This window comes from Nostoc sp. JL23 (assembly GCF_017115065.1).
In the GTDB taxonomy this organism is placed as follows: domain Bacteria; phylum Cyanobacteriota; class Cyanobacteriia; order Cyanobacteriales; family Nostocaceae; genus Nostoc; species Nostoc punctiforme_A.
The window spans coordinates 57,672-115,342 of record NZ_JABXKN010000100.1; the positions used below are offsets into that span (position 1 = coordinate 57,672).

At 41.5% G+C, this 57,671-nt stretch carries 52 protein-coding genes and 1 tRNA gene (2 of these 53 cut by a window edge); 30 read left to right on the forward strand and 23 right to left on the reverse strand.

Annotated features, from left to right (window positions below):
• Positions 1 to 431, forward strand: the final stretch of a protein-coding gene (locus HWQ42_RS20330) for a VPA1262 family protein (protein ID WP_292815514.1). Its footprint begins 1,018 nt before the window's first position; the window shows 431 of its 1,449 coding nt (coding positions 1,019–1,449); the start codon falls outside the window, past its left edge; the stop codon is at positions 429 to 431.
• 630 nt (positions 432 to 1,061) lie between these two features.
• On the opposite strand, the gene HWQ42_RS20335 is transcribed toward HWQ42_RS20330, so the two are convergent.
• The 3 genes from HWQ42_RS20335 to HWQ42_RS20345 all read right to left on the reverse strand — a co-directional run bounded on the left by HWQ42_RS20335 (position 1,062) and on the right by HWQ42_RS20345 (position 2,214).
• Positions 1,062 to 1,448: a hypothetical protein gene (locus tag HWQ42_RS20335; RefSeq protein WP_292815517.1), complete on the reverse strand. Its 387-nt coding sequence runs from the start codon at positions 1,446 to 1,448 to the stop codon at positions 1,062 to 1,064.
• 17 nt (positions 1,449 to 1,465) lie between these two features.
• A complete protein-coding gene (locus HWQ42_RS20340) occupies positions 1,466 to 1,879 on the reverse strand; it encodes a DUF3368 domain-containing protein (RefSeq protein ID WP_292815519.1) in 414 nt (137 codons plus the stop codon).
• A 95-nt stretch (positions 1,880 to 1,974) separates the two neighbouring features.
• On the reverse strand, positions 1,975 to 2,214 hold the full coding sequence (locus HWQ42_RS20345; protein ID WP_292815522.1) for a hypothetical protein: 240 nt from the start codon (positions 2,212 to 2,214) through the stop codon (positions 1,975 to 1,977).
• 323 nt (positions 2,215 to 2,537) lie between these two features.
• Here HWQ42_RS20345 and HWQ42_RS20350 point away from each other — a divergent pair, with 323 nt between their 5' ends.
• Positions 2,538 to 3,242, forward strand: coding sequence for a Uma2 family endonuclease (locus HWQ42_RS20350; protein ID WP_292815644.1), 705 nt, complete (start codon positions 2,538 to 2,540; stop codon positions 3,240 to 3,242).
• A gap of 47 nt (positions 3,243 to 3,289) precedes the next feature.
• Here the strand turns inward: HWQ42_RS20350 and HWQ42_RS20355 are convergent, their stop codons facing one another.
• From HWQ42_RS20355 to HWQ42_RS20365, 3 genes are all read right to left on the reverse strand, one after another.
• Positions 3,290 to 4,786, reverse strand: coding sequence for an aldehyde dehydrogenase family protein (locus tag HWQ42_RS20355; RefSeq protein WP_292815524.1), 1,497 nt, complete (start codon positions 4,784 to 4,786; stop codon positions 3,290 to 3,292).
• A gap of 109 nt (positions 4,787 to 4,895) precedes the next feature.
• Positions 4,896 to 5,618 (reverse strand): cyclase family protein, encoded by a 723-nt coding sequence (locus HWQ42_RS20360; protein ID WP_292815527.1) that lies wholly within the window; start codon positions 5,616 to 5,618, stop codon positions 4,896 to 4,898.
• Between the two features lie 377 nt (positions 5,619 to 5,995).
• The gene (locus HWQ42_RS20365) at positions 5,996 to 8,740 is read right to left on the reverse strand and encodes a PAS domain-containing protein (RefSeq protein WP_292815647.1); all 2,745 of its coding nucleotides are present in this window, start codon (positions 8,738 to 8,740) and stop codon (positions 5,996 to 5,998) included.
• A gap of 1,044 nt (positions 8,741 to 9,784) precedes the next feature.
• Here HWQ42_RS20365 and HWQ42_RS20370 point away from each other — a divergent pair.
• From HWQ42_RS20370 to HWQ42_RS20385, 4 genes are all read left to right on the forward strand, one after another.
• The gene (locus tag HWQ42_RS20370) at positions 9,785 to 12,331 is read left to right on the forward strand and encodes a proteasome protein (protein ID WP_292815529.1); all 2,547 of its coding nucleotides are present in this window, start codon (positions 9,785 to 9,787) and stop codon (positions 12,329 to 12,331) included.
• The gene (locus HWQ42_RS20375) at positions 12,328 to 12,591 is read left to right on the forward strand and encodes a hypothetical protein (RefSeq protein ID WP_292815532.1); all 264 of its coding nucleotides are present in this window, start codon (positions 12,328 to 12,330) and stop codon (positions 12,589 to 12,591) included. The genes HWQ42_RS20370 and HWQ42_RS20375 overlap by 4 nt, the downstream gene beginning before the upstream one ends.
• Positions 12,592 to 12,826: 235 nt before the next feature.
• Complete coding sequence (locus tag HWQ42_RS20380; protein ID WP_292815535.1) at positions 12,827 to 15,802, forward strand: molecular chaperone; 2,976 nt, start codon at positions 12,827 to 12,829, stop codon at positions 15,800 to 15,802.
• A gap of 173 nt (positions 15,803 to 15,975) precedes the next feature.
• Positions 15,976 to 17,067, forward strand: a complete 1,092-nt coding sequence (locus tag HWQ42_RS20385) for a hypothetical protein (RefSeq protein WP_292815538.1) — start codon at positions 15,976 to 15,978, stop codon at positions 17,065 to 17,067.
• A 102-nt stretch (positions 17,068 to 17,169) separates the two neighbouring features.
• Here the strand turns inward: HWQ42_RS20385 and HWQ42_RS20390 are convergent, their stop codons facing one another.
• Positions 17,170 to 17,349, reverse strand: coding sequence for a high light inducible protein (locus tag HWQ42_RS20390; RefSeq protein ID WP_099101864.1), 180 nt, complete (start codon positions 17,347 to 17,349; stop codon positions 17,170 to 17,172).
• Between the two features lie 304 nt (positions 17,350 to 17,653).
• On the opposite strand from HWQ42_RS20390, the gene HWQ42_RS20395 reads away from it, so the two are divergent.
• The 4 genes from HWQ42_RS20395 (at position 17,654) to trpD (ending at position 21,307) form a co-directional block, all read left to right on the forward strand.
• Positions 17,654 to 18,790 carry a hypothetical protein gene (locus HWQ42_RS20395; protein WP_292815542.1) on the forward strand — a complete coding sequence of 379 codons (1,137 nt, stop codon included), beginning with the start codon at positions 17,654 to 17,656 and terminating at the stop codon, positions 18,788 to 18,790.
• A gap of 153 nt (positions 18,791 to 18,943) precedes the next feature.
• Positions 18,944 to 19,159, forward strand: coding sequence for a hypothetical protein (locus HWQ42_RS20400; RefSeq protein WP_292815545.1), 216 nt, complete (start codon positions 18,944 to 18,946; stop codon positions 19,157 to 19,159).
• A gap of 117 nt (positions 19,160 to 19,276) precedes the next feature.
• Positions 19,277 to 20,158: a DNA adenine methylase gene (locus HWQ42_RS20405; RefSeq protein ID WP_292815548.1), complete on the forward strand. Its 882-nt coding sequence runs from the start codon at positions 19,277 to 19,279 to the stop codon at positions 20,156 to 20,158.
• Positions 20,159 to 20,239: 81 nt separating this feature from the next.
• Positions 20,240 to 21,307, forward strand: a complete 1,068-nt coding sequence (gene trpD / locus HWQ42_RS20410) for an anthranilate phosphoribosyltransferase (RefSeq protein WP_292815551.1) — start codon at positions 20,240 to 20,242, stop codon at positions 21,305 to 21,307.
• Here trpD and HWQ42_RS20415 read toward each other — a convergent pair.
• Positions 21,237 to 22,280 carry a retropepsin-like aspartic protease gene (locus HWQ42_RS20415; RefSeq protein WP_292815554.1) on the reverse strand — a complete coding sequence of 348 codons (1,044 nt, stop codon included), beginning with the start codon at positions 22,278 to 22,280 and terminating at the stop codon, positions 21,237 to 21,239. The two genes, trpD and HWQ42_RS20415, sit on opposite strands and share 71 nt — an antisense overlap.
• 229 nt (positions 22,281 to 22,509) lie before the next feature.
• Here HWQ42_RS20415 and carA point away from each other — a divergent pair, with 229 nt between their 5' ends.
• From carA to HWQ42_RS20440, 5 genes are all read left to right on the forward strand, one after another.
• Entirely contained in the window at positions 22,510 to 23,673 is a 1,164-nt protein-coding gene (gene carA, locus HWQ42_RS20420; protein WP_292815649.1) for a glutamine-hydrolyzing carbamoyl-phosphate synthase small subunit, read from the forward strand.
• 183 nt (positions 23,674 to 23,856) lie between these two features.
• Positions 23,857 to 24,222: an STAS domain-containing protein gene (locus HWQ42_RS20425; RefSeq protein ID WP_084227153.1), complete on the forward strand. Its 366-nt coding sequence runs from the start codon at positions 23,857 to 23,859 to the stop codon at positions 24,220 to 24,222.
• A gap of 580 nt (positions 24,223 to 24,802) precedes the next feature.
• Positions 24,803 to 25,282 carry a ribonuclease III domain-containing protein gene (locus HWQ42_RS20430; RefSeq protein WP_194044898.1) on the forward strand — a complete coding sequence of 160 codons (480 nt, stop codon included), beginning with the start codon at positions 24,803 to 24,805 and terminating at the stop codon, positions 25,280 to 25,282.
• Positions 25,283 to 25,374: 92 nt separating this feature from the next.
• Complete coding sequence (gene rlmB, locus HWQ42_RS20435; protein ID WP_292815557.1) at positions 25,375 to 26,556, forward strand: 23S rRNA (guanosine(2251)-2'-O)-methyltransferase RlmB; 1,182 nt, start codon at positions 25,375 to 25,377, stop codon at positions 26,554 to 26,556.
• Positions 26,557 to 26,642: 86 nt separating this feature from the next.
• Entirely contained in the window at positions 26,643 to 26,945 is a 303-nt protein-coding gene (locus tag HWQ42_RS20440; RefSeq protein WP_194044900.1) for a DUF1816 domain-containing protein, read from the forward strand.
• A gap of 182 nt (positions 26,946 to 27,127) precedes the next feature.
• Here HWQ42_RS20440 and HWQ42_RS20445 read toward each other — a convergent pair whose 3' ends face one another.
• Together HWQ42_RS20445 and HWQ42_RS20450 are read right to left on the reverse strand one after the other, a co-directional pair.
• Positions 27,128 to 27,976, reverse strand: a complete 849-nt coding sequence (locus HWQ42_RS20445; protein ID WP_292815560.1) for an alpha/beta hydrolase — start codon at positions 27,974 to 27,976, stop codon at positions 27,128 to 27,130.
• Between the two features lie 2 nt (positions 27,977 to 27,978).
• Positions 27,979 to 28,233, reverse strand: coding sequence for a hypothetical protein (locus HWQ42_RS20450; protein WP_292815562.1), 255 nt, complete (start codon positions 28,231 to 28,233; stop codon positions 27,979 to 27,981).
• A gap of 637 nt (positions 28,234 to 28,870) precedes the next feature.
• Here HWQ42_RS20450 and HWQ42_RS20455 point away from each other — a divergent pair.
• The 3 genes from HWQ42_RS20455 to HWQ42_RS20465 all read left to right on the forward strand — a co-directional run bounded on the left by HWQ42_RS20455 (position 28,871) and on the right by HWQ42_RS20465 (position 30,633).
• On the forward strand, positions 28,871 to 29,362 hold the full coding sequence (locus tag HWQ42_RS20455; RefSeq protein WP_292815565.1) for a GNAT family N-acetyltransferase: 492 nt from the start codon (positions 28,871 to 28,873) through the stop codon (positions 29,360 to 29,362).
• Positions 29,363 to 29,413: 51 nt separating this feature from the next.
• Positions 29,414 to 30,091, forward strand: a complete 678-nt coding sequence (locus HWQ42_RS20460) for a ComF family protein (protein ID WP_292815568.1) — start codon at positions 29,414 to 29,416, stop codon at positions 30,089 to 30,091.
• Between the two features lie 86 nt (positions 30,092 to 30,177).
• Positions 30,178 to 30,633 (forward strand): PPC domain-containing protein, encoded by a 456-nt coding sequence (locus tag HWQ42_RS20465; RefSeq protein WP_292732620.1) that lies wholly within the window; start codon positions 30,178 to 30,180, stop codon positions 30,631 to 30,633.
• A gap of 79 nt (positions 30,634 to 30,712) precedes the next feature.
• On the opposite strand, the gene cobS is transcribed toward HWQ42_RS20465, so the two are convergent.
• A complete protein-coding gene (gene cobS / locus HWQ42_RS20470; RefSeq protein WP_292815571.1) occupies positions 30,713 to 31,486 on the reverse strand; it encodes an adenosylcobinamide-GDP ribazoletransferase in 774 nt (257 codons plus the stop codon).
• Positions 31,487 to 31,862: 376 nt separating this feature from the next.
• Between cobS and HWQ42_RS20475 the strand changes: the two genes are divergently transcribed.
• From HWQ42_RS20475 to psbM, 5 genes are all read left to right on the forward strand, one after another.
• Positions 31,863 to 32,315: a hypothetical protein gene (locus HWQ42_RS20475; protein WP_094347994.1), complete on the forward strand. Its 453-nt coding sequence runs from the start codon at positions 31,863 to 31,865 to the stop codon at positions 32,313 to 32,315.
• Between the two features lie 320 nt (positions 32,316 to 32,635).
• The gene (tgt, locus tag HWQ42_RS20480; RefSeq protein ID WP_292815573.1) at positions 32,636 to 33,784 is read left to right on the forward strand and encodes a tRNA guanosine(34) transglycosylase Tgt; all 1,149 of its coding nucleotides are present in this window, start codon (positions 32,636 to 32,638) and stop codon (positions 33,782 to 33,784) included.
• Positions 33,785 to 33,862: 78 nt separating this feature from the next.
• Positions 33,863 to 34,000 (forward strand): photosystem II reaction center protein K, encoded by a 138-nt coding sequence (locus HWQ42_RS20485; RefSeq protein WP_006195022.1) that lies wholly within the window; start codon positions 33,863 to 33,865, stop codon positions 33,998 to 34,000.
• Positions 34,001 to 34,193: 193 nt separating this feature from the next.
• Positions 34,194 to 34,490, forward strand: coding sequence for a 2Fe-2S iron-sulfur cluster-binding protein (locus tag HWQ42_RS20490; protein WP_292732627.1), 297 nt, complete (start codon positions 34,194 to 34,196; stop codon positions 34,488 to 34,490).
• 195 nt (positions 34,491 to 34,685) lie between these two features.
• Complete coding sequence (gene psbM / locus HWQ42_RS20495; RefSeq protein ID WP_084227279.1) at positions 34,686 to 34,802, forward strand: photosystem II reaction center protein PsbM; 117 nt, start codon at positions 34,686 to 34,688, stop codon at positions 34,800 to 34,802.
• A gap of 147 nt (positions 34,803 to 34,949) precedes the next feature.
• Here psbM and HWQ42_RS20500 read toward each other — a convergent pair whose 3' ends face one another.
• Complete coding sequence (locus HWQ42_RS20500) at positions 34,950 to 35,801, reverse strand: universal stress protein (RefSeq protein WP_292815576.1); 852 nt, start codon at positions 35,799 to 35,801, stop codon at positions 34,950 to 34,952.
• A 619-nt stretch (positions 35,802 to 36,420) separates the two neighbouring features.
• Positions 36,421 to 37,992 (reverse strand): alkaline phosphatase, encoded by a 1,572-nt coding sequence (locus HWQ42_RS20505; protein WP_292815579.1) that lies wholly within the window; start codon positions 37,990 to 37,992, stop codon positions 36,421 to 36,423.
• Between the two features lie 252 nt (positions 37,993 to 38,244).
• Between HWQ42_RS20505 and HWQ42_RS20510 the strand changes: the two genes are divergently transcribed.
• A complete protein-coding gene (locus tag HWQ42_RS20510) occupies positions 38,245 to 39,258 on the forward strand; it encodes a hypothetical protein (protein ID WP_292815582.1) in 1,014 nt (337 codons plus the stop codon).
• Between the two features lie 68 nt (positions 39,259 to 39,326).
• Here the strand turns inward: HWQ42_RS20510 and HWQ42_RS20515 are convergent, their stop codons facing one another.
• The 5 genes from HWQ42_RS20515 to psbZ all read right to left on the reverse strand — a co-directional run bounded on the left by HWQ42_RS20515 (position 39,327) and on the right by psbZ (position 42,844).
• Complete coding sequence (locus tag HWQ42_RS20515; RefSeq protein ID WP_292732637.1) at positions 39,327 to 40,589, reverse strand: glutamate-5-semialdehyde dehydrogenase; 1,263 nt, start codon at positions 40,587 to 40,589, stop codon at positions 39,327 to 39,329.
• Positions 40,590 to 40,593: 4 nt separating this feature from the next.
• Positions 40,594 to 41,001, reverse strand: coding sequence for a hypothetical protein (locus HWQ42_RS20520; protein WP_094348002.1), 408 nt, complete (start codon positions 40,999 to 41,001; stop codon positions 40,594 to 40,596).
• A 683-nt stretch (positions 41,002 to 41,684) separates the two neighbouring features.
• Positions 41,685 to 41,756 (reverse strand) — tRNA-Gly (locus HWQ42_RS20525).
• A 128-nt stretch (positions 41,757 to 41,884) separates the two neighbouring features.
• The gene (ribH, locus tag HWQ42_RS20530; RefSeq protein WP_289799467.1) at positions 41,885 to 42,463 is read right to left on the reverse strand and encodes a 6,7-dimethyl-8-ribityllumazine synthase; all 579 of its coding nucleotides are present in this window, start codon (positions 42,461 to 42,463) and stop codon (positions 41,885 to 41,887) included.
• A gap of 192 nt (positions 42,464 to 42,655) precedes the next feature.
• Positions 42,656 to 42,844: a photosystem II reaction center protein PsbZ gene (psbZ, locus tag HWQ42_RS20535; RefSeq protein WP_179068007.1), complete on the reverse strand. Its 189-nt coding sequence runs from the start codon at positions 42,842 to 42,844 to the stop codon at positions 42,656 to 42,658.
• Positions 42,845 to 42,988: 144 nt separating this feature from the next.
• Between psbZ and HWQ42_RS20540 the strand changes: the two genes are divergently transcribed.
• The gene (locus HWQ42_RS20540; RefSeq protein ID WP_292815586.1) at positions 42,989 to 45,727 is read left to right on the forward strand and encodes a CBS domain-containing protein; all 2,739 of its coding nucleotides are present in this window, start codon (positions 42,989 to 42,991) and stop codon (positions 45,725 to 45,727) included.
• A 12-nt stretch (positions 45,728 to 45,739) separates the two neighbouring features.
• Here the strand turns inward: HWQ42_RS20540 and HWQ42_RS20545 are convergent, their stop codons facing one another.
• Entirely contained in the window at positions 45,740 to 46,462 is a 723-nt protein-coding gene (locus tag HWQ42_RS20545) for a Uma2 family endonuclease (RefSeq protein WP_292815589.1), read from the reverse strand.
• A gap of 431 nt (positions 46,463 to 46,893) precedes the next feature.
• Between HWQ42_RS20545 and abc-f the strand changes: the two genes are divergently transcribed.
• The 5 genes from abc-f to HWQ42_RS20570 all read left to right on the forward strand — a co-directional run bounded on the left by abc-f (position 46,894) and on the right by HWQ42_RS20570 (position 52,399).
• Positions 46,894 to 48,507, forward strand: a complete 1,614-nt coding sequence (gene abc-f / locus HWQ42_RS20550; protein ID WP_292815592.1) for a ribosomal protection-like ABC-F family protein — start codon at positions 46,894 to 46,896, stop codon at positions 48,505 to 48,507.
• Between the two features lie 96 nt (positions 48,508 to 48,603).
• Positions 48,604 to 48,930, forward strand: coding sequence for a DUF6825 family protein (locus tag HWQ42_RS20555; protein ID WP_292736426.1), 327 nt, complete (start codon positions 48,604 to 48,606; stop codon positions 48,928 to 48,930).
• Between the two features lie 195 nt (positions 48,931 to 49,125).
• Positions 49,126 to 50,811: an AarF/ABC1/UbiB kinase family protein gene (locus HWQ42_RS20560; RefSeq protein ID WP_292815595.1), complete on the forward strand. Its 1,686-nt coding sequence runs from the start codon at positions 49,126 to 49,128 to the stop codon at positions 50,809 to 50,811.
• Between the two features lie 16 nt (positions 50,812 to 50,827).
• The gene (locus tag HWQ42_RS20565; RefSeq protein WP_292815597.1) at positions 50,828 to 51,565 is read left to right on the forward strand and encodes a Stp1/IreP family PP2C-type Ser/Thr phosphatase; all 738 of its coding nucleotides are present in this window, start codon (positions 50,828 to 50,830) and stop codon (positions 51,563 to 51,565) included.
• A gap of 636 nt (positions 51,566 to 52,201) precedes the next feature.
• Positions 52,202 to 52,399 (forward strand): NblA/ycf18 family protein, encoded by a 198-nt coding sequence (locus HWQ42_RS20570; RefSeq protein WP_104908243.1) that lies wholly within the window; start codon positions 52,202 to 52,204, stop codon positions 52,397 to 52,399.
• 458 nt (positions 52,400 to 52,857) lie between these two features.
• Here HWQ42_RS20570 and HWQ42_RS20575 read toward each other — a convergent pair whose 3' ends face one another.
• From HWQ42_RS20575 to HWQ42_RS20590, 4 genes are all read right to left on the reverse strand, one after another.
• Positions 52,858 to 54,417 carry a serine/threonine-protein kinase gene (locus HWQ42_RS20575; protein WP_292815600.1) on the reverse strand — a complete coding sequence of 520 codons (1,560 nt, stop codon included), beginning with the start codon at positions 54,415 to 54,417 and terminating at the stop codon, positions 52,858 to 52,860.
• A 374-nt stretch (positions 54,418 to 54,791) separates the two neighbouring features.
• Complete coding sequence (locus HWQ42_RS20580; RefSeq protein ID WP_292815602.1) at positions 54,792 to 55,805, reverse strand: glycosyltransferase family 2 protein; 1,014 nt, start codon at positions 55,803 to 55,805, stop codon at positions 54,792 to 54,794.
• Positions 55,806 to 56,030: 225 nt separating this feature from the next.
• Positions 56,031 to 56,477 (reverse strand): hypothetical protein, encoded by a 447-nt coding sequence (locus HWQ42_RS20585; protein ID WP_094348018.1) that lies wholly within the window; start codon positions 56,475 to 56,477, stop codon positions 56,031 to 56,033.
• 127 nt (positions 56,478 to 56,604) lie between these two features.
• Positions 56,605 to 57,671 carry the 3' portion of an anhydro-N-acetylmuramic acid kinase gene (locus tag HWQ42_RS20590; RefSeq protein ID WP_292815650.1) on the reverse strand. It continues 187 nt past the right edge of the window, so the window shows 1,067 of its 1,254 coding nt (coding positions 188–1,254); its start codon lies off the right edge, out of view; its stop codon occupies positions 56,605 to 56,607.

Consider the following 57,671-nt stretch of genomic DNA (forward strand, 5'->3'; position numbering starts at 1 on the left):
CACCAACGCAGTGGCAGTTAAATCTGAATTTAGGTCAGTCAAGTTCTCAAATTAACTTACCATCCAACTGGCTAACAGAATTTGCAAAATCGAGAATCAAAAAGCGAGTTGAGAAGGCTCAAAAATTTAATCAAGTGAATTATGAATGGTTACAAATTGGTGGAAAAAATGTTGAAGCCTGGGTATTAGCTTCTCAAAAGATTCGCTACTTTTCCCAGAAATTATTTCCAGCACAATCTGATGGATATTTCTTCAAAAATGGATGGGTAGAAAATGAGCATGAATCTGGTCGTTTGAGTTTCTTTGAATGGTTACAGAAACTCAGTAGTGATCCTACTGCCAGTAAAGTTTTAATCATTGATCCAGGTTTGTGCTTGGGCAATTGCTCATGCAAGTCTAGATTGTCGCAAAGAATGGTTACAAACAATTGAGACGCTTAAGTTTATTGCTCAAGGAGTAATTTCCCGGCCATTTCTACGTTCTCAGAACCCTGAAGCTTGGAATAAAGCTAATATTTGCTTGTCGTGCTTGCAACAGCTAACTCAAGTGTTAGGAAGTTAGTATAATTTTTGACTAAAAATATTTTTTTAATAGTTGTTTTGCGGTTTTCTTTGCGTCTATGGGCAAAACAAAAAGATTTATTCAAAGCGATCGCTGTTTTCAGAGATTGCTTCGCTGGCAATGAGTTTTTATAATTAAGCGATCGCACCAAACAAAGATGAACTCTGCATCTAGTCTGAAAAAATGGTATTTAAGAGCGATCGCTCTTTTCATGGAGTGCTTTGCTGGCAATGAGTTTTTATAATTAAGCGATCGTACTAAACAAAGACGAACCCTGCATCTAGTTTGAAAAAATGGTGTTCAAAAGCGATCGCACTTTTCAGAGATTGCTTTACTGGCAATGAGTTTTTATAATTAAGCGATCGCACCAAACAAAGACGAACCCTGCATCTAGTTTGAAAAAATGGTGTTCAAGAGCGATCGCACTTTTCAGAGATTGCTTTGCTGGCCATGAGTTTTTATAATTAAGCGATCGCACCAAACAAAGATGAACTCTGCATCTAGTCTGAAAAAATGGTGTTCAAGAGCGATCGCACTTTTCGGAGATTGCTTTGCTGGTAATCAGTTTTTATAATTAAGTGATCGCAACAAACAAAAACGAACTCTGGAGTCACTACCGTCAACCCTGAAGTCACTACCGTCAACTCTGAAGCCACTACCGTCAACCCTGGAGTTACTACCGTCAACTCTGAAGCCACTACCGTCAACTCTGAAGCCACTACCGTCAACCCTGGAGTTACTACCGTCAACTCTGAAGCCACTACCGTCAACCCTGGAGTCACTAACGTCAACCCTGGAGTTACTAACGTCAACTCTGAAGCCACTACCGTCAACCCTGGAGTTACTAACGTCAACCCTGGAGTCACTAACGTCAACTCTGAAGCCACTACCGTGAACCCTGCATCTAATCTGAGAAAATGGCATCAAAGAGCGATGCCTGCGGCGGGCTACGCCAACGCTTGACTCTGAAATTCATTGCCAGAATGTCTTGATACAATTGGTCTGTGCTACTGATGGTGATTTTGCCATCTACCTGAAGTTTCTTGATGACTGCTAAGGTTCCCTTAACATTTAATCCCAGTCGAGTTGCTTCTTTTCTGGCTGCGAAGTCATCTAAAATTATGTAGTCTGTTTGTAATTCAGTGCCTAAAGCAATAGCCTCTGATTCTCCTCTCCTTAGTCGCATATTTAGGCGATTGACTAAGGAAAATAATTGAATTTCTTTAACTAATATTTTGTCGGCATCAATTAAAGCTTTTACCTGCTGACTAGCTGCATCAGATTTAGCACTGATTTCTTCTGCAACAAAATTTGGCAAATAAAAATCATCGGCAGAATCTAGAAAAATATCGAGAAATTTCAGACGCGATAAAAAGATTCATGGAGAAGAGTTAAAAACAACCTTCAAACACCCTACCAATCCTTTTCTATAGCGATATCTTGTTCAGTCAAGTAGGAAAATTCCAGTCCGATTACATCTAATAGTTTAAGAAATACATCAGGTTCTATTTCCATGATTTCTGCGGCTTTTTTCAAACTAATAACTCTCGAAAATAACGCCCCAATCACAAACAAAAATGTTTTTTTTTGCTCAATATTATTAAATAATGGAAATTCTGAGGCAACACTTCTTAATTCTTCCTTACTAGTCATAGGTATTTCAAGCTACCGACTGAATATCCTCTAGATTCTCCCAAACTTCTGCAAGCAATGTCTAGGAGATTGTGAAAACGTTTCAGGTATTCCAAATAGTTGGCTTATTTACGCCCTGCTGTACTAGCGTGGCTGAAAGCGGCTTATTAGAGCATCTAATCTGAAAAAATGGTATCAAAGAGCGATCGCTTTGCTCAGAGATTGCTTTGCTCGCAGTAAGTTTTTATAATTAAGCGATCGCAGAACCCTGAAGTCACTTCCGGGAATTCTGCATCTAGTCTGAAAAAATGGTGTTAACTGATAACTGTCAACCACCAAGTATTATGTATAACTACAATCCCTTAGACTGCCTACCTTCATCGGCGGAATTACCAGATTCTGATGATATCCCTGTGGATAACGAACTACAAATATTAATTCCTAATTTATTGTTAGCCATCTTAGCCTCGATTTGGCAAACCCGTGATGACTGGTTTTTCGGTATCAACATGGGAATTTACTATACACCATTACAACCAGCTATAGTCCCCGATGGGTTTTTGAGTTTAGGTGTTGAACGTTTTGTTGGAGAAAACGGACGTTCTAGTTACGTTTTCTGGGAAGAAGAAGGGATTACGCCCATTTTAGCTTTAGAAGTGGTTTCTCAAACCTACAATGGCGAATATGAACAAAAGAAAATAGATTATGCCCAATTAGGCATTTTATATTACGTCATTTATGCACCAACGCGGCTACGTCGTAAGCGTCAACGTTTAGAAGTTTATCGCTTAGTTGAAGGTAAGTATATTTTACAAATCGGCGATCAAATTTGGATGCCAGAAATTGGTTTAGGGATTGGACGAGAACAGGGTATTTATCAAGGAAGAACACGAGAATGGCTGTTTTGGTATGACCAAGATGGTAACAGATACCAAACTCCAGAAGAGGTAAACGCACAACAGCAACAACAGCTAGAACAAACTCAGCAGCAGCTTCAAGAACTTTTAGCCAGATTACAACAACAAGGAATTGACCCAAATTTACTATGAATTACCCCTGGCTCAAACTTTCGCACAGCCAGAGATAGTTCATTATCTTAACTGCGGTTATCTATCTGAGCGCGTTGCAAACTTCCAGAGAAGTCAACATAGACACTTTTCCATTCTGTGAAAACATCCAAAGCAGTAGTTCCAGCTTCGCGGTGTCCGTTACCGGTTTGTTTCACACCACCAAAGGGCAAGTGTACCTCTGCACCAATAGTCGGGCCGTTAATATAGGTGATACCTGCTTCGATGTCGCGCATGGCTGTAAAAGCCCGGTTGATATCGCGGGTATAAACTGAAGAAGAAAGACCATAATTGCTATCGTTGAGAATTGCGATCGCATCCTCAAAGGAACTAACCTCAATCAATACCACCACTGGGCCAAATATCTCTTCACGGGCGACGCGCATATCAGGAGTTACATCATCCAAAATAGTTGGTTGAAAGAAGTAACCGTTTTTTAATGAGCCTTCACTAGCAATTTCTCCACCAATTAAAACCTTCGCCCCTTCCTCACGAGCGATATCCAAATACTTCCTCACCTGCTGGAGTTGCTTTTCATTGACTATCGGCCCAATATCTGTATCTGGGTCACTGCCAGCACCCAAGCGTAATTTACTGGTACGCTCATAAAGCATCGCGGTAAATTTTTCCTTGATATCACGATGCAAAATCAGCCGACTAGTAGCCGTACATCGTTGCCCAGTTGTCCCAAAAGCTCCCCACACTGCACCATCGAGAGCAAGTTCTAAATCCGCATCTTCCATCACCACTTGAGCGTTTTTACCACCCATTTCCAAACAGACACGCTTGTGAGTGCGGCCGCAAGTCGCGCCGACAAAAGCACCTGTTTCTGAGGAACCGGTAAACGACACCAAATCTACATTGGGATGCTCAACTAAAGCTTTCCCCGCCTCCTCTCCCACACCATGCACCAAGTTAATTACTCCTGGTGGTAAACCTGCTTGTTGAAAAATCTCAATCAATTTAGTTGCACAGGCGGAAGTATCTTCAGCAGGTTTGAGAATGACTGTATTGCCACATACCAAGGCTGGCATAGCTTTCCAGCAAGGAATTGCCACAGGGAAATTCCAGGGAGTAATTAAGGCACAGACTCCGATAGGCATCCGCACAGTCATAGCGAATTTGTTGGACATTTCCGAGGGTGTGGTTTGCCCAAATAACCGCCTTCCTTCGCCAGCACTGTAAAAGGCGCAGTCAATACCTTCTTGGACATCTCCCCTAGCTTCTGTCAAGGGTTTACCCATTTCCCGACTGATTAATTGGGCAAGTTCTTCTTTATGCTGAAGTAATATTTCCCCAACGCGAAAGATGTATTCTGCCCTAGCTGGGGCTGGGACTTGGCGCCAACTGCGGTAGGCTTTCCGGGCGGCGGCTACTGCTGTATCTACATCCTTAACTTGGGAACGGGGAAATGTGGCCACGACTTCGGTTTTGTCGGCAGGATTGCGGCGTTCCAGAGTTGCTTCACCGATAGCACTCAACCATTGACCGTCTATATAATTGCGGCAAAATAGCGGAGTTGTCATTTTGAAAATCTCCGATGATCCACTGAAACTTGTGTATTAAGTTTGCTTGCTTTCTAGGTTATCCTCAAGTTTAAGAAATTGGCGCAATAACCAAATATCGATATAAAAGTTAAGGCACTAACGCCAATACTCCTACAGGAGAACCAGAACCACCACGTAATCTTAGAGGTGCGATCGCTAGAGTAGTACCTTTCGGTGGCAGTTGATCCAAATTTGTTAGATTCTCCAACACAATGCGCGGTTTTTCCAATACCAAGCGGTTAATCGCAAAACTGTTATCTTGTCCTGGATCTACACCATGAGTATCAATTGCTACACCAATTATTTGCCGTTTATCAAGTAAAAATTGAGTGGCATCGCTGCCAAATCCTGGAAAGTGGGGAATCCCTTGAGCATCATGATTGAGGAATGCACTTTTATCAAACCACTTTTTCTGCCAACCAGTATTCAATATAACTACGCAGCCACTAGAAACTTCACCATATTCTTCTTCCCAAGCCAAAACATCAGCAATAGTCAGGGCATAATCAGGATTAACTGCTGTGGCTTGGCAAATATTTATAACTACCGCAGGTACAACCAAAGACTGGGCTGGGTATTGGTCAATTCCCACAGCATAACTATGAAAACTGTTAGGGGCGTTGATATGGGTAGCGCTATGTTCCCCCAAGGAAAAACGCCGCAGGTAATAACCATCATTATTTAGTTCAGCCACAGTCTCAAATTCTACTATGGGATCTCCAGACCATTGGGGAATATCTACGTCAATTACATGACTTAGGTGGATAACACGTGTGTAGGTGATACTATTTTGACTTTGGGGTTGTATCATCCCAGCCTTCTATATTATTTTTACTCAGGGATTTTTTTATCAGTTACGTAGGTGCAGATAGTTGTATACATCATCTGGGTTGGACTACGCCTACGCAAACATAGTACTACCATTACAACGTTTTTCCAACCTAATTCCCTATACTAAAAGAGATAATCCCCCCAATTCCTGTAAATTTTAGGCTGTTGAGGGGGTTCAAATGTTGCAGCAAAAAGTGAGTTAATCTTAAGTTAACAACTATTAGGTTAAGTTTAAATTAAGCTTTGATTAAAATTAGACATCTCTAGAAATTAAATATGCGTTATCCAGAACCCTTGTAGAGATGTAGCACTGCTACGTCTCTACGTTTTTTCGCTCATATCTGTATTGTTTGATATCTACGTTGAGGGTTCTTGCTTTAGTGGAATCATCACAACAAACTCGGCACCTTCTTCTGGTGCTGAAATACACTGGATGTTGCCACCGTGTTTTTGGACTATGATTTGGTAGCTAATTGATAATCCCATACCTGTGCCTTTACCCACAGGTTTTGTCGTGAAGAAGGGGTCAAATAAGCGTTTGCGTACTTCCTCACTCATGCCTGAGCCATTGTCAGCAATCCTAATGATTACATGGTCTTCTTGAATGAGGCTGCGAATGCGAATTTGGGGAAAAGTCATTTCTCCTTGATCGTTTGTCCTTTGTTCAGTGTTGTTTACTAATGACATAAACGCTTCGCCTTTCCGCAGCGTATGACTATTGACATAGGCGCAACTCTTGGAGACGCTACGCGAACGCCTTTCCGCAGCGTATGACTCTTCTAAAGCATCGATCGCATTTGTTAACAAATTCATAAACACCTGATTCATCTGTCCAGCGTGACATACTACTGGTGGTAGATTGCCATAGTCTCGGATTACTTGGATTTCGGGATGTCCTGGTTTGGCTTTTAGGCGATTTTGCAATAGCAGCAAAGTGCTATCCATCCCTTCATGAATATCCACTGCTTTTATACCGTCTTCATCAAGGCGAGAGAAATTGCGTAAAGATAGGACAATCTGCCGAATGCGTTCGGCTCCCATCTTCATAGACTCCAGGATTTTGGGTAAATCTTGCTTGAGAAAGTCTAAATCAATGGTATTGATTTGTCGATCGATCTCTGGTGTTGGTGGGCAATAACTCTGTTGATAAAGTTCTACTAAGTGCAGCAAATCTTTGGTATATTCACGGGCGTGGCTAATATTGCCGTAGATGAAATTGACGGGATTATTGATTTCGTGGGCAATACCTGCAACCAATTGTCCTAAACTGGACATTTTTTCAGTTTGAATCAGTTGCATTTGAGTTTGTTGAAGTTCTAGCAGTGCTGCTTCTAGTTGTTGGGCTTTGTCTTGGGCTGTTTGAGCGGTGATGCGACTTTGGCTGTAAAGTTTAGCTTGGTCAATAGCGATCGCTAGTTGAACTGTAACTGCTTGTAGTAACTCTACTTCGTTGTTCAGCCAAGGCCGAAAGCCACTACAATAACCACAGCTAAATGCACCAATTTCGCCAGATTGAGTGTGTACAGGCAGCGCCATAAAGGCAGTGAAACCAAAATCCTGCAAAAATTGCTGTGCTATGGAATCGCCCACAGTCTCAGTATCATCAATGCGGATGATTTCTCCGTTCAAGGTTTTGGCTGCGATTAGTTTGATTTCGGCATGAGTTGCTTCTTGTTGGTTCTGTAGACATGGTAAAAAGGAACTTTTCGCCTCATATACTTTTTCCCAGTATGGTACATCAGCGTCTTGCTGATACCAAAAGAAGACGCAGCGATCGACCTGAAATAAGTTATGAATCTCCTGCACTGCGGTTTCCACAATGTGATTGAGATCCAAAGAAGCTCGAATCTGATTAGAAAGACGATTGAGGAGTGCTTCTCGCTGGGCGCTTTCTCTAAGTGCTATTTCTGTTTCTTTACGGTTAGTAGTGTCATAGCAAATACCAACGAAGTACAAAACATTGCCATTAGCATCTTTAATCGCAGATGAGTTGCTTGTATGCCATCGCCAATTACCATTTTTGTGTTTAACTCGATATTCAATTGCCTCTTGTTTCTTGCCTGTTGTCAAAATTCTTTGGAAATAGTCGGCACAGATATGCACATCGTCAGGATGTATGAAGGGAATAAAAGATTTGCCTTCAACCTCTGCAACCTCATGCCCAAAAATCTCAGTCCAGTTAGGAGAAACGTAAGAAAATATCCCTTCAAGTGTCAGCACAAAAATAATGTTGTTGGCGTTTTCCACAATGCTGCGGAACTTGGCATCACTTTCTATTAAGGCTGCTTGGATGTTGTCGCTGGTGTCGCGGACAAGAACTATGATTTGTTGGTCTGGTAATGGTAATAACCTAGCTTCAAAATTATTGTTTTCTGCTGGTAGCGGTAAGGTATATGCAAAACTGACTTCATGTTGAGTTTCAAGTACTTGATTTATTGCTTGATGGAAGCGATCGCCTACAGCAGTCGGTAAGCATTCTCGCAAACTCTTGCCCTGGCAGTCTCCTGGTGGAATATATAGACTCTCTATCAACCCTTGCTTGTAATCCAGAATACTTCCATCAGCATCAAGACGAAAGTATGAATCAGGAAGTACTTGCAAAATCGCTGCAAATTCTGATGTTTTTTGGCGTAACTGTGATTCAACTGCTTGGCGTTTGGTAATTTCAGCTTGCAGTTGATCTTCTGTAATTTTACGTATACGGCGAGAAAAATTTGTAGATAGCGAGCTGCTTTCTGTTATGGAAGGTTGACTTATCCCTATCGGTACTTCTGTTAGATCGACACAATAACCGATGTAACCGACAAAGCTACCATCTGCTGCAAATCGTGGCGCGGCTGTATCTAAAATCCAGCGATATTCGCCATCAGATCCACGCAGGCGATATTGTCTCTGGAAGGAATTGTGCGTCGCAAATGCTCTCAGGTATATATCTTCGCATCGCTGTCTATCTTCTGGATGGACGCTGCCAGTCCAAATATTGCCTATTTCCTCTTCTCGCGCAGATGCAGACACGGCTGTTGTTAGATGTGTTCCAGTGAATTTCAGCCAATTAGAATTGAAGTAACAGTAAAGTGCATTGCATCCAGACATCCAAATCATTAGAGGAGCAATATCCGCCTGCTGGCAAAATACTTTTTCATCCTGTTGTATTTCTTCTTTTTCAACTATGATTTCTTTAACGTAGCTCTGCACCTTTTTAGAAAACACTTTTGCCTGCCTGCTCTGCCTAAATTATGGAGGTAATATGCTGAAAATATGACTTCTTAATACATGGATATAATCTTGTTTATGCCAACCTTCTAACTATCTTAATACTTTATTTATTTTTATATGCCTAGCAATTCCTCTTTTACTGTAAATAAATTGAAAAAACGCTGAAGTTATCATTAAGATGAACTTCAGCATTTTTTATGAAATTTAAATTATCTATATATCAGGAAGCTTGTTTGACTTTGTTTTTTTGAAGTCATTTATAAATTCATCTTAGCTATGTAATTGCATTGCTCAAAAACCTGATTTAGCTTTACGAAAACTATATGAGTTTCTGTAACACATTTACATCTTTATAAAAAATTCACAATAATCAAGAATTTTATCCAAAATAAATATTGATTTTTTATCAAGAAGAATTCAGCATGAATTAAAATCTGGCTGATGGATCTATCTTGCTTAAAATCAGTGGGTATAAAAGAGTTTGAGAACCACGTCTGTATTAAGCAGTTATTATCTAATTTTTGGTATAAAAATCAACTTTATTTATTTTTAATTTTGGATAATGATGAATGTATTCTTTTTTATTGTTCCCAACAAAACTCAATTTTTCAAAATAGTCTTGACTAGTCAAAATGCCTTATATAGCAATCCTATGTGAGTGATGAGAAATCTAAGTGATGACGAACTATCTCTCTACGAAATACTACAATGTAGCTTGATTACTCGTAGAGTTACGCACAGTATCTTGTAGAGAAGTACGCCAAGAAAAAGAGAACAAATCTTACCAATGATTTAGGATTGCTATAGCAAAATCGCAAATTAAATGAGAGAAATGCTAAATGTGATATCAACTGGTTGCAACAATTGCTGGTAATCGCATTTTATATGTTATAAAGCTCACAGAAATTAATGTTAGGCGGAAACTACTTTATGGAACCAGATAAACTGGGCCGTTTTAAGGAGTACGGCGAATTCATCCTCCGAAAGATAGATTCTGTGCCCCAGTACCCTTCTAAACAAGAAGATTGGGTTCCAGCTAGTCTTGATGACTGTCTTCTTCGTTTGCGATCGGCTGCCCAGAAAACTGTGGACCTGGCAACTTCGCCTGTCAAAATCGGTGTGATGGGAGAATTTAGTAGTGGAAAAACCTTACTTTTAGGCAGTCTAATTGGATATGCAGATGCTTTACCGGTGAGTGAAAACCCCACAACAGGTAATGTTACCGCCATACATATTATTCCGCAAGATGATTTTGCAACGACGCAATTAAGTAACTTTACAGTAGAATATCTTTCTCATGAGGGAGTACATGAGTGTCTACGCTTCATGCTAGGGGAAGCCAATAAACGAACAACAGCAGCAGGGCTTCCTCCAATACCAGTATCGAAACTCAACTCTGGGACAGATATTATTAGCTGGTGTGAAGAAGCGTGGAATAGCAGTAACAATTTAGAGCTACGTTATTTACTCCGGGAGTTGGTATTATTCCTGCGGGCTTATCAAGCTTATGGGGAGGTTATGTGTGGTGGGCACTACCAAATTGATGCTATCACCGCCCGCGAGGGGCTACAGCTCGTTGAACAGCCAATGGCAATCCAAACTCTGAAATTTGAGGATCTACCCCCAGCACATATTAGATTACCAAGTCCACCCCAGAGACTACCAACAAAGTTATTGCAAAATAGCTTCCCACTAATCCGCCGCGTCGATATCGATGTGAAAATCTCACGGGAAATTTGGGATTTTGCAGACGCTGCTAAATTTATTCTCATCGACTTTCCGGGATTGGGGGCTGCTAATTCGGGGGCTAGGGATACCTTTTTGTCACTGCGAGAATTGGCAGAAGTACAGACAATTTTGGTATTGCTCAATGGTAAATCTCCTGGGAGCGATCGCGCCAATAAAATCTTCACGATGATGCAGCAGCAGCGACCGGGCCAAGACCTGAAAGATTTAATTCTTGTCGGTGTGGGTCGCTTCGATCAACTACCCTTAGATAGCGAGGGTGGCGAAAGAGAACTTGACCATCTGATTGAAGATAGCCATTTAGAAGAGGAAACGGTTCTCCAAAAACTCAAAGTTCTGCAAACTACCATTGACGGTGCAGCAGCATTTACAACCCAAAAAGACCGCATCGTTTTACTGTCGCCACTGTTGGGACTGGCTGAATTAGCAAAACGTTCTACTACAGTCAAAGCAGGCTCACCAGAATTTTTAGCTAACCTAGACTATCCTGATTACCTAGACCGGTCTAAACGGCTACAACAGAAATGGGAGCTATTAAGTGAACGGCTGATAGAATCTAACACCCGTAGCTATTTGGGCAGACAGTTGGGTTACTTTAGTCAAGATGGCGGACTTAGTAAGCTGCGGGAATTGATTCAAACCCACGTAGCTACTCATGGTCTGAAGCAACTTCATGAAGATACTAAAAGAGCTGCTGATGTGGTGAGTCAGCAACAAGATCACTTGAAAGACATCATAGATGAAATTCACGAGCAAGGTATCCCCACAGGCGATAATCCCGCTTTTATCGAATTGCGCTTTGTGGTCGAAAGCTTAGATAAAATCTACAGAAATTTCCAAAAAGATATCGGCAAAGAACCACTCAAAGACCGGCGCGGTGTTGTCGTCAGCGATGTAGTAAAAGACGAACTCACCTTTAGAATCCTCAATTGGAACCAGTGGACTTTACTCTTCAACAAAGCTAATAATGGAGCGATCGCTCTGGCAGAATCTAAAGGTGCAGCCGGGAAATTATTCGATCGGGGAAACCGCGTAAATACTTCCCTTCCGACTAAGAGCGATGATTTTTATCCAGTATTTGAGAAAACCGTTAAAGAAGTAGAAGATTTTGCCCGCGATCGCATCCATCAAGCCGTGGTAGATTTGTTGAACCAATTATCAAATTATATAGCCCCAGAACGCGAACAATTGCAGGCATTTTTCCACCCAGAAATGGAACAAGAAATCGAAGAAAAATTTGGTTTTGAAGATGCCGATCTCTTTTACAAATTATTACTAGGATGCGACCCTAACGAATGGAAAGAAGCAATTATCACTGAAATCAGTAGTAAAGACAAAACCGTTGCACCCGAAATTATTTTCCCTTTAGCACGTCAAGACGATAAACACAACGTTGGTCAAATATTTGATTGGGCACCAGAGAAAAGCCAAGGCTTACTCAGATCCAGCAATCACCAACTTTTAGTACTGCGACTGCGAGATGAAATTACTGCTAGCGCCAGCCTCCATCTTGTGCAGTATGTTAGTGAAGTTAATCAACAAATTAATTCCGAACTAGAAGGTATTTTGGATCAAATTATTCCTAGTCTGCAAAACCTTTCAAAAAAAGAAACTTTGCTAAGATATTTGGCAGCTGGGGAATTGCCATCTGAGATCCAAATTCCTACTTGGTTTCAGATTATTTCTGAAATGGCGGCTGTTTCTCCCTCAGACGATTTTGATTTGACATGACGCGATCGCGTCGAGATATTGCAGTTTATAAATTCGCAAACTTAAGCCGTGAAGAGGTAGAAGCAATGTTAGGAGTTAAGTTAGAAGAAACTAGGGTTTATCAAGAAGCTAAACAAGAGAGACGAGAAGAACTAAAACTTGAACTTGTATCTCGGTTCTTAGCTCGTGGTATGTCGATGGAAGAGGTTGCCCAGTTACTTGATTTAACTATCGAACAAGTAAGACTTGCAACTGAGCAAGAGTCTTCAACATCAACTTAGTAACTACCGTAATTTTCATAGCAATACCTAGTTTGAGCTACACCTACGTCCTTTCATATAAAAGCGTAGGCGTAGATATGGTGCCAAATAAAAAAGCCAGTGCTAAAGAGAATCAGTGTTACAAGACCAAAAATTAAAAGTTTTTACCGCAATGATTCTCTAAATTTGTAATTTTATGATAGAACATTACAGTTTTTAGCCAGCTATAAAATAAACAACAGAAAGTGATACTATAATGAACCCTTTTCAATTCAACAAATATAGCGAACAAGAACCAAGCGACAAACAACAAAAAAGATTTCCGGGATGGTTTGCTTTAGATTTTGGTACGTCGAATTCGACAGTCACACTTTTCGATCCAATTGAAGTACCGATCGCAGAAATTTTACCCAAAGAACAAGAGATGCGGTTGCGCGATCGCTTATCGCAATGGCTCAGTTCTCCCGCCTCAGTGGCTTTACCAGATGTCAGCGCTGATGATTGGGCAAAGTTTATCACAGAAATTAGCAAAAATTTAGAGATAGAACCCAGCCGATTGAGTGAAGTATTTGAAAGTGATAATAAAGAGCGATTTTTGGAAGCAATTCGCCAAATTGAACTTTCTTTAGGAAACAGCGAGAGATTCCGCCGGGCTGTCAGCAAAAAACTTTACCAAATTTATCATGAGGTGTTCCGCGTCCCTACCTTAGAGTCGCAAAATCTGATCCCAGTTGTGCTGGATATCGATCGCCGCGATACGGAAATTCCCAGCGAGTCGGAAATTTCGCACTTAGGGGATTTAAAACTGCGGATGGGAAGAGAAGCTAGAGATAACCGAAAAAAAGCGATCGCTCAAGGTACAAGCGGTTCTTTAAAGGAAATTATCAGCAGGTTTCACCATTCACCCAAACGCTATTTTGGTCAGGAGCGATCGTTTTCAGTTATTTTGGATGGCGAAGAAGAAACAATTACTGCAAATCAGCTAATCCAATCTGCTTGGGCGCATTTAATCGAGTTAACTGAAGATTACCGCCAACACGCACGACGCAGATTTTCTGAAGGAGATTTTTTAACAGCAGTTGTCACTTATCCCACTGTCGCACCACCTGTTGTTCGTAAAGAAGTTAGAGAACTGGTTGAGCAGTTGGGGATCGATGATGTACAAACTGCTTATGATGAAGCCGTTTCTGTGGCAATATTCTTTTTATGGCGAGAGTTTGGCGGTAATCTCAACATTGGGATCGAGTCATTTAAAACCCGTTGTCGCCAAGTAGGAAACAAATGGTCACAAAATGTTCTCGTCTTGGATATTGGTGGGGGAACTACAGACTTAGCTTTAATTGAACTGACTTTAGAAGATAAAACCCCAGCTTTTGCTGATTATGAAGACCGGGGTTTAGGAGGACGTTACTATAAACTTACTCCCAAACTATTAGGTTCATCTGGTCATTTACAGCTAGGTGGTGAGTTAATTACACTGCGAATTTTCAGATTATTAAAAGTTGCGATCGCAGACTTTTTATTGGCAGCAGTAACAACAGGTGATATAGAAAACGAAAAGTTAGAAGACTTAATTAACTCTGAGTTAAACGAGCGCTTCTTAGAACAAGGCAAATTCAAAATTGGCAGTCTTTTAAAATGTCTGGATAGAGAAAATCCAGAAGGCGATATTGCTTACAAAGATGCCTTAGATACTGCCGAGAAAGTATTGCCCACCCGTTGGCAACAAGCACCCCAACGTCTGCAATCCTTTTATATTCTCTGGGATCATGCAGAAGCCGCTAAACTGAAACTTGGGCAAAAGCCATCAGCAGAGAATTCTCTATTAACTTTCACACTTTCTGAGCAGCAAATTTCTGAATTGCTTACCCAAAGCGCTGTTAAATTACAAGTTCAAGATCCAAATAACATCTGCATCACCCTAGACAATCAGCAATTTGAACGAGCCGCCGCATCTGGAATTAAAGAAGCGATCGGAATTGCCAAAGGATTAATGGAAAGTCGCTTGCGTCCCGACGATCCCACCAAAGATTCTTGGAATTCCCAAAAAGTTGATTGGTTAATTTTGTCTGGTAAAACTTGTAATTTAGACATAGTGCAGCGCCAAATTTACCAAGAATTTAGTAAGTCTCCATATTTTGTCTGGAATCCAGAACGGATTACTTTTGTGTTGGAATTTACCAAATTAGCCACCTCAGCCGGGGCTTGTTATGCTGAGAAATTGCGAAGATTAAGATTCGATCCAGAAGAGTCTAAAAGCTTGCTGCGTAAGGGAGCCAACCAGCTAGAAATTGATGTCAAAAACCTGTTTTATTATTTGCCCTGCAACTTCAAACGCAAAACCCAAAGCAACGATTTACTAACTATATTCAAAGCTGGACAAGAACTCTATCAACTCGCACCTTGGGAAACTGTTGCTAAAGTTCGTACTCATTGGCAAGGCATACAATTAACTAACATTATCTACCGTCAAGATTACGAGGAAGGAGATTTACGACTATGGGGAAGCTTTGACGGCAAAAACCTCATGAATAAACTGGGGATGCAAGAAGCGGAGTTTCTGAAAAAAATCAAAGTTCAGTTTGAGATTGACCAAACTCTCGAATTTAATGTGTTGCTTTGTCAGGGAAATCCCCATTATTTAATTGATATTTCTGGTATTGATTTAGAATCGGTAGTTTCAGAAACTTCAGCGCTATTTGCTGATGGTAAATTAAACTGGAATATTGCTGTGGAACGCTTCAATAAAGACTTGAATGATGGTGATATTGCCGTCAATGTTATTGAGTCAGCAACCGTAGATCAACCAGATGCCTATCATCTTGTATTTGAAGTAGGAAATGATGGTAGTAAAACGTTTCACAAATTTCACTATCTCCGCGATGGAGTGACGCAACCAGGAATTGGGTTAATTAGTAATCCTTTACCTCCCTTCCCACAAACTGGCCAGCACACCTTCTATGTTTATCAAACAGATGCCCAAACCAACAGCAAAAAATGGATAAGAATTGGCGCACTCAGTAAACCAGATGTAACTACCGATTACCCTTGCCAATATCGTGTAACTCTCGACGATCAAGGTATTCTAAGGATGCACGCTGGTGAAGTCCCTTACTGGACATCACAAAATCAAGAATGTTTGAAGGAAGAAGGATGTATTTATCGTGCTGAATTAGAGTTACAACCTAATGAAGTTGATAAAGAACGCGATCCCTTTTGCGGCATACATTAACTCTTGCATTAAACCTCTGCGTTAAAAAAAATAATATTTTTAAACGCATAGGCGCAACTCTTGGAGACGCTACGCGAACGCTTTCCCGCAGGGTAGGGGCGCGGAGTAAACGCAAAGAGGCGCAGAGGTTTGCCAAGTTTAATTCACTATGAAAATATTTGGAGGTGATATTTATGCAGCACTTGCATCAGCTATTAGAAATAAAAAACTCGGAGTTAGCCCGGTTACTGCGGTTTAGTCTGTATGGGCTAGAGACTACTCTGAATCAGGCTCGCGCAGAATTTCCACTAGATCCAGGAGCCAAGGTATGCGATGATGTGCTGCAAGAACTTCATAACCTGTTGGAACCTTCACCCCCACAGCAAAATACTGGTTGGGAAGATCCGCCAGATGAGTTAAAACTAAATCACCTTCGAGAAGCTTTTAATTCTGACTCAGAACTCAGTTATTATCTGGGTAATTCCCAACTGCAAAGCCAAACAGACTCAGATTTGTGGAATGAGATTCAACGCAAACTGCTGCGAGTCCCAGAGGATTTAGCTGCATCTTGGCAACAGCGTACCTTGGATATGGCTGAACAAGTTGGTGCGATCGCAGATAATTCTAATCTCTTTCAGCTTCCCTTTATCCGCGACGAAATTATCTACCCCGGACTTAGTGGTACTGTTCAAACACAGGGATTGAGCTTGTATCAGCAAGCACTTTCAAATCCTCAAAATCCTCAAGGGAATGCATTCGATTTACCAGCAGCATTCCTATTTTTATATATGAATTTTATCGAAATAGACCCAGATTTACATCACGCTTTAAAGAGCGTTTTTAGCTTCGATGTCGTTTCCTTACACTCTAAACCAGAACAGCGCGATCAATATATTGATGCTTTAAGCGATCGCTTCCAACGCACCCAAAAAGCAGAGAAAAACACCGATCCCTTATCAATTCTCCGTGCCTGGATTGATATGGACGAAGCTATACATTCCCTAATATTCGTACCACCCGCTGAACGCTATTCTTGGTGGGGAAAGCTGCAACATGAATCACGGCGTATCCTGAAGAAAGTCGCTGATGAAGCTATTAATGCGGGTAATGAAGTGCGAATTCGCCAATTATCGGGACTTTATGCAGATATCTGTGCTTTATCCAAGGATGACTTACAACTAGACTGTGGTGGTATTCCTGGCGAAGTCTTAACTTGCCTTCGGGTATACGCGCGAATTAATCAAGAAGAATCTCCAGGGCGTGTAATATTTCGCTCATCACGCTAGATGCTAGCAACTTTTCTAATTCTTGAGATTATGAGGCAAGGCAGACAATTTTACTAATCCCCGCCTTGCCTCATAATCTAATGAAGCTAAAAACGTTTAAATCTAAAGGATGCCCCAGAAGTGTAAAATCCCTTGACCAGAAAACACTTCAAGTGCAACAGCAGATAAAAAGCCAATCATTGCAAAACGACCGTTCCAGTTTTCGCTCTGAGGAGTGAAGCCCCAGCGCAAAGCATTAGGATCTTCTGGAAGCGAAGGCGTAGTCTTCTTAACGTCTGCCATAAATAATACTCCGAGCTTTTATGTTGTAACAGTTATAACTGCCTGTAAAGTAATGTAACAGGTTTTTACAAAATTGCAACATAAACTCCAGACAAAATTTATAGGCAAATATTACGGGTACGTAATTTTATCAAGTACGGTTTGCGATCGCCTACGAGGGAAAGCTACGCTCCAACAGCCAATTACTTCAGAAAATTGTAGCCATTCAAGAGAAAATTAACTCTTACTTGGTCATTTCTATGCTTTAATAACCAATGCTGAACTAAACTATGGCAAAGACAAATATTAAGAAAAATTTCGATATATGGCAGAAGTTCTTCATTTTACAGGACTTATTAAAGGAGTGACCTATAAAACTTACTTGGATGATAATTTAAATAGGATTAGTTTAGATGTATTTGATATCAATAAAGAAAGGGGTTATGGATTAATCAAGTCACCGACAACTGAAATTGCTTATTCAAAATGGGTATCACCTAAGAGAACCAGAAGTTATCCATTTGCCAGAATTTATAATACATATAATTCCTCCAAAGTTATAACTATTATCCCGGTAATTAAAGATGAAGGCAAAGATGGAGATATAGATAAAATTCAATACTCTACAATTTCTTGGATGAATTTGCTTAACATCTATATAGTACTTGCTTATTACGAAACAGCAAAAAAAAGTACTAAAAAGGGGCAAGTTAATAAGAATAAGTTGAGTAATCAGAAATTTGCTAATGATTTTGTTAAATTTCAAATCAGTGAGATATTAGCATATCGCCAAAGCGCACTTCATTGGAATAAGAATCTATTTGAAGAAAGATTTACACAAACTTTTGAAAAAGCTCTAGATTCTTATGATTCTATTTTTTATCAAACTGGAGTAATAATTCACTCACGAGAAGGATTAGATAAATATTTACATAAAATCAGAGAAGAGTTTGAGGAATTTAAGAATATTTCTCTTAAAGGTTCTCAGAGTGCTAGCAAGAGAGAAGCGCTGACTTCTCATAAACTAGAATATTTAGTAGATGGATTAAAAGCAACTTTTAGTATTGAAAACTATCTTGGCGGAATTTACTATTTGACTCCTGATGAAATAATCTTCGACAACAACATGTATATTATACAAGAGTCAAAAAATACTTCAACAGCATCTTTGCCAAAGCTCCCTGATATTCAAGATGGTTTATTCAAGCTAATTTTATTTTCTAATTTAGATTCTTTAATATTGAACGGTGAACCAGTATTATTTGTTACGAAGCTAAAGCTTACAGGTAACAACGTTGTTGGTTCTATTGTTTTTCCCGATGCATCACTAGAAGAACTAGAATGTTTTTTAGAAGTTAATATTAAAAATTTTAATAAAAATCAAAAAATAGTTATTAAAAAATTGGCTTTAGAAGCTCAAAATAATCAGAAACTTAAAATAGAAGTATCCAGCAATTTTTAAAAATTATAATTTTGGGTTATGATTGGAAGTTACTTTTGATATCCTTGTAGGGGATTTTAATTTAGATATTGTGGGTTACGATTAAAAGGTCATGTCAATAAACTAAGCTAATATGACATTGATAGTTACATATAATAGCTGAGGTGTAGTGCGGTGAGTCAGGTTTTAACCTTGGAATTAAGTGATGAAGTCTATGTGGCATTACAGCAACAAGCCGAGGTTTTAGGCATATCTATTGCAGAATTAATAGTTACTTTCATAGAACGGCAATATGGTTCTCTGAGACGTGAAAAGTCGCAAACTAACGCTGAGAAAGAAGCAAATCGCCAACGCTTCCGAAGTCATGCTGGAACCATTAGCCTGGGTTAGGTTACAGGAGCCTACAATGAAAGTATTGATGCTGATTTAGTCAGAGCATACGGCAATATTTTTTAGCAAACAAATTGAGTATTTATATTACTCTAAATATTATAATTTATACAAATTATGATCAAAAGTCCTCTACGATATCCTGGTGGTAAGTCGAAAGCAATAAATCAAATAGTTGAATGTTTACCAGAAAGCTTTTCTGAATTTCGAGAACCTTTTGTAGGTGGTGGTTCTGTATTCATTTATTTAAGACAAAAATTTCCCGATCTCAAGATTTGGATTAACGATTTAAACCGCGAACTCTTCTTATTCTGGAAATTTGCCCAATCTGATATAACTCAGTTAGTTAAAGAAATTCGACATATTAAAGTAAAGTATACAGATGGCAAATTATTGTTTTCAGAATTGACTAGTGTAGATGTCAATAATTTATCTGATTTAGAAAGAGCCGTTCGTTTTTTCGTCCTCAATAGAATTACTTTTTCAGGAACTGTAGAATCAGGCGGTTTTTCTGAACAAGCTTTCCATAAAAGATTTACTGATTCTTCAATAGAACGGCTAGAAAAGTTAGAAAATATTCTATCAGAAAATGTCCAAATTACTAATTTGGATTACAGCCACCTATTAAAGCCAGAAGGGGAAGATGTATTTTTATTTTTAGACCCACCATATTTTAGTGCTACAAAATCAAAACTATATGGTAAGGACGGTGACTTGCATACCTCTTTTGAACATCAGAGATTTGCTGAACTTTTGCAACAATGCGATCATCGCTGGCTAATTACCTACGACAACTCACAGAAAATTCGAGAAAATTTTCAATGGGCTAATATTTCAGAGTGGGAATTACAGTATGGGATGAATAACTATAAGCAGAGTGGTGCGGCTAAAGGAAAAGAGTTATTCATTACTAATTACGAAGTTAAACTTTATTTGGAAAATAAAGCACCAAATCAAAACCTTGCTAATTCAGCCTTGCAATTAAGCCTTGAGATTTAAATCTAACTTTGATAGCTTCCAATTTTCCGGTAGGATAACTCCCATAGCTCTCAATATAGCTACAACACAAAAACCTTAGCTATGACAACTTCCCCAATCCATGCTCAAGAATTCTCTGCTAGCTGGTATATTCTGCTGCAACAATTAATAGATGGACAATCATTGTCTCGTACTCAATCTGCTGAATTGATGCAAGGTTGGCTCAGTGAAGCGGTTCCCCCAGAGTTATCAGGGGCTATATTAACAGCGCTGAACTTTAGAGGCATTTCTGCCGACGAGTTGACCGGCATGGCTGAAGTATTACAATCTCAATGTTCCCCACTCAGCCCTCAGAAATCAACACTTAGCACTGTAATAGATACCTGTGGCACTGGTGGAGATGGGTCATCAACCTTTAATATTTCTACAGCGGTTGCTTTTGTTGCCGCTGCATCTGGCGTACCCGTTGCTAAACACGGCAATCGTTCAGCATCAAGTCTCACAGGAAGTGCAGATGTATTGGAAGCCTTGGGTGTAAACTTGAGTGCCTCTAGTGAAAAAGTACAAGCAGCACTACAAGAAGTCGGGATCACTTTTTTGTTTGCCCCTGGTTGGCATCCAGCGCTCAAGGCGGTTGCGTCATTACGGCGGACTTTGAAAGTGCGAACAATTTTTAATTTGCTTGGGCCGTTAGTAAACCCCTTGCGTCCTACTGGGCAGGTAGTGGGCTTATTTACTCCTAAGCTTTTGGCAACTGTTGCCGAAGCTTTACAAAATTTGGGTAAGGAAAAGGCGATTGTGCTGCATGGGCGAGAAAAACTTGATGAGGCTGGGTTAGGAGATGAAACTGACTTGGCGGTTTTATCAGACGGAGAAGTACAGTTAACTACTATTAATCCCCTAGATTTAGATTTAACGCCTGCTTCCATAGGTATGCTTCAGGGTGGAGATGTTCAAGAGAATGCGGAGATTCTCAAGGCTGTACTCCAAGGTAAGGGAACTCAGGCGCAACAGGATGCTGTAGCGTTGAATGCGTCGTTGGCGCTGCAAGTAGCGGGTACGATCGCACTCCTCGATCACGCCCAAGGCATTAAAATCGCTAAGGATATCCTACAAAGTGGGGCAGCTTGGACGAAATTGGAGCAGTTAGTTGAGTTTCTGGGGAATTGATTTGCGATCGCAATTGCGGGCGAAACTCTACGACATTACGCTTAATGGTGACATCGTAGTTGCCAAAAAAGTCATGTCCTAAAAGTCCAGTTTCTAGTTCCGCACCTGCGATCGCTACTGGTATTTTATTCACTATTACCCCGCCAACTGCCATCGAATTCACATAGCCCACAGGAAATTCTACCGCTCTGGAACTCGCGGTGTTTGCCTTAGCTTTTCCCACTGTGACGATTCCCAAAGCATTAGCCATCTCTTGGGTGATGACAGTGCCACTTGCTCCCGTATCGACAATCATCTCAAATTGTTGCTGGCCATTGAAAGTGACTTCCACAATTGGCGTGCCACCAATTCGCCTTTTTATCGGCGCTGTAAATACTGCTTCATCGGGAATCACCACTGCTGATGACGGCAAACCTGGCTTTGGTGATAACGGTTTTGTTTTTTCTATAGGAGGTAAAGTGAACTTTGGTGTGGTTTCTCTCTGGGGAACAACAACTACTATTTTCTGAGGTTCTCTAACTCCAACAGGACGAGGATTAGCTTGCTGTTGGGCATATTTAACTTGGCGGCGATATTCCGTGATTTTGGTTTGAGCGATCGCAAATTCTGGGCTTTTTCGGCGTATTTGTTGCATCAGCGCGATCGCCTCCTGGTACTGACTCGCCACCAATTTCCAATCATCTGGAGATTGAGCCGATTGGCTGATACTCCAAGCGCCAACAGCTTTGTCTCGTCCGATCTCAAAAAGACTTGGTTCACCTTCAAACGGATCTAGCGGCTGCGCTTCTGTGGTAGCTGCTGGTCTTACTGGTTTAACGCTAGGCTGGACTGGTGCTAGATCCCCAATTGGCGTAGGTTGCTCATCGCCACCAGTAGCGGTGTTCAGTTTGTCTTCACTACAGGCAACGCACAAAACCGCTAGAGTGCTTGATACAAAAATTAGGGTTGCACGGGATAAAAAAGACTGAAGCATAATTAATTTTAACTGCCCAAGCTTTGCCAAATCCACTCCCGCTACTTTAATTCCCTTTTAATTTTAATTAACTATCTTAAAAACTCCCAATTGCTCAACTTATGGGATAATTAACAATCGCAGTATTAAGGAATAGGGAGCAGGGAACAGGGAGAAGAGTTTTCCCCTCCGCACCCCGCCCCTCTGCCTCTTTTCAATGCCCCATGCCCAATCCCCAATCCTATCACCTATGCCCCTGACTGACTCCATACCAGCTTTACTTGTCCTAGCAGATGGAACCACTTATCGCGGTTGGTCTTTCGGTGCGACGGGAACCGCGATCGGAGAAGTGGTGTTCAACACTGGCATGACAGGCTATCAAGAAGTCCTGACCGATCCTAGTTACCGTGGTCAGATAGTCATTTTTACCTATCCTGAATTGGGGAATACTGGCGTTAATCTTGAAGATGAAGAATCAGATGGGCCCCAAGTGCGGGGTGCGATCGCCCGCAATATTTGTCACCGTCCAAGTAACTGGCGATCGACACAATCTTTACCTGACTACCTCAAACAAAACCAAGTACCAGGGATTTACGGCATCGACACCCGCGCCCTCACCCGCAAAATTCGGATGTTCGGAGCGATGAACGGTGGTATTTCCACAGCCATTCTCGATGAAGCGGAATTGTTAGAGCAGGTACAGGCAGCCCCCAACATGGCAGGATTGAATCTGGTTCGTGAAGTCACCACCTCAACGGCTTATGAATGGTCTGATCCCACAATTCCAGCTTGGGAATTTAACTCTGAGGCTGGGGAAAATCTTGGGGAAGCCTTTACCGTTGTTGCCCTTGACTTTGGCGTAAAACGCAATATCTTACGTCGATTAGTAAGTTATGGTTGTCGGGTAATTGTTGTACCTGCTGATACACCATCAGAGGAAATCCTCAATTACAATCCAGATGGTGTGTTTCTTTCTAATGGGCCTGGCGACCCAGCTGCCGTCACTGAAGGGATTGCAACTGCCAAAGCACTCCTGTTAAGTGAAAAACCCATCTTTGGTATTTGTATGGGACACCAAATTTTAGGTCATGCGCTAGGAGCAGAAACCTATAAACTCAAATTTGGTCATCGTGGTTTGAATCAGCCTGCCGGTTTAAAACAACGGGTAGAAATTACTAGCCAAAACCATAGTTTTGCTATTGACCCAGATTCTTTACCTACAGCAGTTGTGGAAATTAGCCACCTAAACTTAAACGATCGCACCATTGCCGGGGTACGGCACAAATCTCTACCTGTGTTCTCCGTACAGTATCACCCAGAAGCTAGTCCTGGCCCACACGATGCGGATTACTTGTTTGAGCAATTTGTTCAAGCTATGCGAACAGCACGTCAAGCCGTGGCAGAGGTGAGGTAAAAATGGAGAATGGGGAAGAAGCAGGGGAGCAGGGAGCAGAGAGCAGGGAGAAAATTCCTCCCCTCTGCACCCTTCCCCCTGCCCCTCTGCCTCTTGTGCCCAATCCCCTATTCCAGCAGATTGTAGACAACTTGCTCAAAAACCATCTATACTTGAGCGTTCACTTTAACTCATGAGGAGGGAATTATTGCTGAGCCACTGAATCTAACCGTTAGCCTGAGGGGCACTCGTGAAGTCCGGGATAACTGTCAGCTATTCCGCCTCACAGGTTTGTTAGATGCTTTTTCTGAGCCGACATTTCGCAAGACACTTGGCAGCAAGATAGACGAGGGTCCTAAGCACATTATTTTGGATCTCTCACAAATTGATTTTGTTGATAGCTCTGGCTTGGGTGCTCTGGTGCAGCTAGCCAAGCAGGCTCAAACTGCCGATGGCACTTTGCAAATTGTTACAAATGCCCGCGTAACTCAAACGGTCAAGCTTGTTCGCCTAGAGAAGTTTCTCTCCCTGCAAAAATCAGTTGAAGACGCTCTAGAAAACGTCAAGTAGTCTTGATTGCTCGATCTGAGAGTTAAATTTTGCTATCCAGATTCAATATCGGATAGCTTAATTTTTAAAAATTCTGGCAGAAAACCTCTCTCCTTGTGGGAGAGGGATCAAGCCAGTTGAGCTATTATGTTTAAAGTTGAGTAATAACTTAAAGATATAGACACCCAATTTTTGGGTATGTAATCGTTGGCTAGAATATTGGATAAATAATCAAGTCTGAGATATTTGTAAGAAATACAAAGCCAGCAGATTTGTTTATAGATAGACTTGACTCGATGCTGTATAGTTAAAAGTTGTCGTTTACTCAGTAAGTATGGCAATGCTACCAAGTACAAGGGTGAATTTGATGTCAAAATATTACCCTATCTTAGGCGCAGACCACAAGAAGTAGACGAAATTTGGTTTATAGATGTTGACATCAGGGTGATTTAAAATGCCAACTCTCAATCAAAAAGATGAAATTAGGAAGTAACTTTGATAGTATTGATTATGCTAAGTATACTATCATGGCATACTTCATAAAAATCAGTCTTTGCGAAGAATGCCTGCCCAATGTAGCCCGTCAAGGAATGATTTATTTGTGAAGTCACAGGAGGAAGAGCTATTAGATGGACAAGATGAAACTCCCAAACAGAGCTTGTCTTGGACTGAAGCACTCTTGGCAACCACAGGGCCATTCCAACAGATTTCCCTCTCACAAGTGCAACAAATTTCTCCTAGTGCTTTAGCATATTTAGGGGATGCAATTTATGAGTTGTATGTTAGAATGTTCTATCTGCTGCCATTGCAGCGGTCAGGAATTTACCATCGTCTGGTAGTGGAGCAGGTAAGAGCAGAAACACAAGCGCTACATTTGCGATCGCTAATTCCTCATCTCAGGGATACCGAATTAGAAATTGTCCGACGGGGTAGAAACGCCGCAACAGGACGCCCTAAGCGACTTAATCCCGAAATTTATCAACAGGCAACTAGTCTAGAAACTTTAATAGGCTACTTATATATCACCGATTACCAACGTCTAACCGAACTGTTGCAAATACTTCATCTAGAAAAAGAGTGAAAACTCAATTTCGCAGTAGCCACAACACTAGATTAGGTTCAAAAAATTGAGGTAATCGGAACAATCAACCATACGCTATATCGATAACTCAAATGCAGGATAAACCCAAAAAAGTCAAGACTTCTAGCGAACCCAATCGGAGACAACCCGTAAAAATTAAAGGTAAGCGTGTTGTAACTAATCCGACTCGCAGTCCCAGAAAAGTAGATAGCAACCCCATCTCTGTTGCGAATCCGACTCGCAATCCCAGAAAAATAGATAGCAACCCCATCTCTGTTGCAAATCCGACTCGCAATCCCAGGAAAGTAGATAGCAACCCCATCTCTGTTGAGAATCCAACTCGCAATCCCAGAAAAGTAGATGGCAACACTATCTCTGTTGTTAATCCGAATCGCAATCCCAGGAAAATAGATAGCAACCCCAGTTATAGCAACTCTCGACAACGAAATAGCAGTTTCTCCCAACCGTCTGTATCTACACAACCGACAGAAGAAGATAACGATCTCATCTACGGTCGTCATCCAGTATTGAGTGCATTGCAAAATCAGCGCAATCTCAACCGTCTCTGGATTACTACCCGTCTGCGATACGATCCCAGCTTTCACCATTTCCTCTTGCAAGCAAAGGAAAATGGCACAGTTATTGATGAGGTTGAACCCAAGCGTTTAGACTATCTCACCAACGGCGCTAATCACCAAGGTGTGGCAGCACAAATTGCTCCCTACGCTTACATCGAATTGCCCGATCTAATTGAGCAGTGCAAATCTGTAACCGATGCTGTCATTGTCGTGGCTGACGGAATTACCGATCCCCACAACTTGGGAGCAATTATTCGCACTGCCGAAGCAATAGGCGCTCAAGGATTGGTGATTCCTCAAAGAAGGGCATCTGGGATCACTTCCACCGTTATGAAAGTGGCAGCAGGTGCTTTAGAAAATTTTGCTGTAGCTAGAGTTGTCAACCTTAGCCGTTCCTTAGAAGAATTAAAAGAAGCTGGCTTTTGGATTTACGGTACTGCCGCAAGTGGCAGCGAACCTTTGCATACAGTCAATTTCACTGGCCCAATCGTTTTGGTAATCGGCTCAGAAGGTGAAGGTCTGGGTATGTTAACTCAACGCTCTTGTGATTTTTTAGTATCGATTCCTCTACAGGGTAAGACTCCCAGCCTGAATGCTTCTGTAGCAGCGGGTATGGCGCTTTATGAGATTTATCGTCAGCGATCGCTAAATACTCTGCACTTAGATAAATTGCAAAAATTCTCTTTGAAAAAATAACAGTAACAGAGTATAAAGAAATGTAAAAGATAATAAAGCAGCATATCGTTTAACACCCTGTAGACGTTTAGAAATCGGCTAAAACCATGAAAACCATTTGGCATAACCTCAAGGAAGTGTTAATTAACACATTCGACTACATCGGCTTGGCTTGGTGGGTAGAGATTGTGACGCAGAATCCCCGTTGCACGTATTACTTCGGGCCATTTCTAAGTTCTTCTGATGCAACATTAGCAAGCAAAGGATACATAGAAGATTTGGAGATCGAAGGAGCGCAGGGAATTATTGTGAATGTCAAGCGCTGCAAACCTAGTAACTTAACAATTGCTGACGACTTGGGGGAAAGATTTGACCGCAAAGTACAGCCTGCCTTTGGCGGTCAAATTTAAGTTAGGCCAGAGAAGAAAAAGGAAGGCTCTGATGCAAAGACGTAAAGACACAGAAAATCCTTTTACGGGGGGTTATTGCGTCTTTTTCACTCATCGCGTCACCACATCTTCCCTCTCCTTTTCTTCTTCGTCAATAGTCTAAATTTTTTTAAATATTTTTTTGTAAATATTAAATATTTAGACTATTGACTACCAATTACCTGCGGATGTTCTTCCAGCCAATGGTCAATATCATTTAGCACCTGCTGGGGGACTTCCCACGGAAAAAGATGGGCGGTGTTGGGATAGCACTGCCACTGAGAATTGTTGAGGTGTTGAGCAGTTTGTAAGCTGGAATCAGATGTGATGTGGCGGTCTTGTTCACCAGCAAGTACTAAACTGGGACATTGTATTTGTTGCAAATCTAAAACTCGATTGTATCCTGATTGAATTGCACTATAGAGAGCGCGAGTAGCAGCAGGAGAAGTTTGTAAATAAGCTGGTACTGCTTCCTTGGCGATGTAATTGTAAGCAATAGATGTATGTTGTTGGATTAAATAGCGGAAAAGTGATCGCTTACCAAAAGTTTCAATATTCCATTGCCAACTCGGTTTTATATAGTTCAATAGGGCAGCAACGCCAGTATATAAATTATCCTGCCAAGCGATGGTCGGATGACTGCCACGGGGTTTTGCAGCTGTGGCCACCAAAATTAGCCCAGTAACGCGCTCTGGCAAACGTAATGCCATCTCCATTGCCAAAATGCCTCCAAGTGACCACCCCAATACTAGGCACTTTTCAATATGAAAACGGTCTAGCAAAGCTTTTAAATCAGTCAAATGGTCATTCATGTCAAAATTGCTGTTATAGCGACTTTTGCCGTATCCGCGTAAATCAGGGGCAAAAGTTTTGTAGCGTTTTGATAAATGATTGGTAAAGACAGAAAGACTACGACCAGTACCAGGATGACCATGTAAGCCCAAAATGGGAAATCCTTGACCTTGGATGTAGACATTGAGACGTGCAGCAGTTATGGTGTGGCGATCGCTCATTACTAGCCGTTCTCCTGTCTACAGAACAAATGTTCTAAAATAAGTTGATTTTTAGTTCTCAACCATCTAATTTCCAATCTGATTTCTCTGAGTTTAGTAACAATCGCTTCAAAGTTACATAGCTGCAACAAGGAATTTACGGTTGAGCGTAGTTGGGCAATCGCGTATCTATCCGCTTCTATAGTGCCCATATTCGCTTTAGCCATTTGTGCTGTCCGTTCTAGGATTGCTTCAATCCGGTTTAGCCTTTCTGTCATAGTAGTTTCATTTTATTCTTCTAATTGTGTCATACGGCTGACGGCGAAGTGTTCTAATGTTCAGTTATAGTCAAGCTTCTGTAGATAATTCACTGAAGTTAGCACTTGGTAATTCGCTACTATAAGATTTACAAACATTAGAGACTCAATATGGGCGATCGCTTTTAAGCAGTTGTCTATTGCTCTCAATATAAGGATCTTGCTAGCGACCCGTTCTTTGGCTTCAACCGTCCAGGTGCAAAAGTCTCGCAAGATCTAATCAACTCTTTCTGGTTACATGGGCTGCAATCAGGACACAAGAATGCACTCGACTGTATAAAAGCGTTCTTTGAATTCTGAAAATAGGATGTGATAAATCGCACAATATAGGTGCTGTTATATACCATTCTTGACAGACTAAGGTCATAAACAATGTGTCAATCAGTAATAGCTGGCAAGAATACACCTTGTTGTGCATTGATAATGTAGGTAGATGTAGAGCCGATTTCTTTGTTAAAGATGACTTTTCTCAGCACTGACACAATTCACACCTTGACAGTACAGCTTGAAATAGACTCTGCAAGAATTGCTATTTGCTGGGTAAATTGGGATATAGATGCGGAAAATTTTTCTGTGTAAACTTGACCAGCAAATGGTAATGAAAAACTATTATCAAGATTTTTTAATTCGTGATTGGGTGAAAAGCGATCGCACAAGAGCCGCTGAAGTCATCAGTTATGTATTATCAGAATACGGTCTGGCTTGGGAACCCAAGGGTGCTGACCAAGATGTGCTGCGAGTAGAGGAATGTTATTTAGCTACTGGGGGAGAGTTTTGGGTAATTGAACACCAAAGCCAATTAGTAGGTACTGGAGCATACTACCCCATACACCGAGGTGAAAAAGCTGTAGAAATCCGTAAAATGTATCTTTTGCCCAGCATCAGGGGTTTAGGATTAGGGAAATATTTGTTACAACAGCTAGAAGCAGCGATCGCAAAGCGTGGTTTTGGGCAAATTTGGATTGAAACCGCCAGCGTTTTGGTGGAAGCAGTCAAATTGTATGAAAGCAATGGCTACACTCCAGCAACGGGAGTAGAAACCATAAGGTGCGATCGCGTGTATGTTAAGTCATTGGTCAATGGTCATTAGTCATTGGTCAAAGACTAATGACCATTGACTAATGACAAAGGACAATTCTAAATGCACGCTTGGATTAAAAACCTCACAGGCTTACTCAATCTTTTTCTCCAATCCCATTGCCCCCTATGTCAACGCGCAACTTCCCAAGAATTCTGTCAGAACTGCACCAGACAACTGCAAAAATGTCAACGTAAAGACCCGATTTCTCTATGGCAAGAGCCTATACCAGTGTTTGGCTGGGGGGAATATGGTGGCCCGGTAAAACGAGCGATCGCAGCAATGAAATACGAAAATCAACCCCAAATAGCTCGTCCTTTGGGTCAATGGTTAGGAGAAGCATGGTTGTTAAATTCACCGATGCGAGATAGCCAGCCTGTAGTAGTTCCTATCCCACTTCACGCTAGCAAACAAAAACAACGTAAATACAATCAAGCCGCACTGATAGCACAAAGCTTCTGCGAAATAACTGGATTGAAATTGAAACGAAACGGTTTAGCAAGAGTGCGAGAAACTGAAGCGCAGTTTGGTTTGTCGGTATCTAAACGAGAAAAAAACTTGAACCAAGCCTTTGCTATTGGGCTAGAATTTCGCCATCGTCCTCCAAATGCCCCAGTGCTGTTAGTGGACGACATTTATACTACTGGTGCTACTACCAGGTCTGCTGTGCAAACACTTCGTCAGTATGGAATTGTGGTCTTAGGATTAGTTGCTGTAGCCACTGCCGTCAAAGACGGATAAATTAAGAAGTAATGGGCAAGCTTTGACAGATAAGTGCATAAATTGACAGAATTACCCTATTTTTGTAGAAAAATTGCTTGAAATCTATGAATAAAGTTTTTGCGGCAGGTTTAAAACAACTCATCATCATTCCTGCCACATTGCTGGCAATAGGCATTAGTACCAGTGTAGCTTTTGCTCAAAATAAATTGTATAGTCCAATACCTTTATCTAACAGCACTGAACTTTCTGATAGCCTGTCAGACAAAGACATTCCCACAGGTCAAGGTGGGTTTGCCCGTGATTACACAGTGAAGTTGCAGAAGGGCGATAATTTAGCAGTTGACCTGTCATCGGAAAACTTTGACAGTATCATCACGCTGCTGGCACCTGATGGTTCGACTCTGGCAGAAAATGATGATGGCCCTGATGGTAGTAGCAATTCCTTACTATTTACTCGCATCGTAGAGACAGGAAATTATGTTATTCGTGTCCGGTCTTTTGGAGAAACTGGGGTTGGGGCTTTTAAACTCAAAGTGACAAAGTTGCAACCGATTAAATGAAGTAGTCATTTGTCATTGGGGATAGGAAGAGGCAAAGATGCAGACGGGAAAGACTTACTGCTCCCCTGCTCCCCATTTCTTAAAAAATGGTCAATACGCAGAGAAATAAGGCTTCAGTCCACTCAACGACTGCGCCGTAAGTATCTCCTGTGTGTCCACCTAGTTTGTAGTTGAACCATGCACCAGTTAAAGTGGCGATCGCACTTCCAACAACTATGATTGTCAATGCGAGAAATAGCTGCTGTTTATCTATTAGCCAAAGTAAACCACTCAAACTAAACAACAACAACAATCCCGGTAACAAATCTTTGTAAGAACGAATGGCTTGTTTGTGAAATGCGCCTTTACCAGTTGCTTTCAGATAAGGATATCGTGCGATCGCTAGTTGTTGTCCCCAACGTCCCCAGCCACAAGCAGCCATCAGCAATAACCAACGGTTTTCTGGCATATCCGTCAAAGCTGTTATTTTGAGTATCACCAAGGCGATCGCAGCCATTGCTCCAAAGGCACCTGTGGCACTATCAGCCATCACCTCCAGTCGCCGATCTGGGTCGCCTACTGCCAAACCATCGGCAGTATCCATTGCCCCATCTAAGTGTAATCCTCCAGTTATGCCAATCCAAACACTTACTACCAAAGCACTACGAGTTAACACGGGCATCCCCAGATAATCCATCCCCGTATCCAGAAACCCTAAAATTCCCCCGATTATCATTCCTACAAGCGAAGCAAGATGTGCTACCCCCCGAAAGTCCAATCCATTTAAATACGGCAGTGGAATACTACTGTAAAATATGATACTAGCTGCCAGCTTTAACAGCAGCTTTTTCCACCACTGTTGCTGTTTCCTCATCTGAATTACATTAATTTTTGGTAAATTGCTGGACAATAGTCATAATTTCGGTACAACCGCCATCAGTAGACTTTAAAACTTTAAATAAGATTTACTTCTATTAAACATTCTCGTTGAAAATTTTGTTATGCTGGTCTAAGTGGTAAATAAATAACTTTGAGTAGTTTTTTATACAAAAAACGAGTAATTAGGAAGCCAAAATTCCATCAGGGAGCAAAATTTGTGTTTTGTATTCGTTAACTAAAAACTTACTCCAAATTATTAGACGATTGCCCCACAAAATTGATATTTTTTTAAATGTAGGGAGTAAACAAGCTATTCAATTATGACAGTTTAGCTATGTTATTGCTCTCCTTAGCTCAATCGCTATTTTCCTATGAGTCACCATCTACCCGACACCAGGATACCAGCTCCGTGCATTATTAACACGGGCATCATTGTGAATAAGCTCGACATCCGGCGATTGCTGGCAGATTTAGGTCGAGTCCACTACATCTACACCCAAGAAGATAAGGTACTGAGCGAGGGTGAAGGGGATGTGATGGAAGTTTTTGCCAATCCGCAAAGGTCTACCTTAGTGGCTAACCGCGCGCTATATCTGAATGTTTGTAGTTTTGATTACTTGGAACTAAAACAGTCGTCGCAACAAGAAACCTACTTCGATTTGATGCAAGAAGGAGTGTGTCTGCGGTTAATTCCCCGTTCGACACCTTTACAAGAGCGACGAGAGCGAAGTTTCAATGTCAGCGCCATAGAAGCGATGATGGAACAAGTACTCTCAGCTAGGTGGGATGCAGAAATTGACGATGACTGTTCTGATTCTTTCTAAATAACAATTATTTAGAGTATATACTCGTAAAGTTGGTAACTAAGTTAGTAATGAATGCTTAAGTGTTCACTAAAACTCAATTACCAGTTTTTATGTTTGTCCATAATTTAGCCAAATAATATTAATTTTGCCCTAATACCATTTGGTTTTATGGCTACTAGTACCGCAAGGCAAAAGTCAAAAAGCTTTCATTTTGGGCTTTCTGGCTGTTTTGAATGATAGGTTTATTTTTGCCGCGTGGTACTAGTTATGGATTTCTGAAACTCTTTACCTATTAGCGTTTCACAATCCAAAATCTAAAATCTAAAATCCAAAATGGCATGAGTGCGAATTTTTCTTTTCAATGTCTTGCTTGCTGTAGCCAAACCAAAGCTAGAGCAGGAGTGTTTTTCACCCCTCACGGTCTTGTAGAAACTCCTAGATTTATGCCAGTAGGAACACTGGCTAATGTCAAAACTATTACCCCAGCGCAGCTACGAGAGACTGGGGCGCAAATGATATTATCCAATACTTATCATCTTCACCTACAACCAGGCGAAGCGATCGTGGCTGGGGGTGGTGGGTTGCATAAATTTATGGGTTGGAACGGCCCAATGCTGACAGATTCGGGTGGGTTTCAGGTCTTTAGCTTAAGCGAGATGCGAAAAATTACTGAAGAAGGCGTAACTTTTCGCTCACCCCATGATGGACGAATTATTAACTTAACACCAGAGCGCTCCATTGAGATTCAAAATACTTTGGGGGCCGATGTGATTATGGCCTTTGATGAGTGTCCGCCATACCCAGCGACTCGCCAAGAGGTAGAAACTGCAACTGAGCGCACTTACCGGTGGTTAGAACGCTGTATAACAGCTCATCAACGCAGCGATCAGGCGTTGTTTGGGATTGTGCAAGGGGGCGTGTATTTGGATTTGCGTTGCCGTGCAGCGGAAGCTTTGGCTAAGTTGGATTTGCCCGGATATGCCATTGGTGGCGTGAGTGTGGGAGAACCGCCAGAATTAATGGCTGAGATTGTAAAAGTGACAGCACCGCTTTTACCCCCCGAAAAGCCGCGTTACTTAATGGGTGTGGGTACTTACCGGGAAATGGCGATCGCGATCGCATCTGGTATAGATTTATTTGATTGCGTCATTCCCACCCGTTGGGCAAGACATGGTACAGCGATAGTCCAAGGCGGACGCTGGAATTTAAAAAATGCTAAGTTTCGTGAAGATTTTACGCCATTAGATGAAACTTGCCCATGCTACACTTGTCAAAATTTTAGCCGTGCTTACATATCTCATTTAGTGCGATCGCAGGAAATTTTGGCTTATACCTTGTTGAGCATTCACAACATTACCGAACTAATTCGCTTTACGCAAAAAATTAGAGAAGCAATATTGAGCGATCGCTTTGTTGCAGAATTTGGTCACTGGCTCAACTCATCTGAATCAGCATCAGATGAGGATGAAATTACAAATGACTATTGACCAATGATTGAGACTCAAATCATGTTAAGATATCTCTCAATTATGAAAGCTGTGTTGGATAGGTGGATTTAAACAAACATGGAAGCAGCACTTTTATTAGCAAAACTGCCAGAAGCTTACCAAATTTTCGATCCTTTGGTAGACGTTCTCCCAGTCATCCCAGTATTCTTCTTGTTGCTTGCTTTCGTTTGGCAAGCAGCCGTGGGATTTAGATAAGTTAATCTATTGTTCAATTTATAGGACAGGTAGAGCACCTGTCCTATTTTTTTGTAGCATCGTATTTGACAAAGTTAATATTTATTAATATTTTGCAATGAATTATTATAATAAATAAGATGTTAGATGTTAATACAAGCTATGTCAATATGAAGCCTTGAAAGCCAAGCTTACAGTCAAGGAGCAATCAGTTATGGGTAATATCAAATTCGTTAAAGAAAATAAAGAGGTAGTGGCGGCAGATGGTGCTAATCTTCGACTCAAGGCGATACAAAATGGTATTGACATATATACATTGATTGGCAAGATGACCAATTGCGGTGGTAATGGTCAGTGTGGTACTTGTGTTGTGGAGATAGTCGAAGGACTAGAAAATCTTTCCCCCCGCACAGATGTAGAAAACCGGAAATTCAAAAAAAAGCCGGACAATTACCGTCTTGCCTGTCAAACTTTAGTGAATGGCTCAGTCAGCGTAGTCACGAAGCCTTAAGTTCTCAAATCTACCATTGCTTCAATTTGTATCCAGTCAGTAGTCAAAATACTTACCAAAATTAAGTTTCCTCTCTACGAGATGCTATGCGGACATTTTAAATTTTGAATTTTGAATTTTGAATTGGTATAACTGTGTCATAGATGATGCTATCCTAATGTTGTTGACTGGAAATTAAAGAGAGGCTTTCTTGCCATGCAAGTTAATGACCTGGGGTTCATAGCGAGCATTTTGTTCGTACTAGTCCCCGCCGTGTTTTTACTAATTCTTTACATCCAAACTGCTAGCCGCGAAGGTGGAAAAGATAGTTAAGAGTTTGTGCATAAATAAATAACCCCTGCACCAATAGTGTAGGGGTTTTTATTTATCAACCAGCAACTTAGCACTGAATAGTAAAGACAACATAAGTCTTACTTTACTATTCGATGACAACAATTATTATACTCAGCACTGTTTACTTTAAGCGATTGTCCGCGCCAACAATACCGGACAAGTGGCATTGACTCGAACATAGTCAGACAAGGAAGATCCGATGAGGCGATCTATATCAACAAAACTCTTAGCGATCGATGGACGACGATCTGGAGAACCGAGCAATAATAAGTCTATATTCAACTCTTCTGCCAACCGACAAATTTCTTCACCAGGTTTGCCACTGCTGATATAAGAACGAGATTGAATCCCTAGTTTTTCAGCTTCTGCAACTGCGGCTGCTAAAACTGGATTTTTGTCTGAGTTAACCTTGGTTATTTCAGATTTTTTACCGCCTAAATCTGTACTAATATTTGCCAAAATTAACTCGCCACCCGGAATATCTCGCAGTAAAAACAGTGCCAATTTCAAGCAATTTTTTGCTGAATCAGAGTTGTCTATTGCCACCATAATGCGCTTAATTCTTTTAACATAAATGTCATCTTTTACCAGCAACATGGGGCGAGAAGATAGTTGGAAAACATACTGACTGACTGAGTTTGATAAAATCGATTGCAGCCGTTTCAGTCCGCGTGAACCCATAATAATCAAGTCAGCGTCGATTTCATCAGCTACTTGGCAAACCACATCTTTGGGATCGCCTTCACGCAAAATTGAAGAAACTTGGCTAGGATCTAAGTTCAAAGTTTGAATAGCATTCGCCAGAATTTTACCCCCATTTTCCCATTTAGTTGTCATGGTAGCAGCAGCATTTTGTGCTTGAACAACATGCAAAATCGTAACTTTTGCAGATTGAATTGAAGGGATTTCTTTCAGGGTTTTGAGCATTTCTTCTGCGTGTCCCAATCCCGATACAGCCAGCAAAATTCTTCTGATCATCTTACGTAATTTTTGTGAAGTTTACTTTTGTTTTCGCTGTTGGTACTTGGCTATGGTCGGATTTTCACCAACTTATTTTAATAACCTAGTTAGTAATTTGGCACAAATAAACTTTGTTTTTTAGTATTTAACACTCAAACAAATGGCAAAGGATAAAAAACTAAACAAATATTTAAGTTTGTTTGCACTTAGTTACTTAAACTTTTAACCAGACTTCAACTATTCAGCATACTCCCAATTTAGTCTGATTAGCTTAATAAATTCTGATGTTAGTTATTATTTTTAATCTATGTTTACTTTTTTTAATTAGAAGTTAGTTAAGTATTGCAAATAAATGCCAAAATAACTCTACAATAACATTGATTCAGTATCGCCTTTAACAGGCGATCGCTTACGGTTTGAATAGTTTACACTCCTTTTAAATTTACCGTCTTATCTAGCTTTTTTAATTCTTTTGCAGTTTTGGTAAATCAGATAAGATTGCTATATTCGGAACACCCGCAAAATGTGGGATAACAAGATCCGAATTCGGATATTATAGGCAAAATTATATTTAATACTATATTAAAACCCCCCAGATTCTATTTGGAGGGTTTGTTTGATTACTTGTGAGATTTGCTTAACTTAGAAGTGCCCCTGGTTGCCCGTTTTGGACTACAAATGAAGCTAGGGTTTTGACTGAGGCATTCATATCAACGATGCTTGATACAACGCGGTAGTCAGTTTGCCAGCGTTTTGGAGTCAGGTTGCAGCGGACGTATCCTCGGTAAGCACCGTCAAAGAACTTAGTATGGGGATTATTAATTAGGGCTGCTTGAGATGGAGCGATGAAGGAGGTGGGAAAGTCAGAGGTAATTGAAGTTCCTACGAACTCAGTACCTACCGTCGGCGATTTTGGGTTATTAAAGTCAAGCTTTAGGTCGTGTACCCAACTAGAATGGATGTCTCCAGTAATTACCACTGGATTAGAGGGTTGGCGCTGGTTTAGAAAACTCAAAAGCCGATTACGTGCAGCCACGTAACCGTCCCACTGATCTACATTGAAGACACCTACACCTGGATTACTATTGAAATTGTACTCGGCTAACATGGTCTGTTGAGCAATCACATTCCAGCGCGATCGCGATTGGTCTAACCCTTTTCGTAGCCACTGCTCTTGCTCTGAGCCGGTCATGGTAGCATTTCTATCAAAAGCTTGGGAACAGCGAGGCTTTAGTCCATCATCACAAGGTTGGTTAGTGCGATACTGCCTCGTGTCTAGCACATTGAACTCAGCTAAATTACCGAAAGTCAACCGCCGATAAAGCAGCGCATCTGCTCCCTTGGGCAATGAAGACTGACGTAAGGGCATGTGTTCGTAGTAAGCCTGGTAGGCATTGGCTCGCCGTTTTCTAAAAGCCTCTTGGGTTTGGTTATCTTCGGAAATTAAGTTGGCGTAGTTGTTGTCAACTTCATGATCGTCCCAAGTGACAATCCAGGGAAAAGCCGCATGAGCAGCTTGGAGATTTGGGTCAGTTTTGTACAAGGCGTGGCGATCGCGATAGTCTTTAAGAGTAATAATTTCTGGACTATTATGCTGGCGCGGCCCACCAGACTGTGGCCCGTATTCGTAGATGTAATCACCCAGATGAACCACAAGGTCAAGATTTTCCTCAGCTAAATGCCGATAAGCCGTATAGTAGCCATTTTGCCAGTCTTGACAGGAGACAAAAGCAAAATTCAGTTGTTGGGTATAGTTATAAAATGCTGGTGCTGTACGAGTCCGTCCAATGGGGCTAACTTCCTTACCTGCTTGAAATTGATACCAGTACCAACGCTCAGGGTTTAGCCCACGGACATCAACGTGGACTGAGTGCGCTAACTCTGGTGTTGCTAGTACTGTTCCTCGCCGCACCACCCGTTTCATGTTTTCATCAAGGGCAACTTGCCACCGCACTGGAACATTTACCAATGGCATCCCACCTCCAGAGAGTGGATTGGGAGCCAGTCGTGTCCAAATAACAACACCATCCGGTAAAGGATCGCCAGAGGCAACACCAAGACTGAACGGATAGCCAGAAAACCTTGAGTTAGCCAATACCGGATGCCATTGGCTAGCGATTGTTAACCCCGTTAAGAATCCTGCACCCAACAAAAAATCCCGCCGTCTGCAACGATTTGCTAGCAGGCGTGTACCATCCATAAGTTCCATATTCACCCCTTCCCAGATGTAAATACATACAGTTGGCAAACTTCAGGAGGGTCAATTGCCAAAAGCACAAATAATGGCTTGATTTGACTTGTTTCCTAATTGCTGCTCAACCAAACACAAGGAACCTACCAAACCAGGATCAAGTAGAAATTAAGATTTTGTTAAGTTTAAAATTGAATTAGGGGATTGGGTATTGAAACTAGGAGAAATTTGTGGCAGATTTAGACCCACCACCAAAATAGTAAAGAATTTATGACAGTTAACAATACAGTTTTGGGAGGGATTGAAAGAGTTAAGCAATTGCTGGCGTATGGAAAGGTTGAACAAAAAATTGATGCCCTTCTAGATGCTTTTGAGTATGGGGAAGCTGGCTTAGACTTGATTATTGAAGCTTTAAAAAACTCAGAGGTTGATGTTCAAGAAGCAGCTTATTGGCTACTTCAGGAAAGTACAGAGCCAAGAGCTAAACTGGCATTACAGCTATACAATCCATATTTATTTTTTGAGTATCTTTTTACTATTGAAAGGTATACAGATGAAGTTCGCAGTATAGCTTGTGTAGATATAAGCCAAGAGTTGCAAACCGTAGTTACTTGTAATTATAACAACATAATTCAAGTGTGGAATATGCAAACGCAACAGGTAATATGCACATTCCAGCCAGAAGCAACGAAGGAATTTGATCAAATCGCGATTGCACCCAACAATAGCGTTTTAGGAATTTGGAATTGTAATGATTATGCTGAAGTGTGGGATCTAAAAACAAAAGAAAAAATCTTCACTACATATCGGCGCTCAGATTGGTTTTGGTATATTGCCTTTAGCCCAGATGGTCAATCATTTTTAAATGCTGTTGACGGAAAAATTTTTGAATTGTGGGATATACAAGTAAAAGGAATAATTTCCTATATTTATATGTCCGATCTGGGTCATAATTTTATCTATTCAAATTCGCAAGTTTTAGTAACTCAAGAAAAAGACTTTGAGCAAAAATATAAAATATGGTATTGGCAAACACAACAAGTAATTTACACCTTAAGTCTTTCAGGCTATATGCCTGTAATTACTGTCAGTTGCGATCAATACTTTTTACTTAGTTGTAGTCGAGAAAATGGAACCATTAAAGTGTGGAACATTCGGACAGGACATGAACTTTGTAGTCTCACAAGTCATTCATCGTCAATTACTCGTCTTGCAATTAGCTCAGATGGACAGAGACTATTTATTTGGAGTGGAGACAGCACCGTTGAGGTGTGGGGAATTTAATTTTTCACGGTGATTTAAGATAGTTTTACTTTAAAATTCAGAATTCTACTGGATAAATTACGAATTATTTAAAACCTACCATTTCCCTGAACAATGTGCTTAACGGTGGTCAATGTTTCCAGGCTGATAAATCCCCGGCGATGACCTTTTTGATTAGACATACCGAGAAATACTGAATCTCCCCGCGAAGGGTTGCGGGAAAAACGCGGGGAAGTGTTGATGTAGGTAGAGGCACTGTTAACTCCTAAAGCAAACTGCCGACTTTCCTGGTAGGATTCAGTCACGATGGAGTCAGCATGACCACTGCTGTATTCATTAATCCAGGCGATCGCAGCCTCTAAGCTATCCACCAGTTTAAAAGCTACTGTCCTCGTTAAATAAGGGTTTCCCCATTCGCTTTCTTTTACCAGCTGCAACTGAGGAAAGGCTTGGACTAGTTCTGCATCTCCTTTAATTTCAAAGCCTTTTTCCATCAAGCTGTTCCACAAGACAGCTAAAGATGATGGCAAGGCTTGACGATGAATTAGTACTTTTTCAATGGCGTTGACTTGATCGGGTTCACTTTGATGGCTATTAAGAATCATCAAGCGCACCATTTCTAAGCTACTATTCAGCGACCAGTAGAGGTAACAGTTACCCATTGCCGACTTTAATACTGGGCAAGTTGACTGTCGGACTACCTGCTGCACTAAGCTAGAACGTCCGTAGGGAATCACTAAATTCACGTACTGGTCTTGGGTGACTAGATCCCGAACTGAAGCCCCATGTTCTGCTGTGATCAGTTCTAGACAGCCCGGAGCTAGTCCAACTTCTGCGATCGCATTTTGCAGTGCTTCAGCGATAGCGGCGTTGGAATGGCTAGCTTCGGTACTGCCTTTGAGAATTATACAATTACCAGTTTTGATACAAAAACCCGCTGCGATCGCCCCTAAATCGGGAAACGCCTCATAAATAAATCCAATCACTCCCAAGGGCATTAACTGCGTATAACTCTGGGAATCTTCCAGTTGATAATCAGCGGTTCTAACGCGCCGCAGCGGATCTGATAATTCTCCCAACCGTTTTAAAATGTCTACTGTCATCTCTAGCCTGGTGGGAGTCAGCTTCAGCCAGTCCAATATCAACTCAGGCACTGCCATTTCCCGACTGGCTTCTAAATCCAAGGTATTGGCTTCTAGAATGTCGTCAAATGAGCGCTCAATCGCCTTTGCCATTGCCAATACTGCACGACTTCGGTCTACTCCCTTTGTGAGCGCCAACTTTAGGGAAGCTTGATAGGCTCGTTGGGCACTAGTAATCGGTTCGGGGTGGTCATCCAATTCAACAGTCATTGAGTTAACGTCTGTAGGTAAGCCAGACCATTAGTGCTGGTAAGATAGCCAATAGCACCGCCACCATTGCCCAAGCAATAATGCTGGAACCATTTGCCAATCGCAGTGCTAATGGCAGCCATATAATCACTAGCACGAAAATAATGCCCAGCGCTATAGGCAGATAGCTTTCTCCCAAGCGGGGATGGACAACATGCCAACTATTTCCCATCCAACGCCAAGCCCGTTTGTAGGGATAGGTGGTGGAAAGCTGTTCTAGGACATGACCATTATCTTCTACAACAAAGATTTGCTGACAGCGATCGCAACCAAATGCTTCTGTTAGCGTAATCGGAATTAGCTGACCCCGGCGACGACAGGGACAGGGGTATTCGGTATTGAAATCGATTTTTTCGGGTTTTTGAGATTGCACAAGCGTTCTAATAACTTGAGCGTGTTTTACACGAACTACGAGAATATAATGCCTTGGTAAACACCTTAAAGGCTTCTGTCTTTATATACATAAAAAGGTGATGCAAACATTGCCCTGATTATTAACAGTAGATGCAGCTAACTTTAAATATTCTACTAATTGCCAAATCAGTACGGAGTTATCTATTTGTAATTTTTCCCCGTAGCTGGCGATCTTGTTTAAAAATTTCCTTCTCTTCATCTATCGCTTTCAAGGTAATGTGGTTGCGTTTTTGGGGATTTATTATGCTGACACACCTGGTACAATTTTAAGCATAGGTGGCAACCACTCCTAAAGCAAATCTTTTGGGAAGGCTACGCTCGTAAACAACACACATCTACAAACCCGCTAATTTCTCTTTGGGTCACTGTCACTATATATTACTATCAGTTCTCAAGGTTAGATCGGCATTATGTCCAATATATATCCCTTGGAGTTCACAAGTGTTTACAGAGCAGGAATTACTAAAACATCTATTGTAGTGTGTAACTCTTTGTCCAAATATATAGATTGTGGCTAGTTTTTACTCACCTGTCCACATCTGGGCAGTTTACAAGAGCGCAGAGCTAATATACGAACACTTCAACGCACCCTAAAAACACTAAACCTCTTGGAATTGTTAAATTCAAGAGGTTTTAGTTGGAAGCGGGTAACGCGATTCGAACGCGCGACATTCACCTTGGCAAGGTGACGCTCTACCACTGAGCTATACCCGCAATCGATCACCCAAATATAAATATCGCAGATTTATCTGTAATTGTCAACCCCTTAATATAGTCATTAGTCATTCGTCATTGGTCATTAGTGAATAACAAAGGACAAAGGACAAATGACTAATGACAGACTAGCCGAGTTCTTCTGATTCCAAAGTTAAATTGCCAACGCTGGCACTTGGAAAAGCGGCTGGCAAAGACTGGCTATTACGAGAATATGGCTCTGCCAGGTTAGAACGCAGTTGCCGCATCAGGCTTGCCATTTCTAGGGCATTCAGGGCGTAATCCCAGCCATGATTACCTTTTATGCCTGCCCGTTCTAAGGCTTGCTGCATAGTATCTACTGTCAAAATGCCAAAAATTACTGGCACCCCAGTTTGAAAGCTAGCGGCGGCAATGCCTTTAGAAACTTCTGAGGATACGTAATCAAAATGGGGTGTTTGTCCTCGAATGACTGCGCCAAGACAAATTACAGCATCATAACGATGGGAAAGTGCTAATTGGCGAGCTACTAAAGGTACCTCAAAACTTCCCGGAACCCAAACATAGTCCACCTGATTACCTTGGGGATTAGGGTCTACACCGTGGCGTTTTAAACAATCTTGACATCCCTCTAGCAGCTTTCCGGTAACAAGGTCATTGAATCGACCAATCACCACTGCAAACCGCAAAGGCTCCGTTTGGGTAAAAGTTCCCTCGAAAACTGCCATGACTGCCTCTTTATCAACTATACTTCTGGCCAATATACATTTCTTATTTAAATGTAGAGGAGCAGGAAAGCGTGGTCAAAATTAAGTTAGTAGGAAAAAGAAAAAATCCCTTGTTTCCCTTAACCTTTGACCTTGGCTTTTCTGCCCCTCTAGTTCTTATATTATGTGCCTGCGCCAGAGCGAAGCCGTCGCCTACACGACAAAAAAGTTTAACAAACCAACTAAAAACACCAAACCAATCCAGACCCCAGAACCAACCCAGAGCAGTTTTTTAGATTCACCCCAATTTTGGGGAGTGGCGTAAGCAACCGGAACGCCAACAACTAGGACAAAAGACAACAAGACTAGACCTATCAAGGCAAATTGGAATATTATGGTCATTTTTGATTCTCCCAATACAGCGAAATACTAAGGATAGAATATCCTAAAGGGCGACACTGACACTTTCTTATTATTTTTAAGCTAGCAGAAATTGCAACATTTTAGTCATTTGTCCTTTCGTCTAAGTACTAATGACTCTTAACTATGGATTTAATTCTTTGCCACACAACAGCTGATTTTGACGCATTAGGAGCAGCAGTAGGGTTAACGCGCTTACTACCGGGAAGTAAGATTGTGCTGACTGGCGGTTCTCATCCTCCTGTGCGGGATTTTTTAGCATTGCATCGAGATGAATATCCGCTGATTGAACGCCGTTCGGTGAATCCAGAAAAAATTCGCTCTCTGACTGTGGTGGATACACAACTGCGCGATCGCTTGGGTAAAGCTGCTGAGTGGTTAGATTTACCCAATCTGAAAGAAATTATAGTTTATGACCATCACTTAGGACAAGAATCAGATATTCCCGCCACGCGATCGCATATTTCTTCAGTAGGAGCCGCCACAACTTTAATTGTGGAGCAATTGCAACAACAGGAAATTTCCTTGACTTCTGCTGAAGCGACTGTGATGGCTTTGGGTATCCACGTTGACACTGGCTCCTTGACCTTTGACCAGTCTACCCCAAGGGATGCCTTAGCTTTGGCTTGGTTGATGCAACAAGGTGCAAGTTTATCGGTAATTTCTACCTACCGTGACCCTGGCTTGTCTTTGCAATTGCAACAGTTATTAACTGAATCTCTAGAAAGTTTAGAATATCTTTGCCTACGTGGATATACTGTTGCTTGGGTAATTCTGAAAACAGATGCTTTTGTGCCAGGGCTATCGAGTTTGGCTTCAGAACTTGTAGAATTAACCGAAATTGATGCCCTACTGTTGGCTAATGAGTATACTTTCGGTGAAAACGATTTACGCTTAACTATAATTGGGCGATCGCAAATTCCCAAAACAAATCTTAATCTATTATTCCAACCATTGGGGGGCGGCGGTCATTCGCAAGCCGCATCGCTAAACCTACGCAAAGTAGATTCGCAGGCAATATTAAAACAACTCCTTGACGGGGTAAAAGCACAAATTCCCCATCCCCTTACTGCTAGGGATTTGATGTCTTCTCCTGTGCGCACAATTCTGCCTGAAACCACAATTGCCGAAGCCCAGCGCATTTTATTACGCTATGGACACTCTGGTTTATCTGTAGTCGATACTCAAGGGCAACTAGTAGGCATTATTTCGCGGCGAGATATTGATATCGCCTTACACCACGGCTTTAGTCATGCGCCAGTCAAGGGCTACATGACAAGAAATCTTAAAACAATTACACCAGATACAACACTGCCACAAATTGAGTCGCTAATGGTGACTTATGATATCGGACGCTTGCCAGTATTGGAAAATGAGCAGTTAGTTGGTCTTGTCACTCGTACTGATGTCTTGCGGGAATTACATCAAGAAAGGGATGAAGACGAAGAGGGACAAAAATTCAAAATTCAAAATGACGCTCTCGGACTCGCTAACGCTGCGCTAACAAAATTCAAAATTCCTCTTAGCACTGAGTTGCAAAATCGCCTTGCTCCTCAATTATGGCAGCTACTCACCACAGCATCGCTAGAGGCAGAAAAACGGGGTTGGCATCTTTATCTTGTCGGGGGTGCGGTGCGGGATTTACTATTAGCGGAAGCAACATCGGACACTTTGATGATTAAAGATATTGACTTAGTAGTTGATGGCTTTCACAAATCAGCAGATGTTGGTGCTGGTGTAGAACTAGCAAAGGCACTCCAACAACTTTACCCTGCGGCTCGTTTAGAAATCCACGGGGCTTTTCAAACTGCGGCTTTGCTGTGGCACAAAGACCCAGAATTAGATTCTCTTTGGGTAGATATTGCCACGGCTAGAACAGAGTTTTATCCTTACCCGGCAGCGAATCCAGAAGTTGAGGCGAGTTCCATTCGTCAAGACTTGTATCGTCGAGATTTTACCATCAACGCCCTCGCCTTGCGCCTGACTTCCCCTCGTGCTGGTGAGTTACTTGATTTCTTTGGTGGTTTACTAGATTTACAATCTAGGCAAATTCGGGTTTTGCACGCTAATAGCTTTATCGAAGACCCTACCCGCATTTTTCGTGGCGTGCGCTTTGCCGTGCGCTTCGGATTTGAAATTGAACCACAGACTGAAGAGTTTATTCACTATGCTATCAACAGTGGTGTTTACGATCGCACTGCTCAAGAGAATAGCAGAACTCCAGCCCTGCAAACGCGACTGAAAACAGAATTAAAACACATCTTAGAAGCCCCCTACTGGAAATCGGCTTTGCAGTTGCTAGATAACTTAGGGGCATTGCAATGCATGCATCCTAGCCTGAAACTAGATGTGGAAGTACTACGACAATTACGTTTGCTAGAACGCTGTTTGCAGCGATTTGACCCGCAACCAACTCTCATCCATTGGGAAATGCGTTTAGAAGCGTTGATCGCCCATCTAAAACCACAATATCGGGCAAAAGTTGCTAAGAATCTACAACTGCAAGAAGATAGCATTAAACGCTTGCAAAACTTAGCTTCTGCCCAAACTGAGGTAATGGAATCTTTGCCTGAGTGTCAAAGTCCTAGTCAAGTAGTACAGTTGTTGCGACAGTATGATTTACCAATGCTGATTTTAATTGCTGTGCAAAGTCCGCGATCGCTTAGACATCAGATTTGGAAATATTTAACTGTTTGGACTAATGTGCAGCCACTACTGAATGGCAATGATTTAAAGAAACTTGGTTACAAACCAGGGCCTCAATATCGGCAAATATTAGATGATATGCTTGCTGCTACTTTGGATAGAGTAATTAAAGATAAGACTGAAGCTGAGGAGTTTTTAGCGCAACACTATCCTAAATGAAATAGCTCTGGTCTAAATTGTATCTGGATCGATATTTAACTCCCGCAGTTTTGCTGCTAAACGTTCAGCCTTTTGTTCGGCTTGTTCTGCTTGTTGTTGTAACTGTTCAGCTTTTTGTTCAGCTTGTTCTGCCGTTTCTTCCGGTGTTGGTACTAGTTGCCCATCTCGTGTAATAAACCGTAATAAACCTTCATAAACTCCCAAATATAACCCTAGCTGATGACTCCACAAATGTCCTTGTTCACTTGCTTGTAGAGGTTGATATTCTCCATCTACTAAATGAAATCCTGCAAATTCTTGTGTGTAAGGGTCAAACCAAAAATAATCGGGTGTGCGGAAGGTATCTTGATAAATTGTTTTCTTTAAACCTTTATCAGTATTTGTTGTTGAGTTAGACAAAATTTCTAGAATTACATTCGGATATTTACCATCTTCTTCCCAGACTACCCAACTTTTGCGAGTTTTACGTTCAGTTCCCAGCACAACAAAAAAGTCTGGCCCCCGGAAGTATTCTGATTTGCGTTGGCGCGGACTGTAGTAGATAGTTAGATTTCCCGCCGCATAGAAATCATTTCTATCTCGCCACAACCATTCCAGACATGTTAATAGTAGGATTATTTGCCGTAAATGCAGTTCGCTTTCCAAGGGAGGTTCGTCACTATATAAATCACCAGGGGGAAATATAACATCCTGGCAGATGCCTTCTTGAGAATCTAATTCTTGAGCAATGGTCATAGAATGGATATGGCATCAAGTAGTTATAAATTTACTTTAGCAGTTTTGTAGTTAGCGATCGGTCTGACAGTATAGCTATCGCTTACTTCTGTATATTAACGCTTGGCAAAAACAGGCGATCGCATCCTCCCTTTCCGAAATACCTTAGTGATATACTGTAGTCAATATCAAACCTCATCACAACTCCAATGAGATAGCACCAATGAAGTAGTACCAAAGACCCGTTGCGCGAAAGCAACAAATGTCAACGAAGAATAAACGCAACTAGTTTGACAGGGTTACTTCACATAGTCATGTACTAAAAATATTGTCATCACTTTTATATACATAGAACCGCTTGACGATTGTCTGCAGCTGGTTTTTTGTCTCTAATCTACCCGCAGCTTTTGGAAAAACGCAGGTGGAATTTTGCGAATTGAGGTTTGAGAAGAATGCCAAAAAAATCAATATTGTTAGCTGAGAATTTAGCCTATGACCTCAGCGTAGATAGAACTTTGTTTCAAGGCATTCATCTGAATATCGACGCAGGCGATCGCATTGCTTTAGTTGGTCGCAACGGAATAGGAAAATCAACCCTACTCAAGATACTTGCAAGTCAACTCAGCCCCAATACAGGCTCAGTTTTGCGTCATGGTATGGTCTATTATTTGCCACAAATCAGCACTATCAGACAAGAAATTACAGCAGAGATAGTGCTTAATTTTTTGATTTCTATCTCTGATGAATGGTGGAATATTGAGGAGACTTTACAAACACAATTTCACACAAACCTTGACCTGTCACTACCAATTACTAACTTGAGTGGTGGAGAACTTACTAAACTATTTCTGGCAATCGGTTTAGCTCAAAAACCAAACTTACTGTTACTTGATGAGCCAACAAATCACATGGATTTGCAAGCATTAGAAAGCTTAAAGCAGTTTTTTCAAGATTTTACAGGTGCTTTTGTAATTGTCTCGCATAAGCCTTTTTTCTTAGATCAAGTGACAGATGTCACCTGGGAACTTACACCTGCTGGCGTGAAAGTATATGGCGGTAATTTCTCACACTATCGAGAACAGAAAGAAATAGAGTTAGAGGTAGCATTGCGATCGCACGAAGCCGCCAGAAAGGAACTCAAGCGTACCCAAGCCACAGCTATGCAAGAACAGCAACGCGCAGCCCAATCTAGCCGTAACGGTCGCGCCAAGTTTCTTAATGGCAGTATTGATAGAATGGCAGCAGGGCTGATTAAAACTAAAGCTGAGGTGTCTACCGGAACTGCGAAAAAGAAACATGAAGCAGCAGTAGCAAAGGCTAATCAAAAGGTTGCAGAGACAAAGGTCAAAACTACCAAAGTAACGAGTATTCAGCTAGAAGAAAAAAATCCAAAGCGCCGAAATCTAATTAATATCCAGGGTGCAAATCTTAGGATATCAGAACGTCTCTTGATTCAAAATATTCAACTGCATATATCATCTGGCGATCGCATTGCCATTATCGGCGCAAACGGTTCTGGTAAATCGAGTCTGGTAAAGGCAATTTTGGGAATAGAAAACCAAACAGCGGTTTTAGAATCAGGTGAGGTTTTGCTCACACCAAAGATGAAAGCTGTATATCTCGATCAAACCTACGAATTGGTAAATCGACAATACACAATTCTGGAAAATATGCAAGCTGCCAATCCCGATCTCAGCTATCAGCTTTTGCGTCAACAACTAGGACATTTCCTCTTTAAATATGATGATGTTCACAAAAACGCCTCTGTTTTGAGTGGGGGTGAGTTAGCAAGATTAGCGATTGCTATGATTAGTATCTCAGAAATCGATCTACTGATTCTCGATGAGCCAACTAATAACCTGGATATTGAAACTGTTGAACAAATGGTAGTAGGTATCAATGATTACCAAGGAGCGCTTTGGGTAATTTCACATGATATCGATTTCCTCAGCCGGATTAACATTACCCAAGGTTTCAAATTGAGGGAACAAACTTTGCAAATGACAACTTATTTACCGAGTACAGCAGAGCAATATTATCGAGAGTTGCTGGAATGCGATCAATAAAGCGATCGCCTCATGTAAATTTCTACCTCAACAACAGAAGCCGCAAAGCATACAGGCAAGTTATAATTCTCTTGCGGTGCAACGTAACAAAAATTTATGAGTAATCCCCTTGTGCAAGCCTTTTTCGTAGGCAGAGCAGTAGCAGAAGTAGTTAATGAGCGTTTAGAGGTCGCCTTGACCGATGCTTTGAGTGATTTGGGCAAATTTGATGCCGAAGCTAGAGAGCAGTTACGCCAGTTTACAGAAGAAGTCCTAGAACGGGCAAATCGGGCAGCAGAATCAGCTAATGCTGGTCAAGCTACCGCAGGTACTGGGCAAGCCACTTCTGATTCTGGAGACTTGCAAGCAGATATTGACGAATTACGAGCAGAAATTGCCCTGTTACGAACAGAATTGCAACATTATCGCCGAACTTCTGCATAAATTTTAGTCATTAGTCATTGGTCAAAAATTATGCACGAATGACATAGACGCGCCAGCTGCTACTCTACGAGTTCTCCGAAGGAGTACCCGCAGGGTAAGACAAATGACAAAGGACACTTAAGAAAAAACGGTTTAGGAATCAGAGTGTCTTTTCTTCCAAGTGATTCGGTTGCAAACCAACGGTACACAAAGTATATGGAACAAGGTTATTCAGATAAGGCATACCGTTGGAATCGGGAAAAATACTCTAGCAAACGGCGTTTTGTGGACATTTGGTCTTTTGTCTTGACCTTATTGTTCAAACTTTGGCTATACAACAAATCTTGGAGTTATCCGGGTGGTGTGACTGACGCAAAGCAAGCTACAAGACGCAAAACCCAAGCGGTCTGGATTCGCAATACCCTACTGGATTTAGGGCCAACCTTTATTAAAGTTGGGCAACTGTTTTCTACCCGTGCTGATATATTCCCTGGTGAATATGTAGAAGAACTAGCCAAGTTACAAGACAAAGTGCCGGCATTTAGCTATGAGCAAGTAGAAGCGATCGTTGAGAAAGAACTAGGCAAGAAAATTCCTGAACTCTTCCATAATTTTGAACCTATTCCTTTAGCTGCTGCTAGCTTGGGGCAAGTACACAAAGCTGTACTACATACTGGAGAATCAGTTGTTGTCAAGGTGCAACGTCCTGGACTAAAGAAGTTATTTGAAATAGATTTACAGATTCTCAAAGGAATTACCCGCTACTTTCAAAGCCACCCCAAATGGGGACGGGGAAGAGATTGGTTGGGTATTTACGAAGAATGTTGTCGCATTCTTTGGGAAGAAATTGATTATCTTAATGAAGGTCGTAACGCCGATACTTTTCGCCGGAACTTTCGCGGCTACGATTGGGTGAACGTACCCAGAATATACTGGCGTTACGCCTCTTCTAGAGTGCTGACTTTAGAATATCTCCCTGGAATTAAAATTAGTCAATACGAAGCTTTAGAAGCAGCAGGTTTAGATCGAAAGGCGATCGCTCGTCAAGGCGCTCAAGCCTACTTACTACAATTACTCAATAGTGGCTTTTTCCATGCCGATCCTCACCCAGGTAATATTGCCGTTAGTGCAAATGGTGCTTTAATATTCTACGATTTCGGCATGATGGGGCGAATTAAGTCCAACGTCCGTGAAGGACTGATGCAAACACTGTTTGGCATTGCCCAAAAAGATGGCGATCGCGTTGTGCAGTCTCTGATCGATTTAGGCGCGATCGCCCCAACGGATGATATGGGCCCAGTGCGGCGTTCCGTGCAGTACATGCTCGATCATTTCATGGATAAGCCCTTTGAAAACCAATCAGTCGCGGCAATCAGTGACGACCTTTACGAAATAGCTTATAATCAGCCATTTAGATTTCCAGCAACTTTCACTTTCGTGATGCGAGCCTTTTCTACCCTAGAAGGGGTAGGCAAAGGCTTAGATCCAGAATTTAACTTTATGGAAGTTGCCAAACCGTATGCAATGCAACTTATGACTGATATGAATGGTTCTGAGGGGAATAGCTTTCTTAACGAATTAAGCCGCCAAGCAGCCCAGGTAAGTAGTACCGCCTTTGGTCTACCACGTAGATTAGAAGATACATTAGAGAAGCTAGAGCAGGGAGATATGCGCTTGCGCGTTCGGTCTATAGAAACCGAACGCCTGCTGCGGCGACAGAGCAGTATTCAACTCTCAATAAGCTATGCTCTGTTAATCAGCGGTTTCACGCTTTCAGCTACTATTTTAGTGGTTAAGGATTATGTATGGTTGGCACTACTGCCTGGTTTAATTGCAGCAGCACTTTCAGCAATCATGATCCGATTACTTTTACGCCTCGACCGTTACGATCGTATGTATTAATTGTTGCAAAAAAATTATGAAACTTAATTTCACGGGTTTTAGCGATCCGGGACTTATTCGTTCTAATAATCAGGATGCTTACTATATAGACCCAGAAGGGCGATTTTTCGTTGTTGCCGATGGTATGGGTGGTCATGCCGGAGGTGAGGAGGCAAGCCGGATTGCTACTGGAGAAATTCAGGCGTATTTGGTAGCAAATTGGGAAACTTCTAAATCTTCTCAAGAATTGCTAGAGCAAGCTTTGTGGGGTGCCAATGAAGCGATTTTGCAGGATCAGCAAAATCATCCCGAACGCGCCGACATGGGGACAACAGTTGTAGCAGTGATTTTTCGCGCCCCAGAGTCGCCTTGGTGCGCTCATGTTGGCGATTCGCGGCTGTATCGCTTCCGAGAGTCGCACTTAGAACAGGTGACGGAAGACCACACTTGGGTAGCACGAGCAATCAAAATTGGTGACATCACCTTAGATGAAGCACGATTACATCCTTTTCGACATGTATTATCGCGCTGTTTGGGGCGCGAAGACCTGCATCAAATTGATGTGCAACCACTAGATGTAAAAGTTGGCGATCGCTTGCTGTTATGTAGTGATGGTCTTACAGAAGAACTTGTCGAGCAGAAGATTGCTAATTGCCTCCAAGATAGTCCTCGGCTTGATAAAGCAGCCATCTCTCTTGTTGAGGCTGCCAAAGAGCATGGAGGGCACGATAACATCACAGTTGTCATCGTCTCGCTTGAAGAAAACAGTCATTAGTCATTGCTTTTCCTCTAAGGACAAAGGACAAATAACTAATCCGGTAAATATACTCAGTAATTTGTTCAGCGTGAGCATTTTTCCTTTTTACAATTTGATACAAATATTTTTAGCCTCTAAAATCACCTAAAGAGGCTAAATTTGTATAAATTGGTAAATTGACATCTTGCACGTAATAAGGTAAAGAGACTATAATTTACGCTTATTACCATTAATTCCCCAACCTCCTTACAATCTCCGCCCTCCGAAGCTTCCTCCACGCTTGGGGAGACAGCATCTTAGGCTTTTTCAACAGAAAGACTAAGAGGGGTTTTGCATAGCACTAGATATTCTCTTTAAAGGAAATTTGTGCAAAGCAGGAAGGAATGAGGTAGGTAGTTATACTTAATCTAAGACCAAATAGAGCTTATTTTCCGGAATATAGTTCAGATGACTTGGGTGGTATATCAGTAGGATTAGGTGCAAGATATCAGAGCAGAAAAATTCCACTCTTTGGATGTGGGCAATCTGTCAAACAATTGTTATCTTTCGTAATACGGAGGAACAAATGTTGGACACATATGAGTCCAAATATTATCCCATTTGGACTTCTGTGAGCGATATCACCTTTACGCGTTGTTTTTTCGGAGTTAATTTATGAATCAACCAATGAAACTATCCTTGGAACAGCAATTCAGCATCTGCTCATTTTCTACTCAGGTGCAAAATATGAGCCACGATCAAGCTAAAGACTTTTTAGTCAAGCTCTATGAGCAAATGGTCGTGCGCGAGGCAACTTATCAAGAGCTTCTTAAGCACCAGTGGGGCTTAGATTCAGGTTCCACTATGGCATAGAGTCGTTCTACTGTCGCAGTGGGCGACCTCCTTCTCTTGCTTGGTTCCAAGGAGGAAAAGAGCTGGGGATGTCGGGGCGTCAACTTCGATAAACAATTCCGCAAGATGGCGTAAAAGTTCAATTCAGGAAATTAACTAAGAACGAGTAAACATTGTCTACGGCATATCTTCTGGAGTCTAGACTAACTTTAGCATTGCAGGCTAAATCCGTTGTTTACTTTAGCCAAACTTCTTCTTATTTCGTCTAGTGGGAGAATCACACCTGCATAAATTGACAATCTACTGGAATATTGACACAGAAAGATTCAGAGATAATTTTGATACCCCTGCTTAAGCAGCTAATGATTTCACTCTTTATACATATAACTAGAAGTTACATCTTTATATATATTTTGTTTATAAAACGTTACATTCTGGGAGCGACCACCTATAAAACACGTAACATTAAGAAATTATGCCTAGCTGGAAAGATCGTATGGAGAATCTGTATCAATACTTTCCAGTTTTGTTATAATCTGAAGCTTAATCTTTTCGTACTCGTTTTTGAGTAAACTTTTACTAATTTGCGGGTCGGCAGAGGACATCAACGTATTGCTCATGGCGACCCACTCTTGCAGTCGTTGCCGCTGGGCAGAAGCGACGCTGGAAAGTAAGATGTGGGTACAGCGATTTGGTGCTTCTCGTGCAAAGAATAAGAGGCGGTAGTAACCTGTGTTCTGTAATAACCGGGCAATTTCTTGACCAAGGCTGGTTTTGAGATCGAGGTAATAAGGCAACCATTTAGCGCCATGCTTGCGATTGTAGATGACAGTAATCCATAGCAGCATGGGATGGGGGATAGAGATGAACAGAAATTGGTTATAGCGGGTACAGAGTAAGCGTTTTTGAATTTCTTCTTGCGGTAGCATCACCCACAAAGCTGGTAAAACCTCCCCATTGGTATGAATGGGCTGGGGAAACAAAATATCGGCAATTGGTTTATTTTTGGGCCAAGAAATGGCACGAGCGATTTCATCGTTGGACCAGGATACCCGCAAATCGGCTTTGGTCTTTTGTTCAAGCTCGGTGCTAGCTGTAGTAGTAGGAACTAGGGCATGGCTGGCTTGCTGAATTTTGCGTGTATGCTCAGGCTTTTCTTTTTCTAAAGATGCTAAAACTCTGAGGATTTCAGTAATACTTTGGGGGCGATCGCCTGCTCTTTTAGCTAGACAACTCATCACCAAATTTTCAATTTCTTTTGGTAGTTCTAATCCAGGCGCAGCCTCAGCAAAAGAACGTGGTTTTTGATAGTGATGTGTTTTATACCACGCACCAAAAGAGTGAGTTGGTGCCACCAGTGGCATTTTGCCTGTGAGCATCTCAAACATCATGACGCCCAAACTATAAATATCAGCACGGTTGTCTAATTCCTTACCCTCCATCTGTTCGGGAGAAGAATAAGCCAATGTTCCCAAATAAAATTTTGTATGGTCGCCATCTGACTGTAATAACTTAGCAATACCAAAATCTAGAACCTTGACCAATTCTCCAAAGCTGGGATCTTGAATCACCAGCATATTGCTTGGCTTGACATCGCGATGGATAATTGGGCAAATAGTGCCATCAACCGGGATGCCATCATGGGCGCACTGTAACCCCAGGCTGAGTTGACGCGCCATACTGAGGAATCTTGGTAAAGGTAATCGTTGCTTGCGAATAATATTGTTCAGGCTTTGTCCTTGTAAGTATTCCATGACATAGAAGGGGGTGTTATTGTCATCTACGCCATAGTCCATAACTCGGACAATATGGATACTTTTTTGCCCTAGTAAAGCACAGGTTTTGGCTTCTCGCTCAAAGCGGTCTTGCAATCGCATCTTTTCATTTTGGATTGATAGAGCCAGAAACTTAACCGCAACAGGTACACCTCCCAACAATGTATCTTTAGCACGATAAACCCGACCCATTGCTCCAGTACCGATTAACTCTTGGAGTTGGTAGCGTTTGCTGAGTAAGCGACCAATGTTGTGGTCTGACATAGAAAATTCGACTCCAAAAGCAGATTGTAAATGTTTGGGAGGACAAGTGCATTCAAAAATTGTGGTGTAGTTTTAGTTTGCCCAATTTTGACTAATGCGCTATCACTCTTGGCATCTCCTCTTCTCTACGTGATGTTGCTTTGCGTTGAGAGAAGACAGCACTAGTTTGGCTACATGAAACCTTACCTGCCTTTGTAGGTTAACAAACCCTTAAATTCGCATTAGTCTACGGAGGTAGGCTTTGTTTGTGTAATAGCGAATTATATTCGCCCAATACTTTTACAACATTTTCTGATTATCTAACAATCTTTTTAACCTTTCAGCTAATTATTACTATATAAGGATGCATTTGTTATTGATATAACTGTAATAGTCTAAGTGGTAGTTTTTCGTTTTCTCTGTTGGTTAGGATAAATATCAAAACTTGATTTATTATTCATCACATAGTATTGAATTCGACGTTCGACAATACTATTAAATCGGGACATAAAATCATAAAAAAAACCCGGATATTTCCTGATTTCGGTGAATGCTGTTAACCATTTTCCTTGTTTTATCGGTTCTACAACTTGAAGATAAGCTAGATTTTTCTTATAGACTGAGAGATTATAAGATAGAGCACGCATTAGAGTAGGATTCTTTTTCACAATGTCTTGTTGCATGAAAGAAGTAGTAGCTTTGCAGTATTGATTTAGACGTGGTAATTGGCTTTGATATACAAGAGATCCAGGGCGTGAACGGTAGAAATAATAGGGTTTTGGCTCAATAAAAAACCTAGCTCCTTTGATTAAGCATTTCATATCAATCCAAAAATCTTGACCCATTCTAATTTCTTCATCGTACTCAATGCCGTTCTTAATCAGGAATTCTCGTTTGAATAGAGGCTTGCTTAAGCCAAGATGCAACCCTGGTTGCCCATAGACATCATTTTCTACAAAATAAACTATATCAACTTGGATAATTTTATCTATACGTTCTCCACTTTCTTGAATTAATGTACTCCAAGGAGATGTTACACCATCTTTGATCAAATAAACATCATCAGCAATCATGTCTGCATTTATTTCATTTGCCAGAGATACAAGATTTTCTAATCTTTTGGGAGCATACCAATCATCTGAATCAAGTACAGCAATCCATTCTCCTTGGGCTGCTCTGAAGGCGCGATTACGTGCAGCCGCGGCTCCAAGATTTTGCTGATTAACTATGACTTTGAGACGTTGATCGGTGAAACTTTTAGCGACTTCTACAGTTTTATCATTTGAGCCATCATCGACTATAATAACTTCAATGTCAGTGAGAGTTTGCTCTAAGGCTGACTCTATTGCCTTCCCAATATAAGTTTCAGTATTGTAAGCAGGGATAATAACGGAGACTTTAGGATTCACGAAACTGAACTCCTGACTACATGATTAGGAAAAATACTAAAATCCTGACGATAATTTGATCATTTCTTTTTTACTATACAACTCAGTAGGTCGGTGAGAATAAACGATGAGTGGTTAAATTTGGGCAGAAGATATTAGGGATTGGTAAACCAGTGCGTTGCCAGAGTTTTTTGAAGAGCGGTTTTTGGCTTAGAAGAAAAGCAAAGCGGTGAGGCAGCGATGCTTTTAAGCTGACTGACGCTCTAGGCTAGCTTCCATTGTGTTAGTTAAAAAATGACCAGCCAAGATACCACTACTGAGGTAATATGTATCTTGCGAAATCCGGTGTAGGGTTTCAAAGCCACTACGACGCTGACGATCGCCTAGTACCCAGTAACGCTGTACGATAGTATCCAGACCAATCCAGCCTTCGCCTTCAACCTGCCCCAAAATATTATGTTGTAGTAAAAAAGTATACTGACGCTCTCCATCATGCAACCGCCCTTTATATTGCAGAGAGATTTCAGAGCGATCGCTACCTGGGAATATCAGTTTTGTAGCCATAGTGAACCAGTTATCTCGATTCCAAGCGACCAAGGTCATACCCTTGACGCTGATTGGCATACCATTACGTTCCAGCCAATTTCCTTCCATTGCCCAGCGTCCTGGTTCCAATAAAAAAGTATGAGCCACCTTTTATTCCCTGTCTTGCTCGAGTGCCGCCAAGACTATAGTTATAGCAGTGCTAAGTTACGAGTGCTAAGTTGCGAGTGAAGAATGAAGAAATTTTTTATCTTATTTATTGTTCCTGACTCAGCATTCAGGACTGAGCTTGGTGAATTTCTCCCAAAAGTACTTCTTGAGGTGCACCTGTGGCAGTAGGTAGGTTGCCAGGAATACCCAGATGTCGCCAGTAGGCTAAAACCGCAAAGGCGATCGCTTCTTTAAAATCTGCACTCAAGCCGACTTCATCTGTCGTCGAGACTGGTATTGACGCCAACAACACCTGTAATCTTTGTTTCAAATAGAGATTGCGACTACCACCACCACATAATAGTACTCGTTGTGGCATTTCTGGCAAAAAAGTGCGGTAACTGTGAACAATTGAAGCAGCTGTCAGTTCTGTAAGAGTTGCCAGTATGTCAGCAGGATTGAGTTGATATGCTTGAGCATCTTTTAAACACTGATGCAGGTAAGTCACACCAAATAACTCGCGTCCAGTGGATTTGGGTGGCGGTAGATGAAAGTAGTCTTGATTGAGCCATTGTTCTACTAATGGATGGCAAGGAGTACCACTTGCTGCCCAATTGCCATCTTCATCATAAGTTTTAGCACCAGCACTTAAATGCTCCACCGCTAGATCCAACAGACTATTTCCTGGGCCAGTATCCCAAGCGCGAATTTTTGAGAGCCAGTCACTATGCCGAGGCGGAATATAAGCAACATTGCCAATACCACCAATGTTTTGAATACAACGCCCCTCCTGGGGATGACTAAGTAAATAAGCATCGACTCTGGGCACAAGAGGCGCACCATGACCACCAATAGCAATATCAGCAACGCGGAAGTTGCTCACAGTTGCAATGTTCGTAAGATGGGTAATTAATGCACCGCGCCCTAGTTGAAGACTGTAACCCAAGGGAGTACCCAGTGCTGTTAACGGATAGCTAGGGTTTAGCCCGTGAGGAGTGAGCATTTCTCTCGCCCTGCTCCCCTGCTCTCCTGCTCCCTCTTTGGGTGGTCGATGATAAACCGTCTGACCGTGGGAGCCAATCAGAGTGGCTGGCTGATAACCAATTTGAATATTTTGGGCGGCTTGGGCAAAGACTTCAGCGATCGCATCATCTATTTCTGCTAATTCTGCCATTGAGATGGCAACCCCTGCAC

Coding starts and splice junctions, on each gene's coding strand:
- HWQ42_RS20345 (WP_292815522.1), bottom strand. CDS start 2,214: ATGACTAGTAAGGAAGAATTAAGAAGTGTTGCCTCAGAATTTCCATTA.
- HWQ42_RS20350 (WP_292815644.1), top strand. CDS start 2,538: ATGTATAACTACAATCCCTTAGACTGCCTACCTTCATCGGCGGAATTA.
- HWQ42_RS20355 (WP_292815524.1), bottom strand. CDS start 4,786: ATGACAACTCCGCTATTTTGCCGCAATTATATAGACGGTCAATGGTTG.
- HWQ42_RS20360 (WP_292815527.1), bottom strand. CDS start 5,618: ATGATACAACCCCAAAGTCAAAATAGTATCACCTACACACGTGTTATC.
- HWQ42_RS20365 (WP_292815647.1), bottom strand. CDS start 8,740: ATGATTTGGATGTCTGGATGCAATGCACTTTACTGTTACTTCAATTCT.
- HWQ42_RS20370 (WP_292815529.1), top strand. CDS start 9,785: ATGGAACCAGATAAACTGGGCCGTTTTAAGGAGTACGGCGAATTCATC.
- HWQ42_RS20375 (WP_292815532.1), top strand. CDS start 12,328: ATGACGCGATCGCGTCGAGATATTGCAGTTTATAAATTCGCAAACTTA.
- HWQ42_RS20380 (WP_292815535.1), top strand. CDS start 12,827: ATGAACCCTTTTCAATTCAACAAATATAGCGAACAAGAACCAAGCGAC.
- HWQ42_RS20385 (WP_292815538.1), top strand. CDS start 15,976: ATGCAGCACTTGCATCAGCTATTAGAAATAAAAAACTCGGAGTTAGCC.
- HWQ42_RS20390 (WP_099101864.1), bottom strand. CDS start 17,349: ATGGCAGACGTTAAGAAGACTACGCCTTCGCTTCCAGAAGATCCTAAT.
- HWQ42_RS20395 (WP_292815542.1), top strand. CDS start 17,654: ATGGCAGAAGTTCTTCATTTTACAGGACTTATTAAAGGAGTGACCTAT.
- HWQ42_RS20405 (WP_292815548.1), top strand. CDS start 19,277: ATGATCAAAAGTCCTCTACGATATCCTGGTGGTAAGTCGAAAGCAATA.
- trpD (WP_292815551.1), top strand. CDS start 20,240: ATGACAACTTCCCCAATCCATGCTCAAGAATTCTCTGCTAGCTGGTAT.
- HWQ42_RS20415 (WP_292815554.1), bottom strand. CDS start 22,280: ATGCTTCAGTCTTTTTTATCCCGTGCAACCCTAATTTTTGTATCAAGC.
- carA (WP_292815649.1), top strand. CDS start 22,510: ATGCCCCTGACTGACTCCATACCAGCTTTACTTGTCCTAGCAGATGGA.
- rlmB (WP_292815557.1), top strand. CDS start 25,375: ATGCAGGATAAACCCAAAAAAGTCAAGACTTCTAGCGAACCCAATCGG.
- HWQ42_RS20440 (WP_194044900.1), top strand. CDS start 26,643: ATGAAAACCATTTGGCATAACCTCAAGGAAGTGTTAATTAACACATTC.
- HWQ42_RS20445 (WP_292815560.1), bottom strand. CDS start 27,976: ATGAGCGATCGCCACACCATAACTGCTGCACGTCTCAATGTCTACATC.
- HWQ42_RS20450 (WP_292815562.1), bottom strand. CDS start 28,233: ATGACAGAAAGGCTAAACCGGATTGAAGCAATCCTAGAACGGACAGCA.
- HWQ42_RS20455 (WP_292815565.1), top strand. CDS start 28,871: ATGAAAAACTATTATCAAGATTTTTTAATTCGTGATTGGGTGAAAAGC.
- HWQ42_RS20460 (WP_292815568.1), top strand. CDS start 29,414: ATGCACGCTTGGATTAAAAACCTCACAGGCTTACTCAATCTTTTTCTC.
- HWQ42_RS20465 (WP_292732620.1), top strand. CDS start 30,178: ATGAATAAAGTTTTTGCGGCAGGTTTAAAACAACTCATCATCATTCCT.
- cobS (WP_292815571.1), bottom strand. CDS start 31,486: ATGAGGAAACAGCAACAGTGGTGGAAAAAGCTGCTGTTAAAGCTGGCA.
- HWQ42_RS20475 (WP_094347994.1), top strand. CDS start 31,863: ATGAGTCACCATCTACCCGACACCAGGATACCAGCTCCGTGCATTATT.
- tgt (WP_292815573.1), top strand. CDS start 32,636: ATGAGTGCGAATTTTTCTTTTCAATGTCTTGCTTGCTGTAGCCAAACC.
- HWQ42_RS20485 (WP_006195022.1), top strand. CDS start 33,863: ATGGAAGCAGCACTTTTATTAGCAAAACTGCCAGAAGCTTACCAAATT.
- HWQ42_RS20490 (WP_292732627.1), top strand. CDS start 34,194: ATGGGTAATATCAAATTCGTTAAAGAAAATAAAGAGGTAGTGGCGGCA.
- psbM (WP_084227279.1), top strand. CDS start 34,686: ATGCAAGTTAATGACCTGGGGTTCATAGCGAGCATTTTGTTCGTACTA.
- HWQ42_RS20500 (WP_292815576.1), bottom strand. CDS start 35,801: ATGATCAGAAGAATTTTGCTGGCTGTATCGGGATTGGGACACGCAGAA.
- HWQ42_RS20505 (WP_292815579.1), bottom strand. CDS start 37,992: ATGGAACTTATGGATGGTACACGCCTGCTAGCAAATCGTTGCAGACGG.
- HWQ42_RS20510 (WP_292815582.1), top strand. CDS start 38,245: ATGACAGTTAACAATACAGTTTTGGGAGGGATTGAAAGAGTTAAGCAA.
- HWQ42_RS20515 (WP_292732637.1), bottom strand. CDS start 40,589: ATGACTGTTGAATTGGATGACCACCCCGAACCGATTACTAGTGCCCAA.
- ribH (WP_289799467.1), bottom strand. CDS start 42,463: ATGGCAGTTTTCGAGGGAACTTTTACCCAAACGGAGCCTTTGCGGTTT.
- psbZ (WP_179068007.1), bottom strand. CDS start 42,844: ATGACCATAATATTCCAATTTGCCTTGATAGGTCTAGTCTTGTTGTCT.
- HWQ42_RS20540 (WP_292815586.1), top strand. CDS start 42,989: ATGGATTTAATTCTTTGCCACACAACAGCTGATTTTGACGCATTAGGA.
- HWQ42_RS20545 (WP_292815589.1), bottom strand. CDS start 46,462: ATGACCATTGCTCAAGAATTAGATTCTCAAGAAGGCATCTGCCAGGAT.
- abc-f (WP_292815592.1), top strand. CDS start 46,894: ATGCCAAAAAAATCAATATTGTTAGCTGAGAATTTAGCCTATGACCTC.
- HWQ42_RS20555 (WP_292736426.1), top strand. CDS start 48,604: ATGAGTAATCCCCTTGTGCAAGCCTTTTTCGTAGGCAGAGCAGTAGCA.
- HWQ42_RS20560 (WP_292815595.1), top strand. CDS start 49,126: ATGGAACAAGGTTATTCAGATAAGGCATACCGTTGGAATCGGGAAAAA.
- HWQ42_RS20565 (WP_292815597.1), top strand. CDS start 50,828: ATGAAACTTAATTTCACGGGTTTTAGCGATCCGGGACTTATTCGTTCT.
- HWQ42_RS20570 (WP_104908243.1), top strand. CDS start 52,202: ATGAATCAACCAATGAAACTATCCTTGGAACAGCAATTCAGCATCTGC.
- HWQ42_RS20575 (WP_292815600.1), bottom strand. CDS start 54,417: ATGTCAGACCACAACATTGGTCGCTTACTCAGCAAACGCTACCAACTC.